Origin of the sequence: Mesobacillus zeae, from assembly GCF_003570705.1 — a bacterium.
GTDB classification, from domain to species: Bacteria; Bacillota; Bacilli; order Bacillales; family Cytobacillaceae; genus Mesobacillus_C; species Mesobacillus_C zeae.
The window spans coordinates 1-57,671 of record NZ_QWVT01000021.1 but is presented as its reverse complement, the minus strand read 5'-3'; the positions used below and the strand labels follow the sequence as shown (position 1 = coordinate 57,671).

At 45.9% G+C, this 57,671-nt stretch carries 52 protein-coding genes and 2 riboswitches (1 of these 54 running past the window's edge); of the genes, 38 read left to right on the top strand and 14 right to left on the bottom strand.

Translation table 11 applies throughout. The features are described 5' to 3' along the window. The 10 genes from D1970_RS12825 to D1970_RS12780 form a co-directional block, all read left to right on the top strand. Positions 1 to 1,084 carry the 3' portion of an acyl-CoA dehydrogenase family protein gene (locus tag D1970_RS12825; protein ID WP_119113272.1) on the top strand. 62 nt of this gene lie to the left of the window's left edge, so 1,084 of the gene's 1,146 nt are visible here — the last part of the coding sequence; its start codon lies off the left edge, out of view; the stop codon is at positions 1,082 to 1,084. Between the two features lie 160 nt (positions 1,085 to 1,244). Next, complete coding sequence (locus D1970_RS12820) at positions 1,245 to 2,396, top strand: thiolase family protein (RefSeq protein WP_119113271.1); 1,152 nt, start codon at positions 1,245 to 1,247, stop codon at positions 2,394 to 2,396. A gap of 122 nt (positions 2,397 to 2,518) precedes the next feature. Further along, entirely contained in the window at positions 2,519 to 4,090 is a 1,572-nt protein-coding gene (locus D1970_RS12815; protein ID WP_119113270.1) for a fatty acid--CoA ligase, read from the top strand. Beyond that, positions 4,087 to 5,298 (top strand): CaiB/BaiF CoA transferase family protein, encoded by a 1,212-nt coding sequence (locus D1970_RS12810; protein ID WP_246370179.1) that lies wholly within the window; start codon positions 4,087 to 4,089, stop codon positions 5,296 to 5,298. Before D1970_RS12815 ends, D1970_RS12810 begins: the two co-directional genes overlap by 4 nt. 31 nt (positions 5,299 to 5,329) lie before the next feature. Then, on the top strand, positions 5,330 to 6,955 hold the full coding sequence (locus D1970_RS12805) for a long-chain fatty acid--CoA ligase (protein ID WP_119113269.1): 1,626 nt from the start codon (positions 5,330 to 5,332) through the stop codon (positions 6,953 to 6,955). Positions 6,956 to 7,464: 509 nt separating this feature from the next. Continuing rightward, on the top strand, positions 7,465 to 7,749 hold the full coding sequence (locus D1970_RS12800; protein WP_119113268.1) for an autorepressor SdpR family transcription factor: 285 nt from the start codon (positions 7,465 to 7,467) through the stop codon (positions 7,747 to 7,749). Then, on the top strand, positions 7,749 to 8,384 hold the full coding sequence (locus tag D1970_RS12795) for an SdpI family protein (RefSeq protein ID WP_119113267.1): 636 nt from the start codon (positions 7,749 to 7,751) through the stop codon (positions 8,382 to 8,384). The genes D1970_RS12800 and D1970_RS12795 overlap by 1 nt, the downstream gene beginning before the upstream one ends. Before the next feature lie 359 nt (positions 8,385 to 8,743). After that, on the top strand, positions 8,744 to 10,468 hold the full coding sequence (locus D1970_RS12790) for an ABC transporter ATP-binding protein (RefSeq protein WP_119113266.1): 1,725 nt from the start codon (positions 8,744 to 8,746) through the stop codon (positions 10,466 to 10,468). Continuing rightward, complete coding sequence (locus D1970_RS12785; RefSeq protein WP_259339666.1) at positions 10,465 to 12,255, top strand: ABC transporter ATP-binding protein; 1,791 nt, start codon at positions 10,465 to 10,467, stop codon at positions 12,253 to 12,255. The genes D1970_RS12790 and D1970_RS12785 overlap by 4 nt, the downstream gene beginning before the upstream one ends. 104 nt (positions 12,256 to 12,359) lie before the next feature. After that, positions 12,360 to 12,471: riboswitch (SAM riboswitch) on the top strand. A 107-nt stretch (positions 12,472 to 12,578) separates the two neighbouring features. Then, positions 12,579 to 12,692: riboswitch (SAM riboswitch) on the top strand. A 311-nt stretch (positions 12,693 to 13,003) separates the two neighbouring features. Then, a complete protein-coding gene (locus tag D1970_RS12780) occupies positions 13,004 to 14,233 on the top strand; it encodes a homoserine dehydrogenase (RefSeq protein ID WP_119113264.1) in 1,230 nt (409 codons plus the stop codon). A 257-nt stretch (positions 14,234 to 14,490) separates the two neighbouring features. Here D1970_RS12780 and D1970_RS12775 read toward each other — a convergent pair whose 3' ends face one another. Then, on the bottom strand, positions 14,491 to 15,417 hold the full coding sequence (locus D1970_RS12775) for a response regulator (RefSeq protein WP_119113319.1): 927 nt from the start codon (positions 15,415 to 15,417) through the stop codon (positions 14,491 to 14,493). Positions 15,418 to 15,422: 5 nt separating this feature from the next. Beyond that, positions 15,423 to 16,691: an ATP-binding protein gene (locus D1970_RS12770; protein ID WP_246370178.1), complete on the bottom strand. Its 1,269-nt coding sequence runs from the start codon at positions 16,689 to 16,691 to the stop codon at positions 15,423 to 15,425. A gap of 525 nt (positions 16,692 to 17,216) precedes the next feature. Here D1970_RS12770 and D1970_RS12765 point away from each other — a divergent pair. The 5 genes from D1970_RS12765 to sdhB all read left to right on the top strand — a co-directional run bounded on the left by D1970_RS12765 (position 17,217) and on the right by sdhB (position 23,278). After that, positions 17,217 to 18,530, top strand: coding sequence for an anaerobic C4-dicarboxylate transporter family protein (locus tag D1970_RS12765; protein WP_119113262.1), 1,314 nt, complete (start codon positions 17,217 to 17,219; stop codon positions 18,528 to 18,530). Between the two features lie 102 nt (positions 18,531 to 18,632). Next, on the top strand, positions 18,633 to 20,081 hold the full coding sequence (aspA, locus tag D1970_RS12760; RefSeq protein WP_119113261.1) for an aspartate ammonia-lyase: 1,449 nt from the start codon (positions 18,633 to 18,635) through the stop codon (positions 20,079 to 20,081). Between the two features lie 33 nt (positions 20,082 to 20,114). Then, the gene (locus D1970_RS12755; protein WP_119113260.1) at positions 20,115 to 20,729 is read left to right on the top strand and encodes a succinate dehydrogenase cytochrome b558 subunit; all 615 of its coding nucleotides are present in this window, start codon (positions 20,115 to 20,117) and stop codon (positions 20,727 to 20,729) included. A 24-nt stretch (positions 20,730 to 20,753) separates the two neighbouring features. Continuing rightward, on the top strand, positions 20,754 to 22,517 hold the full coding sequence (sdhA, locus tag D1970_RS12750) for a succinate dehydrogenase flavoprotein subunit (RefSeq protein ID WP_119113259.1): 1,764 nt from the start codon (positions 20,754 to 20,756) through the stop codon (positions 22,515 to 22,517). Between the two features lie 2 nt (positions 22,518 to 22,519). Beyond that, positions 22,520 to 23,278: a succinate dehydrogenase iron-sulfur subunit gene (gene sdhB / locus D1970_RS12745; protein ID WP_119113258.1), complete on the top strand. Its 759-nt coding sequence runs from the start codon at positions 22,520 to 22,522 to the stop codon at positions 23,276 to 23,278. 590 nt (positions 23,279 to 23,868) lie between these two features. Here the strand turns inward: sdhB and D1970_RS12740 are convergent. From D1970_RS12740 to D1970_RS12720, 4 genes are all read right to left on the bottom strand, one after another. After that, positions 23,869 to 24,120 carry a small, acid-soluble spore protein, alpha/beta type gene (locus tag D1970_RS12740; protein ID WP_119113257.1) on the bottom strand — a complete coding sequence of 84 codons (252 nt, stop codon included), beginning with the start codon at positions 24,118 to 24,120 and terminating at the stop codon, positions 23,869 to 23,871. Between the two features lie 620 nt (positions 24,121 to 24,740). Continuing rightward, a complete protein-coding gene (locus D1970_RS12730) occupies positions 24,741 to 24,917 on the bottom strand; it encodes a YfhD family protein (RefSeq protein WP_119113255.1) in 177 nt (58 codons plus the stop codon). Positions 24,918 to 25,096: 179 nt separating this feature from the next. After that, positions 25,097 to 25,222 (bottom strand): YfhE family protein, encoded by a 126-nt coding sequence (locus D1970_RS12725; RefSeq protein WP_119113254.1) that lies wholly within the window; start codon positions 25,220 to 25,222, stop codon positions 25,097 to 25,099. Positions 25,223 to 25,292: 70 nt separating this feature from the next. Continuing rightward, positions 25,293 to 26,216: a TIGR01777 family oxidoreductase gene (locus tag D1970_RS12720; RefSeq protein WP_119113253.1), complete on the bottom strand. Its 924-nt coding sequence runs from the start codon at positions 26,214 to 26,216 to the stop codon at positions 25,293 to 25,295. Between the two features lie 96 nt (positions 26,217 to 26,312). On the opposite strand from D1970_RS12720, the gene recX reads away from it, so the two are divergent. Beyond that, the gene (gene recX / locus D1970_RS12715; RefSeq protein ID WP_119113252.1) at positions 26,313 to 27,125 is read left to right on the top strand and encodes a recombination regulator RecX; all 813 of its coding nucleotides are present in this window, start codon (positions 26,313 to 26,315) and stop codon (positions 27,123 to 27,125) included. A gap of 142 nt (positions 27,126 to 27,267) precedes the next feature. Here the strand turns inward: recX and D1970_RS12710 are convergent, their stop codons facing one another. After that, entirely contained in the window at positions 27,268 to 27,945 is a 678-nt protein-coding gene (locus tag D1970_RS12710) for an SDR family NAD(P)-dependent oxidoreductase (RefSeq protein ID WP_119113251.1), read from the bottom strand. Positions 27,946 to 28,032: 87 nt separating this feature from the next. On the opposite strand from D1970_RS12710, the gene D1970_RS12705 reads away from it, so the two are divergent. Further along, positions 28,033 to 28,389: a YfhH family protein gene (locus D1970_RS12705; protein ID WP_119113250.1), complete on the top strand. Its 357-nt coding sequence runs from the start codon at positions 28,033 to 28,035 to the stop codon at positions 28,387 to 28,389. A gap of 20 nt (positions 28,390 to 28,409) precedes the next feature. Here D1970_RS12705 and D1970_RS12700 read toward each other — a convergent pair whose 3' ends face one another. Continuing rightward, positions 28,410 to 28,586: a small, acid-soluble spore protein K gene (locus D1970_RS12700; RefSeq protein ID WP_119113249.1), complete on the bottom strand. Its 177-nt coding sequence runs from the start codon at positions 28,584 to 28,586 to the stop codon at positions 28,410 to 28,412. A gap of 131 nt (positions 28,587 to 28,717) precedes the next feature. On the opposite strand from D1970_RS12700, the gene D1970_RS12695 reads away from it, so the two are divergent. Beyond that, positions 28,718 to 28,987 carry a YfhJ family protein gene (locus D1970_RS12695; protein ID WP_119113248.1) on the top strand — a complete coding sequence of 90 codons (270 nt, stop codon included), beginning with the start codon at positions 28,718 to 28,720 and terminating at the stop codon, positions 28,985 to 28,987. Between the two features lie 47 nt (positions 28,988 to 29,034). Here the strand turns inward: D1970_RS12695 and D1970_RS12690 are convergent, their stop codons facing one another. Next, positions 29,035 to 30,015 (bottom strand): metal-dependent hydrolase, encoded by a 981-nt coding sequence (locus D1970_RS12690; protein ID WP_119113247.1) that lies wholly within the window; start codon positions 30,013 to 30,015, stop codon positions 29,035 to 29,037. Positions 30,016 to 30,203: 188 nt separating this feature from the next. Between D1970_RS12690 and mutY the strand changes: the two genes are divergently transcribed. Beyond that, complete coding sequence (mutY, locus tag D1970_RS12685; protein ID WP_246370184.1) at positions 30,204 to 31,277, top strand: A/G-specific adenine glycosylase; 1,074 nt, start codon at positions 30,204 to 30,206, stop codon at positions 31,275 to 31,277. A 26-nt stretch (positions 31,278 to 31,303) separates the two neighbouring features. On the opposite strand, the gene yfhS is transcribed toward mutY, so the two are convergent. Then, positions 31,304 to 31,528, bottom strand: coding sequence for a mother cell protein YfhS (gene yfhS / locus D1970_RS12680; protein ID WP_119113318.1), 225 nt, complete (start codon positions 31,526 to 31,528; stop codon positions 31,304 to 31,306). A 361-nt stretch (positions 31,529 to 31,889) separates the two neighbouring features. Between yfhS and fabL the strand changes: the two genes are divergently transcribed. The 10 genes from fabL (at position 31,890) to D1970_RS12630 (ending at position 41,867) form a co-directional block, all read left to right on the top strand. After that, the gene (gene fabL, locus D1970_RS12675) at positions 31,890 to 32,636 is read left to right on the top strand and encodes an enoyl-[acyl-carrier-protein] reductase FabL (RefSeq protein ID WP_119113245.1); all 747 of its coding nucleotides are present in this window, start codon (positions 31,890 to 31,892) and stop codon (positions 32,634 to 32,636) included. Positions 32,637 to 32,738: 102 nt separating this feature from the next. Continuing rightward, positions 32,739 to 32,903 (top strand): gamma-type small acid-soluble spore protein, encoded by a 165-nt coding sequence (locus D1970_RS12670; RefSeq protein WP_119113244.1) that lies wholly within the window; start codon positions 32,739 to 32,741, stop codon positions 32,901 to 32,903. Between the two features lie 281 nt (positions 32,904 to 33,184). After that, positions 33,185 to 33,439: a YgaB family protein gene (locus tag D1970_RS12665; RefSeq protein WP_119113243.1), complete on the top strand. Its 255-nt coding sequence runs from the start codon at positions 33,185 to 33,187 to the stop codon at positions 33,437 to 33,439. Positions 33,440 to 33,635: 196 nt separating this feature from the next. Beyond that, entirely contained in the window at positions 33,636 to 34,166 is a 531-nt protein-coding gene (gene ntdP / locus D1970_RS12660) for a nucleoside tri-diphosphate phosphatase (protein WP_119113242.1), read from the top strand. A gap of 105 nt (positions 34,167 to 34,271) precedes the next feature. Further along, positions 34,272 to 36,020: an ABC transporter ATP-binding protein gene (locus D1970_RS12655; RefSeq protein WP_119113241.1), complete on the top strand. Its 1,749-nt coding sequence runs from the start codon at positions 34,272 to 34,274 to the stop codon at positions 36,018 to 36,020. Between the two features lie 205 nt (positions 36,021 to 36,225). Continuing rightward, the gene (locus D1970_RS12650) at positions 36,226 to 37,218 is read left to right on the top strand and encodes an ABC transporter ATP-binding protein (protein ID WP_119113240.1); all 993 of its coding nucleotides are present in this window, start codon (positions 36,226 to 36,228) and stop codon (positions 37,216 to 37,218) included. Further along, complete coding sequence (locus tag D1970_RS12645; RefSeq protein ID WP_119113239.1) at positions 37,211 to 38,179, top strand: ABC transporter ATP-binding protein; 969 nt, start codon at positions 37,211 to 37,213, stop codon at positions 38,177 to 38,179. Before D1970_RS12650 ends, D1970_RS12645 begins: the two co-directional genes overlap by 8 nt. A gap of 97 nt (positions 38,180 to 38,276) precedes the next feature. After that, on the top strand, positions 38,277 to 39,869 hold the full coding sequence (locus D1970_RS12640) for an ABC transporter substrate-binding protein (protein WP_119113238.1): 1,593 nt from the start codon (positions 38,277 to 38,279) through the stop codon (positions 39,867 to 39,869). 82 nt (positions 39,870 to 39,951) lie between these two features. Beyond that, a complete protein-coding gene (locus D1970_RS12635; protein WP_119113237.1) occupies positions 39,952 to 40,956 on the top strand; it encodes an ABC transporter permease in 1,005 nt (334 codons plus the stop codon). Between the two features lie 11 nt (positions 40,957 to 40,967). Further along, entirely contained in the window at positions 40,968 to 41,867 is a 900-nt protein-coding gene (locus D1970_RS12630) for an ABC transporter permease (RefSeq protein WP_119113236.1), read from the top strand. Positions 41,868 to 42,084: 217 nt separating this feature from the next. Here D1970_RS12630 and D1970_RS12625 read toward each other — a convergent pair whose 3' ends face one another. From D1970_RS12625 to D1970_RS12615, 3 genes are all read right to left on the bottom strand, one after another. Next, positions 42,085 to 43,167 (bottom strand): FUSC family protein, encoded by a 1,083-nt coding sequence (locus D1970_RS12625; protein ID WP_119113235.1) that lies wholly within the window; start codon positions 43,165 to 43,167, stop codon positions 42,085 to 42,087. Positions 43,168 to 43,445: 278 nt separating this feature from the next. Further along, positions 43,446 to 47,915, bottom strand: coding sequence for a glutamate synthase-related protein (locus D1970_RS12620; RefSeq protein ID WP_119113234.1), 4,470 nt, complete (start codon positions 47,913 to 47,915; stop codon positions 43,446 to 43,448). Between the two features lie 329 nt (positions 47,916 to 48,244). After that, positions 48,245 to 49,540 carry a glutamate-1-semialdehyde 2,1-aminomutase gene (locus D1970_RS12615; RefSeq protein ID WP_119113233.1) on the bottom strand — a complete coding sequence of 432 codons (1,296 nt, stop codon included), beginning with the start codon at positions 49,538 to 49,540 and terminating at the stop codon, positions 48,245 to 48,247. A gap of 171 nt (positions 49,541 to 49,711) precedes the next feature. Between D1970_RS12615 and D1970_RS12610 the strand changes: the two genes are divergently transcribed. The 8 genes from D1970_RS12610 (at position 49,712) to perR (ending at position 56,007) form a co-directional block, all read left to right on the top strand. Then, a complete protein-coding gene (locus D1970_RS12610) occupies positions 49,712 to 50,716 on the top strand; it encodes an ABC transporter ATP-binding protein (RefSeq protein ID WP_119113232.1) in 1,005 nt (334 codons plus the stop codon). Beyond that, positions 50,716 to 51,507 carry an ABC transporter permease gene (locus D1970_RS12605; protein ID WP_119113231.1) on the top strand — a complete coding sequence of 264 codons (792 nt, stop codon included), beginning with the start codon at positions 50,716 to 50,718 and terminating at the stop codon, positions 51,505 to 51,507. The genes D1970_RS12610 and D1970_RS12605 overlap by 1 nt, the downstream gene beginning before the upstream one ends. A 3-nt stretch (positions 51,508 to 51,510) precedes the next feature. Beyond that, positions 51,511 to 52,296 carry an ABC transporter permease gene (locus D1970_RS12600; protein WP_119113230.1) on the top strand — a complete coding sequence of 262 codons (786 nt, stop codon included), beginning with the start codon at positions 51,511 to 51,513 and terminating at the stop codon, positions 52,294 to 52,296. Positions 52,297 to 52,739: 443 nt separating this feature from the next. After that, positions 52,740 to 53,144, top strand: coding sequence for a potassium channel family protein (locus D1970_RS12595; RefSeq protein ID WP_119113229.1), 405 nt, complete (start codon positions 52,740 to 52,742; stop codon positions 53,142 to 53,144). Between the two features lie 91 nt (positions 53,145 to 53,235). Continuing rightward, positions 53,236 to 53,703 carry a thioredoxin-dependent thiol peroxidase gene (gene bcp / locus D1970_RS12590; protein WP_119113228.1) on the top strand — a complete coding sequence of 156 codons (468 nt, stop codon included), beginning with the start codon at positions 53,236 to 53,238 and terminating at the stop codon, positions 53,701 to 53,703. 231 nt (positions 53,704 to 53,934) lie between these two features. Next, positions 53,935 to 54,894 (top strand): D-2-hydroxyacid dehydrogenase, encoded by a 960-nt coding sequence (locus D1970_RS12585; protein ID WP_310648620.1) that lies wholly within the window; start codon positions 53,935 to 53,937, stop codon positions 54,892 to 54,894. A gap of 1 nt (position 54,895) precedes the next feature. Next, entirely contained in the window at positions 54,896 to 55,444 is a 549-nt protein-coding gene (locus D1970_RS12580; RefSeq protein WP_119113226.1) for a cob(I)yrinic acid a,c-diamide adenosyltransferase, read from the top strand. Between the two features lie 125 nt (positions 55,445 to 55,569). After that, positions 55,570 to 56,007 (top strand): peroxide-responsive transcriptional repressor PerR, encoded by a 438-nt coding sequence (perR, locus tag D1970_RS12575; RefSeq protein WP_181213346.1) that lies wholly within the window; start codon positions 55,570 to 55,572, stop codon positions 56,005 to 56,007. A gap of 105 nt (positions 56,008 to 56,112) precedes the next feature. On the opposite strand, the gene D1970_RS12570 is transcribed toward perR, so the two are convergent. Continuing rightward, positions 56,113 to 56,463 (bottom strand): YgzB family protein, encoded by a 351-nt coding sequence (locus tag D1970_RS12570; RefSeq protein ID WP_119113224.1) that lies wholly within the window; start codon positions 56,461 to 56,463, stop codon positions 56,113 to 56,115. Positions 56,464 to 56,616: 153 nt separating this feature from the next. On the opposite strand from D1970_RS12570, the gene D1970_RS12565 reads away from it, so the two are divergent. Then, a complete protein-coding gene (locus D1970_RS12565; protein ID WP_119113223.1) occupies positions 56,617 to 57,492 on the top strand; it encodes a nucleotidyltransferase-like protein in 876 nt (291 codons plus the stop codon). Positions 57,493 to 57,671 lie beyond the last annotated feature (179 nt).

Genomic DNA, 57,671 nt, shown 5'->3' with positions numbered 1-57,671 from the left:
TGAGAAAGAAGCATATCCTTTTTATGAGCAGTGGGAAGAAGAGAGAATGGTTCCTCGGTCTTTTTGGACAAAGATGGGGGACCAGGGATTCCTCTGTCCGGATCTCGATGAACAGTACGGAGGAAGCGGTGTTGACTGGGGGTTTTCTGTTGTCATCAATGAAGAGCTGGAGCGGGTTGGCTCAGGGCTTGTCGGTCTTGGACTTCATAATGATATTGTCGTGCCATATCTATCATCATACGGGACGGAAGAGCAGAAAAATCGTTGGCTCCCGCGCTGTGCTTCTGGGGAAATCATTACGGCGATTGCAATGACAGAGCCGGGGACGGGTTCGGATCTGGCTAATATCAAGACAACGGCCGTCCTTGATGGAGACCACTACGTGGTCAACGGGCAGAAGACCTTTATTACCAATGGCATTCAGTCAGATCTTGTTATTATTGTATGCAAGACGGACCCGAAGGCTGAACCGAAGCACAAAGGAATCAGCCTGCTTGCTGTTGAACGGGACAGCCCGGGGTTTTCAAGAGGGAGAAAACTGAATAAAGTCGGTCTTCACTGTCAGGATACAGCAGAGTTGATTTTTGAAGACTGCCGGGTAGCGAAGGACAACCTGATTGGGGATGAAGGCAAGGGGTTTTTCTATCTGATGCAGAAACTGCAGCAGGAGCGCCTTGTTGTTGCGATTGCCGCACAGACGGCTTCCGAGGTTATGTATCGCCTGACCTTGGACTATGTGAAAAGCAGGGAAGCATTCGGGAGGCCGGTGGGCCAGTTTCAAAACACACAGTTTAAGATGGCGGAGATTGCGACGGATATTGAAATGGGACGTGCATTCCTTGACCAGCTGATTGCAAGCCATATCAAAGGGAAGGATATTGTCACGCAAGTATCGATGGCTAAATGGAAGCTTACCGATACAGCGCGGCGGATTGCAGCAGAGTGTATGCAGCTTCACGGCGGCTACGGGTATATGGAAGAATACGAGATTGCCAGAAGGTTTCGCGACATTCCAGTGGCCAGCATCTACGCAGGAACGAATGAAATCATGAAAACCATCATCGCCAAAAATATAGGACTGTAGCACACCAAAGCGCCGGGGGTCAGGCACGCAGAAATGGTGTGCCGCATCATAGCGTCACCGCGCCGGGGGTCAGGCACGGGAGAGAGACACTACACAGCATCAGACTAAGTATGTAGTTTTGGATAATTAAAATTTCGCGATAGATTGGGAGGAGAATGTTATGCGCGAAGCAGTGATTGTGGAAGGTGTCAGATCACCTGTAGGAAGAAGAAATGGTGTGCTTAAGGATATCCGGCCAGATGAACTGGCAGCAAGTGTTTTGAAAGAACTGATTGAAAGAGCTGGGATAGAATCAAGCCTAATTGATGATGTGATCCTTGGGTGCGTTACACAGGCCGGGGAACAAGCGGGGGATATCGCAAGAGTGGCTGCCCTGACGGCCGGATTCCCAATCGAGGTGCCTGGCACGACGATTGACCGGCAGTGCGGTTCAAGCCAGCAGGCCGTCCATTTTGCAGCACAAGCTATTCTTTCTGGAGATATGGACGTGGTCATAGCAGGTGGGATTGAAAGCATGTCACGGGTGCCGATGGGTTCAAGCTATGGCCAGGCAGATTCGTTCAGCCCCCATCTGAGAGAAAAATATGAAATGATCCACCAAGGCCTTTCTGCCGAACGGATTGCCGAGAAATACGGTTTCTCACGAAAAGATGTTGATGATTTCTCTGCAGAAAGTCACCGCCGGGCACTGACTGCCCAGGCAGAAGGATATTTCAACCGTGAAATCATGCCAGTAGAAGCCATCCTTGAAAATGGGGAAACCACTGTCATTACCGAAGATTCCGGACCAAGAAAAGGAACATCGGGGGAGGTCCTTGCCGGGCTGAAAACTGTTTTTAAGGAAGATGGCGTCATCCATGCAGGCAATTCAAGCCAAATTAGCGACGGTGCAGCAGCCCTATTAATCATGTCACGTGAAAAGGCAGAGGAGCTGGGACTGAAGCCAAGATTCAGGATTTTGACTCGGATTGTTACAGGATCTGATCCTACCTTGATGCTGACAGGCCCTATCCCAGCTACAAAACAAGCGCTGAAAAAAGCTGGCCTCAATATCAGTGATATTGATATTTTCGAAGTGAACGAGGCGTTTGCCCCTGTGCCAATGGCATGGCTGAAGGAGACAGGCGCAGATCCTGCAAGACTGAATCCTAATGGCGGAGCAATTGCGCTTGGACATCCGCTTGGAGCAAGCGGTGCGCGGATCATGGTATCAATGATGCATGAGCTTGAACGAAGCGGAGGCCGCTATGGACTTCAGACAATGTGTGAAGGCCATGGAATGGCAAACGCCACCATTATCGAGCGATTATAAGAGTTTAAAAGAAACTTCATCAAAAGCGCGGGGATAAGGAGGATTTATTACATTAACAAACTAAAGCGTGCCTGACCCCCGGCGCGGTGATGCGCTGCATGACTAATAAAAGGAGGAATATGATGAGCACAACGATTGGTAGGATATTTGACCTGACTGTCCAGAAGCATCATGACAAGGAGGCTCTATATGATGTCCGGAAAGGCACTCGCTTCACATATGGAGAGTGGAGCCTTGAGGTAAACCGGCTGGCAAACGCTCTTTCTGGCAGCGGAGTGAAAAAAGGCGATCTCGTTTCAACATTCCTGTTCAATACGGAGGAGCTTGCAACTGCGTTCTTCGCCTGTGCCAAACTCGGTGCTGTATTCAACCCGATCAACTTCCGACTGATGAGCGAGGAAGTGGCTTATATCCTCGCAGACGCTTCCCCAAAGGTGGTCCTGTTTGAACAGGCGCTCGAACAAGTTGTTTCGGGAATTCACACACGCTTCCCGGACATTGCTTTTTGGTACATTGACGGAGATGCACCCGAATATGCGGCAAGTTATCATGAAAAAGTCCAATCCGCGGCTGCAGATGAAATCAAGGCGGATATCAGCGAACAAGACCTGTATGCCATCATGTATACCAGCGGAACTACAGGCCGTCCAAAAGGTGTGATGCACAAACATCGCAACATGGTCGAGCAAAGCCTTATCGTCATGGCTTCCACCAACTTAAATGCCTCAGACATCGGACTTGTAACCGCACCCATGTTCCACTGCGCTGAACTTCACTGCGCTTTCCTCCCGAGAGTCCATGCCGGCGGTAAAAATGTTCTCCTACATCACTTTGAGCCCAAAAAAGTGCTGGAACTCATTCACACAGAAAAAATCACCAAGCTCTTTGCGGCTCCGACAATGTGGAACATGATCCTCCAGGAAGACCTGAAACAGTACAATCTCGAAAGCCTGAACCTTGGCCTTTATGGCGCCGCGCCGATGGCACCGGCTCTTGTCCGTGCCTGCCATAGCCAGCTTGGCATTAAGCTCGTCCAGGCTTACGGCATGACAGAGATGGGGCCTGCAATCACATTCCTGTCGGAGGAGGACCAGCTTACAAAAGCCGGATCTGCCGGACAGGCAGGCCTAAATCATGAAATCCGGATCATCCGGCCAAATGAGGATGGGCCCTCTGATCCGAATGATATCCTCCCTCCCGGAGAATCGGGGGAAATCATCGTCAAGGGCCCCTGTATGATGAGCGGTTACTATAACCTCAATGAAGCATCGGAAAAAGCTCTGTATAAAGGATGGTACCATTCTGGGGATATCGGCTATCTCGACCACGAAGGCTATCTGTGGGTGAAAGACAGGGTGGATGACATGATCATCTCCGGCGGTGAAAATATTTATCCGCGCGAGGTCGAAGACCTCCTGCATGAGCATGAGGGGATCCTTGATGCAGCAGTTGTGGGTCAGCCAGACGATAGCTGGGGCGAGACTGTCATCGCATTCGTTGTGAAAAAAAATGCCGCTGTCACTGAGGAAGAACTTGATGAGTGGTGCCGGAACAGCGACAGTCTTGCGAATTATAAAAGACCGCGAAAATATATATTTGTCGAAGCGCTTCCGCGGAATGCGAGCGGCAAGATCCAAAAATTTATGCTCCGCAAGCAAATGGAAGAGATGTTTGCGAAAGGGCAGTCAAAATGACGCCAAATGATGAACCTAGTGCAGAAAACATGCGCCAAACTGAACCCCTCCCTTCTTCTGGAGGGGCTCAGCCTTTGCTTGAAAATATCAGAGTCATAGACTTCACCCAGTATCTTCCCGGCCCGTTTGCGACATTGCGGCTAGCTGAACTGGGAGCGGAAGTAATCAAGATCGAACCGCCGGATGGTGATCCCGCAAGACACACGGGTGTTGACAACGAGTCGGACTCTCCTGTGTTCCTTGCTCACAATCGCGGCAAAAAAAGTGTTGTGCTCAACCTGAAAACATCGGAGGGCCGCCTGGCAGCTCTTGAACTTGTCCGCAGTGCCGATGCCATTGTTGAAAGCTTTCGTCCTGGAGTAATGGAGAAACTTGGCCTTGGCTATGAAGAAGCCATGCAAGCCAACGCGAAAATTGTATATATCTCAATCACTGGCTATGGCGATAAAAGCCCACTTGCATATTTCGGAAGTCATGATATCAACTACATGGCTCTTAGCGGTGCCCTCGCCCAGCTCAAGGATTCGGCCGGAAGGCCTATTCACCCGACCAATACTTTTGCTGACTTTTTTGGAGGGATAGCTGCATCAGAGCGGCTCCTTGCCGGGCTTGTTTCCATGCAGCACACCGGAAAGGGAAGTTATCATGTCATTTCGCTTGCGGAAACGATGGTCTCTCTTATGGGGAACCATGTCATGATTGAAAAACTGAACGGGGGCCAGAACGGGGTCGAAATCCTGAATGGAACGATTGTTTCCTATCATTTATATGAAACAAAAGATGGCCGCCATATCAGCATGGGTGCGCTGGAGCCGAAGTTTTGGAAAAACTTTTGCCATGCAGCCGGCCGGGACGAATGGGTTTCAGCCCATTTTTCCAAAGCAGTGCCAGATAATCCGATTTACCTCCAAATCATAGAGCTTTTCAAATCCAGGACGCTTCGCGAATGGACTGAGTTTGGTCATAGTGTTGACTGCTGCCTTGTCCCGGTGCTGGATGCAGGTGAGCTTGCAGATTTCCCTCTTTTTAAAAATAAAGGTATCGTCCATGACTCGACTGGTGGGTTAAGACAGGTGAAGATGCATGGCGATGTTAATCAGCCTGATGAAGCCCATCCCCCTGAAAAGGGGAGCAGTACATCCGATGTATTGAAGGAAATGATCCAGGATTACAGGATCAAAGCAGGAAGTGCCAGCAGCAATTCATAAGAATTCAAATGGAGGAAGGGGAACGTAAAGTATGATGAATGTACCGCTTTTAGTGGGATCCATGCTGGAAAGGGCTGAAAAGTTCTTTCCCAATAAAAAAATCATTTCCCGGACGCAATCTGGAATTCAACGTTTCACTTACAGGGAAACAGCAGCACGTACGAGAAGGCTAGCAGGTGCCCTCGCTTCACTTGGTGTGAAAAAAGGGGAGCGGGTTGGGACATTTGCCTGGAATCACCACCGCCATCTTGAGTTGTATTTTGCTGCGCCCGGCATGGGAGCAGTTCTTCATACAATCAATATCCGCCTTTCCCCTGAACATATTTCCTATATCATCAACCATGCGGAAGATAAAGTGCTGTTTATTGATGAAGATTTGCTGCCGCTTGTCGAAAGGGTAAAAGATCAGCTTCCTTCAGTCGAAGCATATGTGATTATGACAGACAAGCAAGAGCTTCCTGAAACAACTCTCCATCCTGTGTTCTCATATGAGGCGCTATTGAAGCAAAGCAATCCTGCAACTGAGTTCATCAGGGAACTGGATGAAAATGATCCCGCAGGTATGTGCTATACCTCGGCTACGACAGGAAACCCAAAAGGCGTAGTATATTCCCACAGGGCGATTGTTCTTCACAGCTATGCGATGGGACTGGCCGATACGATGGCGCTATCTGAATATGATACATGCCTTCCTGTTGTGCCGATGTTCCACGCCAACGCATGGGGCCTTCCATTTGCCGCTGCATGGTTTGGTACCAATCAGGTTCTGCCTGGGCCGCAGTTTACACCCAAGCTTTTGGCTGAGCTGATCGAGGAGGAGAAAATAACGATTGCTGCCGGCGTCCCAACGATTTGGCTCGGCCTGCTGAATGAACTTGAACAGGGGAGCTACGATACTTCTTCCCTGAGAAGCATTGTTTGCGGAGGCTCGGCAGCTCCGAGGAGCATGATTAAAGCATTCGAAACAAAGTATAAAATTCCATTCCTCCATGCTTTTGGTATGACCGAGACAACGCCGCTCGCAACTGTCTCAAGGCTGAAAAGTTACCAAACCTCGCTTGGTGTGGAGGAGATGCTGGATATCCGGTCCAAACAGGGTCTGCTTGTTCCTGGGCTTGAGATGAAGGTGGTTGCCGATAGCGGCGAGGTGGAGTGGAACGGCAAGGATATGGGCGAGCTATTGATCCGTGGCCCGTGGATTGCGGATGAATATTATCGGGACGAGCGCTCGGAAGAGGCCTTCCGCGATGGATGGCTGTACACTGGCGATGTGGCGACAGTCGATGATGAAGGTGTGATTAAGCTGGTCGATAGGACAAAAGACTTGATAAAGAGCGGTGGGGAATGGATATCTTCCGTCGATCTTGAAAATGCAATAATGGCGCATGAAGCTGTTTTTGAAGCAAGCGTCATCGCTGTTCCTCATGAAGAGTGGCAGGAGCGTCCTATTGCCTGCGTTGTCCTTAAAGATGCTTATACGGGGAAAACCTGTAAGCAGGAACTGCTGGACTTTATTTCTCCGCAGTTCGCGAAGTGGTGGCTGCCGGACGATATTGTCTTTATGGACGAAATTCCGAAAACATCTGTCGGGAAATTCCTTAAGCGGGCGTTAAGGGAAAAACTGAAAAATCACCTTACGCAAAGTACAGAAGCATAAAATAATTTTAATCCAGAGGGCCTTTGGGGCTCTTTTTTTATAGAGTAATTCGTAATTCGAAGCCCGGATTTTACAGTGGTAACACAGGTTTAATGTCGTAACATTCAGGAGATAAACTTATTTTATAAGGAAATAAACCAAGTAGTTACAATTTTTCCATATGGAAGGATAAAAGGTGAGGCTTCATGAATGTTAGAAATAGAAGTGAAAACAATGCTCCAAACGATACGGTATTTTGAAGAGTGTGAAATTGTAGTCAATGTTACAAGTCTTGATGACATTCCCCTTTTTTCAGTGTGCTATTCTGATGGACAATTTTGGCTTAAATACTTTAAAGATGGCAGTTGAATCTACCATTAGAGATCTAGAGATCACGCAGCCATATTGACAGCGGGCAATACATAAAATGAATCTTTAAGTAAAATCCTCTTGTAAAAAAGAGGATTTCGGTTTATTATTTAGTTAAATAACTAAATAATTACAGACTTGTCCGAAAGGGGATCTTTCCCGTGAATGACACATTTAAGGCACTCGCGGATCCAACCAGAAGAAAAATACTGGATTTGTTGAAGGAAAAGGACATGTCGGCAGGAGAGATTGCAGACCACTTTACAATGTCAAAACCAAGTATTTCCCAGCACTTGAAACTGCTTAAGCACGCTGGCCTTGTCCAGGATGAAAAACAGGGCCAGTACATCATATACTCGCTCAATACGACAGTTTTTCAGGAGCTTGTTTCCTGGGCGTTTGGTTTCACACAGTTAAAAAATGATGAGACAGGGGAGAGTAGATAATGAAAAAACACCTTTTTCCGCTAATCTTGATCATCTTGTCGGCAGCCGTTTGGCTGGCAGTTTATTCAAGGCTTCCTGCGCAAATTCCGACTCACTGGAATTTTAGCGGTGAAGCAGACGATTACGCGACCAAGCTGAATGCTATGATTTCCCAGCTCGGGATCATGGTCCTTATTTATGGAACAATGGCGTTCTTGCCAAAGGTGGATCCAAGAAAGGCCAACTACCGGTATTTTTCTAAAAGCTATGCCATTATCATGAATGCAATGCTTGCCATTTTCTTTTTGCTCAACCTGCTCGTCCTCTTTAACGCACTTGGTGTCTCTGTTCCTATGTCGACAGTTGTTCCGGCCGTGATTGGCTTGCTTTTTATTATCCTCGGAAATTATTTTCAGAGGGTGCGCTCCAACTTCTTTATTGGAATTCGCACACCTTGGACACTCAGCAGCGAGAACGTCTGGAAAAAGACACACAGGCTCTCTGGAAAATTATTCTTTGCTGGAGGAGTTGTGATGCTCCTCGCGGTATTCCTGCCGGAAGGTCCCCAAGAAGCGGTAATCATCACAGTCATCACTGTTATCCTCTTCATTCCTTACCTGTACTCCTATCTTGAGTTCCGGAAAGAAAAGAAATAAGCTTTGTAGATTTAATTTAACCTCTCATATATTGAGAGGTTTTTTATTGATAATTAGCCCATGGTTCGTGCTGGTTGAAATATATCTCAGCTTGGTCGATAAATGCCTATGCTTGGTCGATATGAGTAGCAGGCTGGTTGAAATATGCCACAGCCTGGTTGAATTTACACCATGCTGGCTGCTATAAGTCATACTCTCTGCCAATGAAATAATATCTTAGCTTATAAGATTTTTAGCAGGGAGGCTGGCTTGTTGCCTGCACACTTATTTTTTAAATTTCCACACTATTGGTAGTATAATACGAATATTACATCGTTTCATTTTTCGAAAAAATATTAGGACGCTTGGAGGCTGCTGGAATGAAGGTCCTTTCGTTTTTAAAACCATACAGAATTCCGATGGGGCTTGCAATTTCGTTCATGCTGATCGAGCTTGGCGTTGAGCTGATGCAGCCTTTGCTGATTGCCAGGATCATCGATAAGGGGATACTGCAGAATGATTTGCAGGCAGTGATGAAGCTTGGCGGGATTATGCTTGGCTTGTCGCTGCTCGCTTTTGCTGCAGGGATCACGAACAGCTTTATTGCGGCGTATGCGAGCCAGAATTTCGGGTACGACCTGCGCCGGAGTCTGTTTGAGAAGATACAGGCTTTTTCCTTCGCTGATTTCAACAAGTACCCGGCTTCTTCACTCATTACAAGAATTACAAATGACGTCAATCAGCTTCAAAGCACGCTTTTTATGAGTCTTCGGATTGCGATGCGGGCCCCGCTGCTTGTCATCGGCGGAGTGACGATGGCAGTTCTCGTGAATGCCAGGCTGGCATTAGTCTATATCATCGTCATCCCGCTTCTTCTGCTGTTCCTTATTTTGATCATGAACACATCCTCAGCCCTGTTTAAAAAAGTCCAAGGAGCATTGGACAGGGTGAATGCCCTCATACGCGAGAATCTTGCAGGCATGAGACTGATTAAGGCATTTGCCCGCGGAGATTATGAACAGCAAAGGTTCACGAGCGCGAACCACAGCCTGATGGAACGGACCGCTTATGCATTAAGGCTGACAGAGACCGCAATTCCAGTCCTTCTGTTTATTATGAATCTCACAGTCCTTGCCGTACTATGGTTTGGTAATCTTGATATACAAACCGGAAAGGCGACGGTTGGCGAGACGGTTGCCATCGTTAACTATTCTGCTAGGATTACGACTGCGTTCTCGATGTTTTCTTTTATCATCACAGTTTTATCAAGGGCGAAGGCATCTTCTGCGAGAGCAAATGAAATTTTGTCTGCCGAGACGGCCGCGAGTGAAGGGCAGGAAGCGTATATCGGTAAGAACCTTTCAGGGAGCAAAGTTGAATTCAAGCATGTTAACTTCGAGTACCCTGACAGCGGAACCGAAATTCTCCGCGATATTTCTTTTACAGCCTTTCCCAGGGAGACGGTTGCTTTGATGGGAGCAACGGGATCAGGGAAATCGTCTTTGTTTCAGCTTATTCCAAGATTGTATGAATTGACGGATGGCAGCATTGAAGTGGACGGAAAAGATATCAGGGAGGTTGGTGTGGATTCACTTCGCAGGCAAATTGGCTATGTTCCACAGGAAGCGCTGCTTTTTACAGGCAGCATAGGCGAAAATCTTGCCTGGGGAAAAGAGGATGCGACCATTGAGGAGATGGACCGTGCTGCTTCCCATGCGCAAATAAGGGACATGATCGAAGAACTCCCGGAAAAATATGATACTTTGCTTGGCCAGAAGGGTGTCAACCTGTCGGGAGGCCAGAAACAGCGGCTGTCGATTGCGAGGGCGCTTGTGAAAAAGCCGCGCATCCTTTTGCTTGATGACAGTACAAGCGCACTGGATCTTAAAACAGAAGCGAGCCTCCTTGAAGCTTTGAAAGAGTATCAGTGCACCACATTGATGATTACGCAAAAAATCAGTACAGCAAAGGAAGCTGACAAAATCCTTCTTCTTGATGATGGGAGAATCATCGCAGCTGGAACACATGAGGAACTGCTGGAGCATTCGTCCCTGTACGGGGAAATCTGCATGTCCCAGCTGGGCGAGGCGGAGGTGAAAAAGTGAGGCATCCACAAAAACTCGAAAAAGGGATCAGGCCGGACAATTTTACCGGAACTGTAAAGAGAATCTGGACATATCTGTCAGCCCGAAAAGGCCTCCTGGCGGGTGTGCTGCTGATGGTGTTCGCAAGTTCCGCATTAAGCCTGCTTGGCCCTTTTATCATCGGGAAAACCATCGACAATTATCTTGCAGCCAAAAGTGCGGATGGCCTCGGCCTTGTTCTTGCCGGTCTTGCCGCTGTGTATTTTTTCTATTCACTGTCGGTTTGGCTCCAGAATTTCTGGATGATCGGCATTGCCCAGGAAGCTGTGTTCAAAATGAGGACAGAGTTGTTCACCCAATTTCAGCGACTGCCAGTAACATTTTTCGACAAACGCCAATATGGTGAATTGATGAGCCGGGTGACAAACGATATTGAAAATGTGAGTTCAACATTAAACAGCTCGGTCATCCAGGTTTTTTCAAGCATCCTGACTCTTTTCGGCACGCTAGCGGTGATGCTCTATTTGAGCCCGCTCCTTACAATAGTCACGATGATCATCGTTCCCCTTATGTTTGCCGGTATGAAGTGGATTACGAGCAGGACTGGCAAGCTGTACAGGGAACAGCAAAGAAATCTTGGCAATCTCAACGGCTTTATCGAGGAAAGCATTTCTGGTCAAAAAATCATTAAGTCTTTTTCCCAGGAACAAAAGGTGATTTCTGAATTTCTCGTGAAAAGCGAACAGCTAAAAAAGGCCGGTTATTGGGCCCAGGTGTATACGGGCTTTATTCCTAAGCTGATGAACGTATTGAATAATTTAAGCTTTGCGATTGTGGCGCTTGCTGGCGGCATTTTTGCACTTAAAGGAATGGTCACAATCGGCACCATCGTCATTTTTTCCGAATATGCACGGCAGTTTACCCGTCCTTTGAATGACCTTTCCAATCAGTTTAACACACTTCTCTCTGCTGTAGCAGGTGCTGACAGGGTATTTGATATCCTTGACGAGCAAAAAGAGGATTTTGATGAAGGTGATGCCAGGGACTTGCCGAATATCAGGGGAGAAGTGCAATTTTGCAATGTATCCTTCTCTTATGAAAAAGGCGGTGATACTGTCCAAAGCCTTCATTTCCATGCTGCACCCGGTGAAAAAATCGCGCTTGTCGGCCCGACTGGCGCCGGTAAATCGACTATCATCAATCTCCTTTCCCGTTTCTATGAACCGGTGGACGGGTCTATTCTCATCGACGGCCAGGATGCAAGGGAAATCAGGCGTGAAAGCCTGCGGAAGCAAATGGGTTTTGTGCTGCAGGATTCATTTTTATTCCAGGGGACGATAAGGGAAAACATCCGGTACGGGAAGCTGGGGGCATCTGATGAAGAAGTCCGGCAGGCGGCAGAAGACGCTAATGCCCATTCTTTCATCACGAGGCTGCCGGGTGGCTATGATACGGTGCTGGCACCGGACGGAGCAGGAATCAGCCAGGGGCAGAAACAGCTCCTTTCCATTGCGAGGGCCATTCTAGCGAGTCCATCCATCCTGATTCTTGATGAGGCGACAAGCAGCATTGACACAATTACCGAGTTGAAAATCCAGGAAGCATTGGCGCGGCTGATGGAGGGAAGGACGACGTTCATGATTGCGCACCGACTGAATACTGTCCGCAGAGCTGATAACATTCTGGTTATTGAGAAAGGCAGGATTATTGAAAGTGGTACGCATGATGAACTTTTAAGAGAAAAAGGCTTTTACTTCGGCTTATACCAGAATCAGTTTAAAAAAGCCTCATTCCAGGCACTTAAATAATGGTAGGTGGAAACAAACTTAATTTTCGAAAGTGTTTGACATCATTGTGATTCTGTAATAAAATCAGTTTAATTAAACGCGGAACGAAAACAACATACCATATACTCTTATCGAGAGCGGCGGAGGGACTAGGCCCTGTGAAGCCCGGCAACCTTCAAGGATGATTCCTTGAAAAGGTGCTAATTCCTGCAGGTATTCATACCTGAAAGATAAGAGAGAAGCCAGAAAGGCCTTCTCTTATCCGGGAGGGCCTTTTTCTTTTGGAAGATGGCTCGTCCGGTATGGCTGGAATCGGAAAGCTTTTGTGAAAAATAACTTAAATACTCTTATCGAGAGCGGCGGAGGGACTAGGCCCAATGATGCCCGGCAACCTACAAGGGATTTTTCCTTGTAAAGGTGCTAATTCCTGCAGGTGTAGATTGCCTGGCAGATAAGAGGAGGATCATTGGGCCCTCTTCTTATGAAGAGGGTTCTTTTTTCTATCAATCTTCAAAAAAACAAAGGGGGAAGGGCAATGAAAAAATGGTGCCGGCAGCCGGGAGTAATTTCAAATTAGCCAGAAAAAGTCGGAGAGGCCGCCTTGCGGAGCAAGACAGAAATTCTTTCCTTCCTAAACCTGGACGGCTGCGCATAGCATGACTATATGGACTGAAATAAAAGCGTTGGCGGGCAGCACATTCAAGCTTCCCGGGAGAGAATCAGAGGAAGAACTTCAAAAAATCATTAGCATGTAAAGGGGATGGGGAAAATGACTACGATTAAAATTGCCCTGCTTGGTTTTGGGACGGTTGGCCAGGGAGTGTATCATACAATCAGGACACATCAGCGCGAACTAGCTTCCATTCTCGGGAAGAAAGTGGAAGTGGCAGCAGTGCTTATCAAGAACAAGGAAAGGGACCGAGGGATAGAAGATGGAATCCTTGTAACGGATAATTTTGAAGATATCCTTGCAATTAATGGGTTGGATGTCATAGTTGAGGCTATTGTCGGACGGGAGCCCGCTTTTTCCTATCTGCAAAAAGCAATTTATAGAGGCTGTCATGTAATAACTGCCAATAAAGAAATGTTTGCCGCTCACGGAACAGAATTAAAAAAACTTGCCGGAATCCATGGGGTGACAATTGGTTTTGAAGCGACAGTGGCTGGGGGAGTTCCGGTTATCCAAACCGTTCTGCAGCTTTTAAATGTAAACAGAATAAAAAAAATCGAAGGCATCCTGAACGGGACATCCAACTACATTCTAAGCGAAATGCGAACAGCGGGAAAATCGTTTGAAGAAGCTCTTATAGCAGCACAGGAAAAAGGTTATGCCGAAGCAGATCCTACGAACGATGTGGAGGGATATGACGCTTTTTACAAACTAATGATTTTGAGTGAAATCGCTTTTGGAGGTAAGCCCGATTGGGATGATGTTCCCAGGGAAGGAATCAGCTCTATTACAGGGGAACAAATCAAGCAGGCTGAGAAACTGGGGCTTCGCTTTAAATTGATTGCTTCGATCCAGCGGGCGGGCGGGAAAATCACCGGTTCTGTACGGCCAACACTTGTTTCAGAGAGCCATCCTTTGTTTAACATTGAAGGAGTGGAGAATTCCGTCAGTATTGAAGCAGACATTGTCGGGCGGATTACCCTTCAGGGCCCGGGAGCCGGAATGTATCCGACAGCGAGCGCTGTAATCGAAGATTTAATTCACTCCCTTCTTAACAGAAAGGTGAAACATCCTTCCATTCCGCATCTGGTGAAGGCTGTTCCTGAGTCCGCGGGTAAAAATGAAAAACAAAATTGGGTGATGATGGGGCTTGGAAATTCCACTTTAAAGTCCATCCCGAATTGGTCTATCGCTGAAAATGAATCACTGCGCTTTTTAGAGGCGGATGAAACGACCGTTTCCCGTCTAAAAGAGCAGAACAATAAGGCTAGTTTCTTCGAAGTGCTGGGTGAGCCCGTCCTTGAACCAAATGTATTTGAAAAGGTATAGCCTGTTTGAAAGAAAAAATCCCCACGGCTGCAAGTGCGGCCGGGGGGATTTTTTCTTTCAATTGTTCAAGAGCTTTGGGCTTATCCTTGTGCACCACCCTACGACAATGCACAGGATGTGCGAGTAAGGCGTTGCGCACAGGACGTGCGCGCCTTTAGCGTTATAAATCAACATCGAATCGCTACGCTCTTCGTGTTTCCTTTATCTCAGGCAGTGTGCTCCAGTCCATACGTCGTTGAACGGGCGCTTCCGCTTTTCTATTGATCCTGTAATTGCTTTGCTTCCATATATAGTGCCTGTATAAATTTCCTGATATTGATGCGGGAGTGGGAGAGAGGGAGGTCCCCCCTGCTTTCAAGTTCCATCATTTTCATCCGGACTTGGGAATAATCAAAGAACTTTGATGAGTAGTTCTCAAATTTAGGATTGGCAAAGTCCGTCAAGCCGAGTGAGGCAATATGTTCGAGTGCCTGGTGGATTGCGCGGCGAACCCGCTGCTCGCCCGCTTTTGTTTCTTTCTTGACTTCAGCAGGGGGGACGGTTGGCCCATATCGCTTCTCGACGATTTTTTCATAGAGATCTTTCAATGCGGGGGTCTCTCTGACACCCTCTTTTTCCAGCTGTGCCATGATTGAAAGCATATCAAGCAAGTCTTTGCTGCCGCTTTCAGCGAGAATGCCGAGTTCAAGCAATACAGTTTTCCCTGCTGAGACAATGGAGCAGGGTAGCCGTTTAGTCCAGGATTGGGGTTCAGCTTTCGGGTTAAAGCTTCCAAGTACGTTCAGCGATTTTTGAATATTGATTATCGATTTTTCAAGAAGAAGGTGTTCGCACACTTTTTTTAGGACACTGACAACTTCAAGCCTGTTAATCGGCTTTGTAATATAATACTCAACACCGAGGGAGTAGGCTTCGCCAATCATGTCCTTCGTTTCAACCTGCGAGACCATGATGATTTTACCTTTGAACGAAGGCGCAATTTCCCTGACTGTCTCGATGCCGTCCCGGTTGGGCATGAGCAAATCTATCAGCAGTACATCAATGTCAGCATTTTGAAGTTCATCGGAATACACTTCCGATCCATCCCCGGCTTCTCCTTTTACCACTCCAAGGTCCTCATCCTCGATGATATTGGCAAGCATGGCCCTGACTGGGGCTGAATCATCCACGATAAAAAAATTCAATAATCTCATCCTCTCTCCATTAAACATTCTGTAGGCAGGCTAACGGCAAATACAGTGTTGTATTGTCCTTGCTTGTCTTCAATCGAAAAACTGCCATCAAGGCTTTCTATCACATTTTTAACATAGGACAGCCCAATTCCATTTGATGCAATACCATCCTGGTCAAACTTGGTGGTGAATCCTGGTTCAAATATATGAGGCCTATTCCGGGCGGCAATTCCTGTCCCGGTATCCTTTACCAATATTTTAAGGTGGTCTCCCTCAAGTGCTGCTTCAAGTCGTATTTCTCCGTCTTCCTTAATCGCTTCTACTGCATTGGATACAAGATTGTTTACGATAGATAGAATCATGAAGGTATGGAAACGTTTGGGAGACTCAGGAACAATGAGCTGGATATGAACCTTTTTTCCAAGAAGCTGTGAGTACCTTTCATTTGATGTAATGACTACATTTAAGATTTCTTTCATACTTAAAAAGTCACTCAAATCTTCTTTTGCCATCAGCTTGGATAGTCCTGCATAGATCCGCTGACTGTCCTTTTTTGTTTCATGCATTTCTCCGGCTATTTTAAGGGCTGCCTGCGCATGTTCGTTATGTCCTTCCCCTTTTAAATTACGGTAGAGGACGTAACATTCACTAGTCAGTTCTTCCGAGTTTTTCATCATTTTTTTCAGCTGGATCATTTCCACGTAAAGATTGGAAATCAGCATCAGCATCTGCTCAATCCGTAAGCGCTGCTCGTGCTCGGCTGCCCTGGCTTCCCGGATAACAAATATATTGAAAAAACCTAAAACGAAAAAACTCCTGATGATCGCAATTCCGCTAATAGTCAAAAGTGTATTGAGAGTGAACGGCACATGTATAAACAAAGATCTTGCCGCAAGTTCAGCAATACTTGCGAAAATTTCAATCACGACACCTAACAAGCCAAGCAAGAAGGGGCTGCCGTAGTAGCTCTTCACATGAAAATAATGAAACATTGCTGCAAACGATAAATAATAGAAGAAAACCGGAAAATGCAGTTCGAAATTAACGATTGCTGGCATTCCCGCAATATAAATTCCGTAAAGGATTCGGAAGACAACAACTGCTATTCCTGCAAGCAATCCGGAAAAGACCGGGTTAATCCTTCGAGACCATAGCAAAAAGAAAAAAAACACTGGTGTACCAAGACTAATCCTAAGGCTGCCTTCAAGGGGATAAAACTTCATTTCGCCCGCCAGCGGCACCGCCAGCATTAAAGCCATATATATTAAAATCTTTTTGGGCATCATTTTCGCCGCCTTTGCATCTTAATCCACGTAGACTCGTGAGGGGCCAATCTGCCCAAGGTGTTCCAAAATAAAAAGGAATAAGGTCTTTATCCTTTGCGTAACGATCGAATCCACTGCTGGCTGGCCTTCATTGCTGTAACGCTCGCGCTTTTTTTACTAACATTGTTCATTATAAAGGTTTTGCATATACTAGTAACCCTCATTTATGACAACTTTATTAAGTTAACTACACAATCTGTCGTTTCCTGTAGTTTTTCGTAGGGAGCCTGATAATCTTTTAACTGTAACCGGGACCATGCTTCCTAAGAAAAAACACAATTGGTCTCTTGGTTACTTTCACCCCCTGTCCGATTGCAGGGTGTGAAAGCACACGGAATATATTGTGAAGTTGTTCACAAAATTTTCACGGGAGGCAGGTGACAGGGGCCCGATCAATAAAAGGGCATCCATTACCGGTTATTAGCAGTAAAGGTATATTGCAATTTTATCATTCCTAAAAAAATTTACCCGTCTGGAGGTAAGGACATGTTTTGGATTCAATTTCTTATAGTACTCGCCTGTATTTTCATCGGGGCGCGTCTTGGCGGTGTTGGTTTGGGAGTAATGGGCGGCGTTGGACTTGCCATTCTCGTCTTCGTTTTCCATCTTCAACCAACTTCAGCACCAATTGATGTTATGCTCATGATTTTGGCCGTTATTACAGCAGCAGGTGCACTGCAAGCTGCAGGCGGCATGGATTACCTGGTTTTTGTAGCAGAAAAGGCACTTCGGAAAAATCCTAAATGGATTACATTCATCGCTCCGATTGTCACTTACGTTTTCACTTTCTGCGCAGGAACTGGTCACGTTGCTTATTCAGTTCTTCCGGTTATTGCGGAAGTTTCACGCGAATCAGGTATTCGTCCTGAACGCCCAATGTCAATTGCAGTAATCGCTTCACAACAGGCAATCACAGCAAGCCCGATTTCCGCAGCTACTGTTGCGTTACTTGCCCTGCTGACTGATTTCAACATCAGCCTTCTTGATATCATGTTGATCTGTATACCTTCTACATTCATCGCTTGTATGATCGCAGCATTTGTTGCAAGTAAAACAGGCAAAGAGCTTAACATGGATGAAGATTACCTGAAACGCCTTGAAGAAGGCCTTGCACCAATCAAGAAAGACAAAAAAGCATTCGACCCTAAACCGGGTTCTAAATTGTCTGTTATGCTTTTCCTTCTTGCAGCTGTTCTGGTTGTTGTACTTGGATCTTTCGAAGCACTTCGCCCAGGCTGGGATGTTGAAGGAGTCTTCACTCGCATGACAATGCCGGTTGCCATCGAAATCGTCATGCTGACTATCGCAGCATTGATCATGATTTTCTGTAAGCCAAATGTCGAAGAAATTGTATCTGGCAGCGTATTTAAAGCTGGTGCTGCTGCAGTCGTTGCAATCTTCGGTATCGCTTGGATGGGAGATACATTCTTCCAAGGAAACATGGAATTGATCTCTAATTCTATCTCTGATTTGGTAACTACAGCTCCTTGGTTGTTCGCAATCGCACTGTTTGCACTTTCCATCCTGCTATACAGCCAGGCTGCAACAGTTCGTACCCTTATGCCGCTTGGAATTTCACTCGGCATTAGTCCAGCACTTTTGATCGCGATGTTCCCTGCAGTAAACGGATACTTCTTTATCCCGAACTATCCAACTGTTGTTGCTGCAATCAACTTTGACAGAACAGGAACAACAAAAATCGGTAAATATGTATTGAACCACAGCTTCATGGTACCTGGATTGATTGCAAGTGTAGGGTCAGTTATAATCGGTATCCTTCTTAGTATGATAGTTTTATAAAAACACACTGTTAAACAAACCGGATATCCGGTTTGAAAATAAATTTGGCAGCCGTTCTTAGTCGGACGGCTGTCCACATTGAAAATTGGGAGATGACAGAAAATGGCTGAACAATTCCGTATCGAAAAAGACTTTTTGGGTGAAAAAGAAGTACCTGTTAATGCGTACTATGGCGTGCAAACAATGCGTGCAATCGAAAACTTTCCAATCACCGGGTATCGGATTGATGAAGCTCTGATCAAAGCTATGGCTATTGTTAAGAAATCTGCAGCCCTTGCAAATGCCGAAATCGGACAACTTGACCGCAAGGTTGCTGATGCAATCAGCACAGCAGCAGAAGAAGTAATCAATGGCAAACTGCATGATCAATTTATTGTGGATCCTATCCAGGGTGGTGCAGGAACATCAATCAACATGAATACAAACGAGGTCATTGCAAACCGTGCGCTTGAACTGATTGGCGAAGCAAAAGGATCTTACAAAGTAATCAGCCCGAACTCACATGTAAACATGGCACAGTCTACAAATGACTCTTTCCCTACTGCAATCCACTTGTCCTCACTAATGACTATGGAAGCATTGATTGAAGCAATGGAAGAGCTTCATAGCGAGTTCATGAACAAAGCAATGGAATTCGATGCTGTTATCAAAATGGGACGTACTCACTTGCAGGATGCTGTTCCAGTACGCCTAGGCCAAGAGTTCGAAGCATATGCACGCGTTTTGAGAAGAGACATCAAGAGAATCAGCGCAACTAGAGACCACCTGCATGAAGTGAACATGGGAGCTACTGCCGTTGGAACAGGCTTGAATGCTGATCCTGAATACATCAAAAAAGCAGTAGGATACCTTGCTCAATTCAGTGGTTTCCCAATAACAGGAGCAGAAAACCTTGTTGACGGAACACAAAACACAGATTGCTATATTGAGGTTTCTGCAGCGCTTAAAGTTTGTATGTTGAATATGTCAAAAATCGCTAACGACCTACGCATGATGACATCTGGCCCACGTTGCGGATTTGGTGAAATCAACCTTCCAGCACGCCAACCAGGATCTTCTATCATGCCAGGAAAAGTAAACCCTGTAATGGCTGAAGTATTGAACCAAAGCGCATTCCAGGTTGTTGGAAATGATTTGACAATCAGCATGGCGTCTGAAGCAGGCCAATTTGAGCTTAACGTTATGGAACCAGTCATTGTATTTAATCTCCTTCAATCAATCAAAATTATGACAAATGTATTCAATGTTTTCCGTGAGCATTGCCTAAAAGGCATCACAGCAAATGAAGAAAGAATGGCTGCTTATGTAAATAACAGCGTTGGCGTGATTACAGCAATCAACCCTCACGTTGGTTATGAAACAGCTGCATCCATTGCAAGGGAAGCAATCCTCAGCAACAGGCCAGTAAGAGAAATCGTTCTTGAACGCGGCGTGTTAACAGCTGGAGAGCTTGACCTTATCTTAAACCCATTTGAAATGACGCATCCTGGCATTGCAGGAAAAGAACTTTTAGACAGCAAAAAACAAGAAAAAGAACCGGTACTGGTTTAATACTTGCAATAGCAAAAGGAGGCACTAACACATATGGAGCGGGGAAAAAATCAGCACCTTTACCGTAAACTTCACTCCCTGTCAGGAATCATCCCAGTTGGGGTGTTCCTGACAGTCCACTTGTTCGTTAACTATACGGCAACGTGGGGAATGGATGCTTACAATACGGCAGCAGGAGTAATGGTCAATCTGCCATTCAAAATTTTTCTTGAGTCATTTATCATCTTTATCCCACTTTACTTCCATGCCATTTACGGAATGTATATTGCATTCCAGTCAAAGAACAATGTAGGGAGCTATGGCTATTCGCGCAACTGGAAATTCTTCTTACAGCGCCTAAGCGGAGTGATCACTTTTATTTTCGTTACTTGGCATATTTGGGAAACAAAAGTACAAGTTGAGTTCTTTGATGCAGAAGCCAACTTCAACTTGATGGCTAATATCGTAGACAATCCTGTATCTTTGGCTCTTTATATTGTAGGGATTGTAGCTGCTGTATACCATTTCGCTAATGGCATCTGGACTTTCCTCATCACTTGGGGAATCACTGTTTCACCTAAATCACAAAAGTTTTTCGCAATTATCACACTTGGACTTTTTGTCGTACTATCCATCATTGGTGTACGCGCAATCCTTGCATTTGCATGATAGCTGGATAGGAGGACATCACTTATGAGCAAAGGCAAAATTGTTATCGTTGGCGGCGGTCTTGCAGGTCTTATGGCAGCAATTAAAATCGCTGAAAAAGGAACAAAAGTTGACTTATTTTCGATTGTCCCGGTTAAACGCTCGCACTCAGTTTGTGCGCAGGGCGGAATTAACGGAGCAGTCAATACAAAAGGGGAGAATGACTCACCGTGGGAGCACTTTGATGACTCTGTATACGGCGGAGACTTCCTTGCAAACCAGCCTCAAGTAAAAGGAATGTGTGAGGCTGCACCGAAAATCATTCATATGTTCGACCGTATGGGTGTAATGTTTAACCGTACGCCAGAAGGTCTGCTGGACTTCCGTCGTTTTGGCGGTACACAGCATCACCGGACAGCGTTTGCTGGTGCAACAACAGGCCAGCAGCTTCTTTATGCACTTGATGAGCAAGTCAGAAAGTATGAAGTAGATGGTCTTGTAACAAAGTACGAAGGCTGGGAATTTGTTTCAGCTGTACTTGATGACGAAGGAATTTGCCGCGGGATCACAGCGCAAAACCTTAAATCAATGGAAATTAAGCCATTCCCGGCTGATGCAGTTATCATTGCAACAGGCGGTCCTGGACTTATTTTTGGCAAGTCGACAAACTCAACAATCAATACTGGTTACGCAGCTGCAAGGCTGTACGAGCAGGGAGCCATTTATGCGAACGGCGAATTCATTCAGATCCACCCAACTGCAATTCCTGGAGACGACAAAAACCGTCTCATGAGTGAATCAGCACGTGGTGAAGGCGGCCGTGTTTGGACATATAAAGATGGAAAACCTTGGTATTTCCTTGAGGAAAAATATCCTGCATACGGAAACCTTGTACCACGTGATATCGCAACTCGTGAAATCTTCGATGTTTGTGTGAACCAAAAACTTGGTATTGACGGTGAAAACAAAGTATATCTTGATTTATCTCATATTGATTCCAAACAGCTTGATATCAAACTAGGCGGCATCATGGAAATTTACGAGAAATTCATGGGCGACGACCCACGTAAAGTTCCAATGAAAATCTTCCCTGCCGTGCACTATTCAATGGGCGGACTTTGGGTTGATCTTCAACAACAGACTAACATTCCTGGCATATTTGCTGCAGGTGAGTGCGATTACTCCCAGCATGGTGCAAACCGTCTTGGTGCGAACTCCCTTCTGTCAGCAGTATACGGTGGTATGGTTGCAGGTCCTTCAGCGCTTAATTACATCAGCGGCGTTGAAAAATCTGTGGATTCAATACCTGCAGCAATCTTTGATAAGCAGCTTGAAGAAGACAATAAAAAATATCAGTCTATCCTTTCAATGGACGGCAATGAAAATGCCTACATGCTTCATAAAGAGCTTGGCGAAATGATGACAGCAAATGTCACTGTTGTCCGTGAAAATGCAAAGCTGAAAATGGCTTATGAAAAACTTCAAGAGTTCACAGAAAGATTTAAACGCATTAACATCGAAGATACAGCAAAATGGAGCAACTCAAGCGCTTCGTTCGTCCGCCAGCTTGAAGGCATGATCAACCTTGCGCATGTCATCACGCTTGGAGCTTACAACCGTAACGAAAGCCGCGGTGCTCACTACAAGCCTGAATTCCCTGACCGGAATGACGAAGAATGGCTGAAAACAACTATGGCACGTTTCAACGCTAAAACGAAAAAACCTGAGCTTTCTTATGAGGAAGTTGACATTTCGCTTATTACACCGCGGAAACGGGATTACACCAAGGCGAAGAAAGGAGCCAAGTAATCATGGCAGGAGACAGCAAAAAAATTCACTTGATTATCACAAGGCAGCAGGATGCTAATTCCAAGCCGTACCAGGAAGAATTCTTGGTTCCTTACCGTTCTAACATGAACATTATTTCGGCTTTGATGGAAATTCAAAAGAATCCCGTGAATGCACAAGGCAAGGAAACTACACCGGTTATCTGGGAGTCAGTTTGCCTTGAAGAGGTTTGCGGAGCTTGTTCCATGGTTATTAACGGCAAGCCTCGCCAGGCATGTTCATCACTGATTGACCAGCTTGAACAGCCTATCAAAGTAGCACCGCTTAGCACTTTCCCAGTTGTCCGTGACCTTGCGGTTGACAGGCAGCGTATGTTTGATTCGCTGAAGAAAGTGAAAGCTTGGGTTCCTATCGATGGAACTTATGATTTAGGCGCTGGTCCAAGGATGCCTGAAAATACACGCCAATGGGCTTATGAGTTATCAAAATGTATGACTTGCGGATGCTGCTTGGAAGCATGCCCGAACGTGAATGACAATTCTCCGTTCATGGGACCTGCTCCGTTATCCCAAGTTCGTCTATTCAACGCCCATCCAACTGGTGCAATGCACAAGGATGAAAGATTTGAAGCTGTAATGGGAGAGGGCGGAATTACAACTTGCGGTAACTCGCAAAACTGCGTCGAAGTTTGCCCTAAAGGCATTCCGTTGACAACGTCAATCGCTCACCTGAACCGCCAAGTAACACTTCATTCCTTCAAAAGCTTCTTTGGAAACTTCTAAAAGAGCAAAATAAAACGGAGCCTGGACCCCTTTAGTATGCTAAAGGGATCCAGGCTCCGTTTATTGCGTTAAAGCGCCGGGGGTCAGGCACGCGGAAGTAGTGTGCCGTATCATTGTGTTAACGCACTGGGGGTCAGGCACTGTTTAGTGTGATAAAGTGTAAATGAATTAGTTGCTGGTAAGTGAATGTGGGGAGGGTGTTGAGGTTGTTATTTAGAAAAGATTTCGCTATATCCAATTTTTCTGAACCTGTTTTAACAAATGAAAAAAGCGGACCTCGTAAGCTGGTCCGCTTTCAATTGATACTGCTTGTAACTTGCAACTTCACAAGATTTATTTAATTGAATCTGTTCCATATAAACCGCCGCGGTACTGTTATTCCACTTGATGATTTTGTAACCTAAACGACGTAAGCCCTACCTCTCTTACATCCTTACGGCTCCGAAGCCGATCCAGTGTGAATAAGTTGTTCAAGAAAATATATTAAGCAGAACGCCATAAGTTTATGACTCAATGTTCCAAGTTACAATATTGGACGAACTAGACTAGTTTACCTTTTCTACATACCTTTGTCAATAGTTATATTTTTTTTATTTCTTTTTCATATTCTCCTGTGCCATTCTCACCATTTCACGGACCATGCCGCCGCCAAGTCTGCCTCCGACTTTTCCGGCCTGCTCCGATGTAAGCTGCCCATTATAGCCATTTTTAAGCGGAACTCCAGCTTCTTCTGCAGCTTCGAATTTGGCTGCCTGTGGATCTGAGGTCCCAGCTATTTTAGCTTTAAGCTGATCAAGGGAGTCCCTAGCTTCTGGGACAAGTATTTTATTTCTGCGTGCCATTGTCAATCCTCCTTTTTTTATAGAGTGCCCGCAACGTTCTATGTTATTTGCTAAAGAGGGATTAGTCTCCAAGAGTATAAAAGTGGGGGAAGCTATAGTTTATCCAGAGAGTTATTTACAGCATAAACCTTGATAAAATAAGCCCTCCACAGGTTTATGCACAGTATCCACAAGCTGATCGATGGTTATCCACATGAATTTACCCACATCCCACAAGACCTGATGAAGTGAGTAATGATAAGGATTAGTGGATAGTTATCCACATTATAACCAGTGTTGTGGATATGTATTGAATTATAAGAAAAACAGAAGAGGGAAATAATAAAAAGTTTTGTGAATCTAATGTGAAGTCCATTGTATAACTAGGGAAAATCAGCTATATTATAACCAAGGAAGGTTAGTGAATGAATTTACATACTGCCCTTACCCATCTCCCTTTAGTAAATGAAAACCAACCCCTCCCCTAAAAACAGCAAAAGCAGGATCACCAGGATCCTGCTTTTGCTGTTTTTGTTTTGGGGCCTGACCCCCGGTGCGTTGAAGCAATGCTGCATCACCCCAAGTCTGCGTGCCTGACCCCCGGCGCGGTGATGTGTCACACTGCAACAGCACGCCGTTTCTTATCCTTTGACTCTTGAATCGGCCGATTTGGAGCGTGCCATTGCCTCCAAGTCTTCGTGGTCGGCTAAGTCACGGTCGAATTCAACATCCCGGCCGTCTGTTTTCATGTTTTTAGGGACTTGTGGCAGTGATGCAGTGTTTTTATCGCGATTTCGGTGTCCGCGTGAACGTGGCATAGTAAAACCCCTTCCAGGTGTGTTTTATTTCCTCCTGCAAACAAACATAAAAAGCACAGGAGCTTTGTCCTGTACCTTTATGTTGTACGTTTGTTTCAGTACGTATGATTGGTAATAACATTCTTATCTGAATTTCCAGAAGAACACTAGTCCTGCGTTCATCCGTCAGCGCCATTCACCTATTGGTCCCGCTTGTCCCTGCGGAAGCCGCCGGCCTTGTCCGCCATCTTAAATTCATGGTTGTACGTAACTTCCTGCATGCTTGACAATGTATGCCTCTGCTTTTCTTTTTTCTTCTTTTCCAATCCGATCACCCTTCCTGTTATAGTCGTTTAACAGTATTTCCATGAAGGGAAGGAATAAACAGGTACCACCTCAAAAAATATCCGCTAATGCCTGATCAAGGACGGGATAGTTAAATGAAAATCCATTCTCCAGAAGTTTCTTCGGCAAAACCTTTTGGCCTTCAAGCACAAGCACACTCATTTCGCCGAGCATCAGCTTCAGTGCAAAAGTGGGTACGGGCAGCCAATGCGGTTTCCCGATAGCTACTGAAAGCGACCTGCCGAAATCTTTCATCCTTACCGGGTCTGGAGAAGTAAAGTTCACCGGTCCAGCCAAATTCGGGTTGTCAATGGCAAACAAAATGCCCCTGACTACGTCCTCAATATGAATCCAAGATATCCATTGCCGTCCTGAGCCCACCGTTCCGCCAGCGAAAAGACGATAGGGAAGAGCCATGCGCGGCAAAGCGCCCTCATCGGAATCGAGAATGACACCAAAACGGCATAATACGGTGCGTAGCCCCAGGTCGGATGCTTTACCCGCCACCGCTTCCCACTTCCTTGCTGTGTAGGCCAGAAAGTCTTCTCCATCTGCATCCAGCCGCTCTGTAAAAGTGTGATCAAGCGATGTCCCGTATATCCCGATTGCCGATGCATTCACAAGGATTGCCGGCTTATTCTCCATTGCGCTAATAATCCGGTTTACTTCCTCGCCGGCCTGTAGCCTGCTCTCTATAATTCGCTTTTTTCCTTCTTCAGTCCAGCGGGTATTGATGGTGGCACCTGCCAAATTCACTATGGCATGAATTCCTTTCAGCTCTTTTTCGGGCCTGTCACCATCATTCAGCCAACGGACAAAGCGAACTCCACCACCTTTGCTTTTAGGACCAGCCGCAGCTTCCGCCTTTGCAGTGCTCTTCCTCGTAAGCACAATTGCTTCATGGCCATTGTCCGTTAGAAAACGGCAAAGCGCTTTTCCGACAAGTCCGGTTCCGCCTGTTACAGCTACCCTCATCTTTATACCTCCTGGCGTGTGTCTTATTTTTATTTTACACACTGTCGGCCAAAAAACCTTATTTCAATGTGTTACAGTTATAATGGGAGTGATTATATGCCAATCATCGCAAAAATATCTGTCCAAAAGCATAATAAAGAGCGCTATAGTATTTTTACTGATTCAGGGAAAGGAGAGGAATACGCCTTTTCAGTTGATGAAGACGTCTTAATCAAGCACGGGCTGAAAAAAGGAATGGAGCTTGATGATTTGTCCCTGACTGAAATTCTTTTCCACGATGATATCCGAAAGACCTATAATCAAGCCATCCAGTATCTTTCCCATCGGATGAGGTCGGAAAAAGAAGTGCGGGCTCATCTGCAAAAAAAGGAAATTGCGGAGCCAGTCATCAATGAAGCGATCCACAGGCTATACCAATTCGATTTCCTCAACGACAGGGAGTTTGCGACTGCTTATTTAAGGACGCAGGTCAATACAAGCGACAAGGGTCCATCCCTGATCAGACAAGAATTAAAAGAAAAGGGAATCGCCGGTGCACTCATCGATGAAACAATGGCCGAATATGCCATTGATGCACAGATTGAAAAAGCGATAAAAATAGGAAGCAAATTCGCTGTCAAAAATGTGAGGGACTCTTCAAGGATTTTAAAGCAAAAGCTTGAGCAGCTTTTATTGAGAAAAGGATATCCCTTCAGTATTATCTCGATTGCACTTGAAGAAGTTGTGGTTGAAAAACAGGATAATGCCGAAATGGAGGCACTGTCCTACCAAGGCGAAAAGCTCAGGAAAAAACATTCAAAGCTTTTGGGTTATGAATTCCGGAGGAAAATAAAGCAAGGACTTTATCAAAAAGGGTTTCCTATAGACTTGATCGATCGATACCTCGACAGCATCGAGGACGAAGACTAGCGAAAATAAAAAATCATGACAATGCGTCATGATTTTTTGAAGCGAATTTTTCACTTCGATTTCAATAACTGTTCGGCTCAGATAAAATTCCTTGCGCCAACGTTCCCGCAAGATGCCGGCAAGCCCCAAACAAGAGATGGCTTTATCGCTTTTTTGATTCGATAATAATTTCCTTTTGATCAAGCTGAGAAAGAATGATTTCTGCAACCTCGTGTGGAGAACGGAAACTTTCGGGATTTTCAACATGGCTGCTTCCTTCCCAAAAAGGTGTATTCATGCCGCCCATATAGGCAGCGACAAATTGGATACCGGTTCCTTCGTACTCTTTTTGCAGGCTTTCGGTAAGTCCACGTAAGGCGAATTTTCCGGCACAGTAGACTGCTTCATTCTTCTTTCCCCGAAGGCCTGCAGTAGAGATAATGTTGAGGATCAGACCCTCGCCTTTTAACTCCAAATAAGGCAGCAGCGCCTTGGTCATAAACATAGGGCCATATACATTCGTTGAAAAACCGTCTTCAATATCTTTGTCCCTTGACTCGGTGAACGGGCCGAAAACGCCAATCCCAGCATTATTGATAAGCCCGTACAAGTCGAATGACTTATTCAGTACAAGCATTTTTTCTTTAATGTCATCGTGGTTGCGTACATCGAGCACCAGCTCGGATGCGCTGCCGCCAGCTTGTTCGATTTCTGTCCGTACCCCTGCCAGCTTCTTGCTATGCCTGCCCGCCAATACGATGTGGTATTCTTTTTGTGAAAATAAAAGAGACAGCTCTTTTCCCAGCCCTGTCCCTGCACCTGTAACAATAATAGTTTTCATGAAGTTTGCCTCCTTTTGCGTTGCCTTCTTTATTTATACCTCAAAATTGAGTATCATGAAACATAGAAGAATCAGGGAGTGAAAAAAATGTCTCAAGATAAGCGCTACAGCAGATTTACGGAATATGAATTACAGCAAGAGATTGCCTCTCTCCGCGAAAAGGCAAGGAAAGCCGAACAGATGGGCATGTTGAATGAATTAGCTGTTTTGGAGCGGAAAGCCGCCATGGCAAAAGCATATTTACTGAACCCGGAAGATTTCCTGCCAGGAGAGCTTTACCAGGTAGAAGGAGACCATGGTGCGTATTTTAAAATAAATTATATCAATGGAGTATTTGCTTGGGGTTACCGTTTAAATGGTAATGGAAAAGAAGAGGCGCTGCCCATCAGTCTTTTGAAAAAACTGGGGCTTGGCCAGGATGGACCTGGGCATTTGCCCCAGTAAAATTTCAGACTGCCATTCAGTTATTTTTTCGGGATCGCACTGTCATCTTCCCGATGGGAGGATGCATACATTCTTTCCTGTGGATGCGTATTAATGGTTCCATCCGCCCTTTTTGAAGCATATTCGGATTTTGCGCGCGGCTGTCCTTCAAGCCGGTTTCCGTTGAAGTCCGGGAAATTCTTTGCTTTATTCCGCATGGCTGCCTCCTTGACCGGGTAGTAGTTAGTTACGTGAAGATGAATCATTCACGCCAGTATTAGTATCCGTAAGTTGAAGAAGCAATATCACCAGCCATTGCACTCAAATAATGCCAATGAGGTGACAAAAAGTGAACGACTATCATGAACGGCTGGCCAATCTTTTGCTGGAGAAAAACAATAGTATCTCTCATAACCAGGCGCTGACATGGGTGGAACTGTTGTGGGATGATTTTGAAACCACTTCTGCCAAAGCTGGTAGGGAGTATCAAGGCAGCGAAATGACAGAAAAAGTCGTCCGCCAGTGGATCGAGCATTATGGTGAAAAGCTGCATGAATTCGTAGCCGAAAATCCTAAGTACAAGCACTATTTGGAAGAGGATGAAAAAAAGCTTCATTAAGAAAAGCGATGCCAATCGGCATCGTTTTTTCTGTCTTGCAAACATCATCAGCTAGGCAGGATATTCAGTTTCTTGCGGAGCTTTTCTTCACTGTAAATCCAGCCGGTGTAAGAACTGATTATTTTCAAGTCCTTATCAAGGTTTACGACTGCGACAAATGGATAGTGCCCATTGCTGCGGTAGCGAAGGTCGATAAACCTTACCTCATAATGGTCGGTGTGATCATCCATTTCCCAGCGATAAACGGGAGAAAAAGATAAAAATGCTGACAGGTTCTCATCTTTTCTCGCGGCTTTCAGAACGGGAGTTTCAGGGACGGGCACCCGGTCAAACTGGTCAAGTATATTCACCTCGTCACGATGGGCCCTTCCGACAAAAAATTGATGCCTGTTCATGACTGCGATTCTCCACTGGTGGTATCGCATTGTAGGGGCAACGATAATTTCCGTTGCATCTGGAATCATGTCTTTGACAATCTTTACGAGTCGCTGCTGATAAATATACCGGTTGATATAGTATGAGAAAAGCACGGCATAAACAGCCAGGAACGTAAATCCGGGATCGGCGCCAAAAGCCCATAGGAAAAGTCCGGCTACATGGAGCCCGAATATGAATGGGTCAAACGTATTGATGATTCCCAGGGCTACCCATTTTGATGAAAACGGCCGCAGGGCCTGCGTTCCGTATGCGTTGAAAATGTCGACAAAAACATGAAAGAAAACAGCAATTTGTGTCCACATCCACAAGTGGAGGATGTTTGCGTCCTGATAAAAGAGAAAAATCAATCCGGTAATCAAGAGCGGCCACAGGATAACTGCGGGAATCGAGTGGGTGACCCCTCTATGGTTACGGATATAAACAGCATTGTTCCTTAGTTTTAAGACTGTATCAATATCAGGTATTTGTGAGCCAATAATGGTGGCGGCAAGGACGCTGCTGGCTGTCGCTGGATCGCTTGCTACGACAGGATCAAGTGTGGCAAGTCCGCCAAGCGCCAGTCCCATTACGACATGTGTTCCGGTATCCAATGAGAAAACCCCCTTTTCGGGATTGATGAAAAAATGGAATGTATTATTCCTTGCCATTATAAAAAGTATGGTTTACGTTAAGTTACAAAAGCGGGAATAACGTTAATATTATATTCCCTAATATGCAGTATGTTTAACACATGGAGGAGCAAAAGGTGAAGAATAAACAGTTGGAAAATTTGAAGGGAATGGATATCAAGGCCTTTCAGGATGATTTAATTGGCTGGTTTTCCAAGGAGCAGAGAGATTTGCCTTGGCGGAAAGACAGTGACCCTTACAGGGTATGGGTTTCGGAAATCATGCTGCAGCAGACAAGAGTTGATACCGTCATCCCTTATTTTACTCGCTTTATGGAACAATTTCCATCGATTCGCGCACTGGCTGAAGCGGATGAGGAAAAGGTGCTGAAAGCATGGGAAGGGCTCGGCTATTATTCAAGGGTGCGGAATCTGCAAGCGGCAGTCCGTGAAGTAAACGAGAAATATGACGGGAATGTTCCGGACACACCCAAAGAAATTTCCTCGTTAAAAGGGGTGGGGCCATACACCGCTGGTGCAATTTTAAGCATTGCCTATGGGAAGCCCGAGCCTGCAGTTGATGGAAATGTAATGAGAGTCCTTTCAAGGATCTTGCTGATATCAGAGGATATCGCCAAACCTGCTGCGAGAAAAATTTTTGAAGCATCAGTGAGAGAGTTGATTGACCATAGTAATCCTTCGTATTTTAACCAGGCTTTAATGGAGCTTGGAGCGTTAATATGCACTCCGACTTCCCCGTCATGTCTCCTTTGCCCGGTCAATGAATATTGCCAGGCGTACCATGATGGAGTCCAGCAGGAGCTTCCAGTTAAGTCTAAAAAGAAAAAGCAAAGGGCTGTTGATTTGGGAGCAGCTGTCCTTGTTGACCAAGAGGGCCGTTTTTTAATCTGCAAGCGCCCGGGCGAAGGGTTGCTTGCCAATCTGTGGGAATTCCCTAATACAGAAGTAAGCCCGGCATTTCCAGGTGAGCGCAGGCAGCTTGAGGACTATATTTCAGGCCTGTATGAAATGGAAATACAGGTTGCAGTGCTGCCGGAAAGAATTCAGCATATTTTTACACATCTTATATGGAATATCCTGGTTTTTACTGGCGGGCTTCCGGAAGACTTTGAGAAATCGGATCATTACCGCCTTGTGTCTCCTGAAGAATTGAAAGATTATGCTATGCCTGTTTCGCACCAAAAAATATTGAAGCTCTATTTGGACAGTATTAAAACGCCGTAAAGCAAGATCGCGGCGTTTTTTCATTTTTAATCGTAGGTTGGTTTTGTTCCATGGGTGTAATCGGCCTCGTTACGGCCTATTCCGCCGCGTTTTTCAATTTCTTCAACAATCTGGCGGTGAAGGGACTGGCCCTCGGCATTTAAATAGGGAACTACCTGCTGCAAGGAATGGTGGAAGAAAGCAAGCTCGCTTTCCCTCCATTCGCTCTTGGACATCATCGTCAATTCGGTTAAGTCGCGGCCTACATACACATCCATCATCCTTTCTGCATTCATTTTTTACAGCCGGTGTATTTGCTAACCGGGCGCTTTCGCTTTTCATTGTCCAGCTCCAGCGCCCAGCGCCTAGTGGACTTCGCCCACCTCCCTACGACGAAGCACAGGATGTGCGAGTAAGGCGTTGCGCACAGGACGTGCGCGCCCTTAGCGTTATAAGTCAACATTGATTCGCTAGCGCTCATTGTGTTTCCTTTATCTCGTGCCGGCGTGCTCCAGTCCATACGCTGCTAACCGGGCGCTTTCGCTTTTCTTCCCACATAGTTTTATCTCCTCATTGTCTTATATACCTAGAAAAGCTACAATAAAACCACTAAGAGTAGAAAGGAACAGAGATATGCAAAAAGTAGCACTTGTTACAGGGAGCAGCAGGGGAATCGGCAGACGAATTGCCCTTAGGCTGGCGAAAGAAGGATATGACATTGTTGTCAATTACGCACGGAGCAAGAAAGGCGCTCTTGAAACTGCAGGAGAAATCGAAAAGCTTGGCAGGAAAGTCCTTGTGGTTAAAGCTAATGTCGGGGATGTTTCCAAGATTAAACTAATGTTTGAACAAATCGAAGAAGAATTCGGCAGACTTGATATCTTTGTCAATAACGCTGCTTCAGGGGTACTTCGTCCGGCGATGGAGCTGGAGGAGTCACACTGGGACTGGACGATGAATATAAACAGCAAAGCCCTTCTTTTTTGCGCTCAGGAAGCTGCAAAGCTGATGGAAAATGCAGGCGGCGGAAAGATTGTTAGCATCAGTTCACTTGGCTCAATCCGTTATTTGGAAAACTATACAACAGTGGGTGTCTCGAAGGCTGCGCTTGAAGCGCTGACAAGGTATCTCGCTGTCGAGCTGGCACCGAAGAATATCAGCGTCAATGCAGTGTCTGGCGGAGCAGTCGACACGGAAGCTCTTTTGCATTTCCCTAATCGGGAAGAGATGCTGGAAGAAGCTAAGAAAAAGACTCCTGCAGGACGAATGGTGGAAATTGATGACATGGTTAATGCAGTCATGTTCCTGCTTGGCAATGAAGCCGGCATGATTTGCGGGCAGACAATCATTGTGGATGGCGGCATTTCACTGCTTGTATAGGAAGCGTCTAAGCTGTTTGTGATCCTTCCGAAAATTGGTAATGGGATGATTGGATACCATCACCGCGACTTGGTTACATTAATAGTCGTGGAGGTGATAACGATGGCAAAAAGACCAAATCAAACCCAATCCGGCACTAACGCTCAGGAAGTACGTCAGCAAAACAGCCAAGCTTCCCAAGGCGGCCAATTCGGCACCGAGTTCGCAAGCGAAACTAATGCCCAAGAAGTAAAGCGCCAGAACCAGAAAGCTGAGTCTAACAAGTAACGGTTGCTGGATAATTTCGCCGAAGCTAATATCATAACCACAGCGCTCTCCCTTGTTAGGGAGGGCGTTTTTTTTATGGTTCCAGAAAATACATATTTTGACTAACATTAGTGATATATCGACCAAAGCCATCTCCTCCAACCACCACAGCAGATTGATGGGTAATGACTTTAACGTGCTTTCGACAAAGGTTCCTACCTGTCAACAGAACTAGTCAAAGGGTTTTGTCTCAGAAGGACGAAATACATAACGTGAAAATAAATTACAGGCGGTGGGGAACTATGGATCAATTTAATGACTTGGTTTCTGTTCAGATGAGGACAATGGAGAAGCTTCTTTATCTGCAGTCAGAAATTGAACGCTGCCAAAAGGTCGAAGAGGAGCTTGTCTCGTTAAGGGAGGAGACAAAGCTTGAGGAAGTCAGGGCGGTTATTGACAGGATGAAGGATGAACTAACTGATATCCACAGGATGTTTGAAGAACAGACGGAAGAGGTAATCCGTTCCTATCAGGAGCTAAGCTTTTCGGCCCGTTGAGTACCTCGGACAGAAAATATCCATATTTTACAGGGCCTCGTTAACGAAAAACGCGGCTCTTTTGTTTTAAATTCTCTCATGAACCGTTATAATAATAAAAAATGGAAATGTTGTCTTTTGTCGTTTAAAAATTTTTTGAGATAACTATAACACGACAGGTTGCAAAAGCTTGTGAAAGGAAAGTAGGGGAGAAATGATGGGCGCACCCGTTGAAGGTGAATCATTACAAATACATAGCTATAAACATGATGGGCACATCCATAGAGTTTGGGAGCAAACAACCGTACTAAAGGGAACCCAGAGCCTGGTAATTGGCGGGAACGACCGGACTGTTGTTACAGAGTCAGACGGAAGAACCTGGATTACACGTGAACCTGCAATCTGTTACTTTCATGCCGAGCACTGGTTCAATGTGATTGGAATGATTCGGGAAGATGGAGTTTACTATTACTGCAATATTAGCTCTCCTTTTATTTTTGACGGGAAAGCATTGAAATATATTGATTATGACCTCGATATCAAAATATTTCCTGATATGACCTTCAATCTTCTGGATGAGGATGAATATGAGCGCCATCGCAAAGAAATGCAGTATCCCGAAGTAATCGACCAGATCCTTAAATACAATGTCGACAAACTTATTTATTGGATCAGGCAGAGAAAGGGTCCGTTTGCACCAGACTTTATCGACACATGGTATGAGCGCTTTCTGACGTACAGGCGCTAAAAACCGCCATGCTTTATGCTCTGCATCAGTGTTACCTGTTGAATTTGCTTCAACAGGTTTTTATTTGGCTGGCATGCTGCCGGCCAGGGAAAAGAGGAGAGTGTTTTGGGTAGCATATATAGATATCTTAAGTTCGTCAAACCCTACAAATGGCAAATTTTCGGTACGGTCCTCATTGGGATTCTCAAATTTGCGATTCCACTGATGATCCCGCTGTTAATCAAATATGTTGTTGATGACGTGATCGGGAACGCTGGGATGACCCAACCGGAAAAAATAGACCATCTGGTTATGGTAATGGGAATCATGATTATCATTTTTGTGGTACTCCGCCCGCCAATCGAATATTATCGCCAGTATTTCGCGCAATGGACATCGAGCAAGATTTTGTACGATATAAGGGATGAACTTTTTACCCATCTGCAAAAGCTCAGTTTCAAGTATTATGCGAAGACAAGGGCCGGGGAAGTCATTTCCAGAGTGATAAACGATGTCGAGCAGACGAAGTCTTTTGTGATAACAGGCTTGATGAACCTTTGGCTCGATGCGGCAACCATCCTCATTGCAATAGCAATCATGTTTACGATGAATGTCAAACTGACTATTGTATCTCTCGTACTGTTTCCTTTTTATGCTTTTTCCATCCGCTATTTCTTTGGAAATCTTCGCAGGCTGACACGAGTACGTTCCCAGGCACTTGCCGAAGTCCAAAGCTATTTGCACGAACGTGTAGCGGGAATGCCAGTCATCAAAAGCTTTGCCATAGAAGAATATGAACAGGAACGTTTTGACAAACAAAATAGCAATTTTTTAAAAAAAGCGTTGGACCATACAAGCTGGAACGCCAAAGCATTTGCGGTAGTCAATACAATTACAGATGTGGCACCGCTGATTGTCATTGGCTATTCTGCCTACGAGGTCGTTCTTGGAAACTTGACCATCGGGACAATGATGGCGTTCATCGCCTATATTGACAAGCTATACAATCCGCTTCGGAGGATTGTCAATTCATCGACGACAATCACACAGTCAATTGCATCGATGGACAGGGTATTTGAATTCATGGATGAAAAATACGATATCGAAGACGCTCCCAATGCTGTTGAACTAAAGGGTTTCAATGGAAACGTCACTTTTGACAATGTCAGTTTTGCCTACTCTGAAGAGGAGCAGCCGGTACTGAAGAATATTAGCATCGATGTGCACCGCGGCGAGACAACGGCGCTTGTCGGCATGAGTGGCGGCGGGAAATCTTCTTTTGTCAGCCTGATACCCCGTTTTTATGACGTTTCTGACGGCAGGATCATGTTGGACGGGAAAGATATCAGGACACTTAAAGTCCACTCGCTCCGCAATAAAATCGGGATGGTGCTGCAGGATAACATTCTCTTCAGCGAATCGGTTAGAACGAACATTTTGCTCGGAAAACCGGAAGCAACCGATGAGGAAGTAATTGAAGCGGCAAAGGCGGCCAATGCCCATGACTTTATTTTGTCGCTTCCGGAAGGATATGAGACTAAAGTTGGCGAAAGAGGTGTCAGGCTTTCGGGGGGACAGCGCCAACGGATCGCGATCGCGAGAGTATTTTTAAAGAATCCTCCTATCTTGATTCTCGATGAAGCGACATCGGCCCTTGACCTTGAAAGTGAGCATCAAATCCAGGAAGCCCTGGAAACACTGGCAAAGGACAGGACAACCTTTATCGTTGCCCACCGCCTATCCACCATTACCCATGCGGACAGGATTGTCCTCCTTGAGCACGGCGAAATTTCCGAAGTGGGAACTCATGAACAATTAATGGCCCAAAAAGGCGGCTACTACAGCCTCTTCCAAGTCCAGCAACTCGAATCATAGAAAAGCGAAAGCGCCCGTAAAACTGCACTATCTTTATAACAAGCAAGAGCCAAAGCGAAACAATGCTTTGGCTCTTTTATTTTGCCAGAATACTATTTTAAACATTTAAAATAATCAGAAAAATATGTAGACTCTTGCTTTCCTTTGCATTAAAATGAAAAAGAACATTGTCCCAGTTTATGTAAGCATAGAAAGGAGTCAGAGAGTGGCTAATACCCCAGTTTTGGATGTTAAACAGCTTAAGACCTCTTTTTTGGCGGATGGCGGAGAAATACCTGCTGTCGATGATGTCAGTTTTTCTGTTAATAAGGGAGAAATCCTCGGTATCGTTGGGGAATCGGGATGCGGTAAAAGTGTGACATCCCTTTCAATTATGAAGCTGATTCCTCAGCCGCCTGGAAAAATTGTCGGAGGGGAAATCTTGCTCAACGGCGAGAATTTGGTGACAGCGGCAGAAAAAAGAATGAGGAAAATTAGAGGCAATGACATTGCGATGATTTTCCAGGAACCAATGACCTCGCTTAACCCGCTGTTCACGATTGGAGACCAGCTTGTCGAAGCCCTCTTGATACATAAGAAACTCGATAAAAGATCTGCACGGCAGCAGGCTGCAGAAATGCTCAAACTGGTTGGACTTCCGAGGGTGGAGAAAATCATGAAGGAGTATCCCCACCAGCTTTCAGGCGGGATGAGGCAGAGGGTCATGATTGCCATGGCGCTTTCCTGTCATCCAAAGGTACTGATTGCAGACGAACCTACCACTGCCCTTGATGTTACTATCCAGGCGCAAATCCTTTCACTCATGAAAGATTTGAATGAAAAGCTCGATACCGCAATCATCATGATCACCCATGACCTTGGTGTGGTTGCCGAGGTTTGCCAGCGGGTGATTGTCATGTATGCAGGCAAAGTAGTGGAAGAGGGAACGGTGGAAGATATCTTTAACAATCCGGGACATCCGTATACGATCGGGCTTCTGAAATCACTTCCGGATATTAGGGGAAAAAAAGGAAGGTTGTATTCCATCCCGGGTAATGTCCCAAGGCCAGGGACCATTACGGTTGGCTGCAGGTTTGCAGCAAGATGCGAACGTGCTGTTGAAAAATGCCTGACAGACAACCCGGAGCTTTATCGAAAAGGAGAAAATCATCATGTACGCTGTTTTTTGCACGAACCGGGAGGGATGAGTCATGAATGATGTACTGCTGGAAGTAGCAGGGCTGAAAAAATACTTTCCGCTCCACGGAGGATTTTTTGGAAAAAAGACAGGCGATGTGAAAGCGGTTGATGATATCAGCTTCTTTGTCAAGAAAGGTGAAACGCTCGGTCTTGTCGGGGAATCCGGCTGCGGAAAGTCAACAACTGGGCGGATGCTGATGCGGCTGATCGAACCGACAGAGGGAAGCGTTCGCTTTGACGGGAAAGAGCTTGTAGGGCTTGGGAGCAAGGAAATGAGGGAGACAAGGAAGGATATGCAAATGGTGTTCCAGGATCCTTTCGCTTCCCTGAATCCTAGGCATACAGTTGAACAAATCCTTGAGGAGCCGCTCATTGTCCATGGAATTGGTACTAGCGCAGAGCGGAAGCAGCGGGTCGGGGAGATGCTCGAGGTAGTAGGGCTCAGCTCTTATCATGCCAAACGATACCCTCACCAGTTCAGCGGGGGACAGAGGCAGAGAATCGGCATTGCCCGTGCCCTGATGACGAATCCCAAGTTGATTATTGCCGATGAACCTGTATCTGCTCTTGATGTATCCATCCAGTCACAGGTGCTGAACCTGCTTGAGGACCTGCAGCAGGAATTTCAATTGACCTATATCTTCATCGCCCATGATCTTGGTGTCGTAAGGCACATCAGCGACCGGGTAGGGGTGATGTACCTGGGCAGGCTTGTCGAAATCACAGACTCTGACAGGCTTTATGAGGAACCGCTTCATCCATACACAAAGGCATTGCTCAGCGCTGTTCCAGTTCCTGACCCTGGGCAGAGGAAGGAACCTGTCCTCCTTACAGGCGATATGCCAAGCCCGGAGAATCCGCCTATGGGATGCGCATTCCATACCCGCTGCCGGGAATGCATGGCTATCTGTTCGGAGGAGAGGCCTGTATTGAAGGAAATTACACCAGGTCATTTTGCGGCATGCCATCTTTATGACTGATTCGGGCATGAACAGGAATGCAGGAGAGCATGGCCGCATAGATGATATACAAGAGCTCCTATGATAGGAAGCTAAAAAAGAACAAAGGGGGAACATAATGAAAAAGCAATTAGGATTAAAGTTGATGGCACTTATTCTCATCCTTTCGATGGGAATCGCGGGCTGCAGCAAGTCGTCGTCCGGGGGAACCAAAAATGAAGGGGAAAAAGGAGGTTCTGGGGGAGGAACGCTTGTATTCGCACGCGGCGGTGATTCCGAATCCCTTGACCCTGCTGTTACAACCGAGGGTGAATCTTTTAAAGTCACTGAGAATGTGTATGAAACACTGATCAACTTTGGTGAACAGGACACGGAAATTGAGCCGGGTCTTGCCGAAAAATGGGAAGAATCAGCTGATGGCCTGAAACACACATTGAAGCTTCGCAAAGGTGTTAAGTTCCACGATGGCACTGATTTTAACGCCGAGGCTGTTGTCTTCAACTTCGAACGCTGGAAAGCAGGAAACAAAGAACGCTTTTATTACTATAATTCTCAATTTGGTGATGTGATCAAGGAAGTAAAGGCAGTCGACGAGCATACAGTCGAATTCACGCTGAACCGTGTGCTTGCCCCATTCTATAAAAATCTTGCAATGTCTCCATTTGCAATCGCCAGCCCTGCTGCTGTCGAGAAGCATGGCGGTAAATTTACGGAAAACCCAGTCGGAACCGGCCCCTTCAAATTCAAGGAGTGGAAGCGGAACGATAAAGTTACGATTGTAAAGAATGAAAACTACTGGAAAAAAGGCCTGCCGAAGCTTGATTCGGTTATCTTCCGTGTCATTCCAGAAAACTCTGCACGCCTGAATGCGTTAAATACAGGTGAAGTAGATTTAATTGACGGTGTCAACTTCAGTGATGTTAAAAGCATTGAAAAGAACGACAAACTGCAGACATTCTTCCGTCCGTCTCTAAATGTCGCTTACCTGGGGCTGAATAATGAGCGCGGGCCTCTGAAAGACAAGAAAGTGCGCCAGGCATTAAACTATGCTGTTGACAAAAAGGCGCTGGTTGATGCGTTCTATGCGGGTGCAGCAGAGCCAGCCGTGAATCCGATGCCTAAAACAGTCGCCGGATACAATGATGCTGTTAAAGACTACGAGTATGACCCTGAGAAAGCAAAGCAGCTCTTAAAAGAAGCTGGCTACGAAGATGGTTTTGAAATCGAGCTTTGGGCGATGCCTGTTGCCAGGCCGTACATGCCTGACGGTAAAAAAGTGGCTGAGGCCATCCAGGCCAATTTTGAAAAAGTTGGGGTGAAATCCAAGATTGTTAGCTTCGAATGGCCGACATATCTTGAAAAAGCAAGGAAAGGGGAAGCGGACGCATTTCTTCTAGGATGGACAGGAGACAACGGGGATGCCGACAACTTCCTGTATGTTCTGCTTGATGAGGACAGCATCGGCAGCAATAACTACGCGTATTACAAGAACCCGAAAGTCCATGAGCTGTTTACAAAAGCCCAGTCCACAAATGACCAGGGGGAGCGGGAAAAGCTGTATAAGGAAGCACAGGAAATCATCAAAGACGATGCTCCATGGGTTCCGCTTGTGCACTCCAAGCCTGCGCTTGCTGGAAAGGCAGAAATCACGGGTTACAAGGCACATCCAACTGGGTCTGATCTATTGTCGAACGTTGAAATGAAAAAATAGAATACCAGGAAAAGGGAGATCAGCAGCTGGCTCCCTTTTCTTCTGAAAATTTAAGAGACTAGCCTTGAAAAGGAGTGAAAGCATGCTCGCATATTCAGTAAGAAGGATTTTTTCCCTTGTACCTGTCCTACTCGGGCTTTCCCTCGTCGTCTTTTTCATGATCAGGGCCATTCCCGGCGACCCTGCGCAGGTCATTCTTGGACAGCTTGCGACAAAGGATGCGGTTGCCGAGCTTTCGAAGAGCCTTGGCCTCGACCAGCCATGGTACGTGCAATATTTTCAGTATCTGGGCGGGCTGCTGAGTGGAGATCTTGGGGAATCGCTTAGGACGAAATCAGCTATTAGCGAGGAGATTTGGCCATATCTTGCCGCAACGATGGAGCTTTCGTTTTTTGCCATGATGATTGCCATTGTGGTGGGTGTCAACGCAGGCATTATCAGCGCATGGTTCCAAAACTCATGGTTTGATTATACTGCCATGATTCTTGCGCTTGTCGGTGTTTCTGTGCCGATTTTCTGGCTAGGCCTCATGGAACAATGGGTATTTTCCTATAACCTTGAGTGGCTTCCAACCTCGGGCAGGGAAGAAGTCAGGAATCCGGTAAATGCAATTACACATCTTTATGTAATCGATACATTGATACAAGGGCGGACTGACCAGCTAGTGGTTGTTTTGAAGCATCTTGTGCTGCCTGCTGTAGCGCTTTCGACAATTCCGATGGCGATTATTGCGCGGATTACGCGCTCGACGATTCTTGAAGTGATGCGCTCGGACTTTATCCGTACAGCCCGAGCAAAAGGGATGAGCATGTTTTGGGTAGTGTACAAGCACTCTCTCAAAAATGCCGTAATTCCAGTCCTGACGGTCATTGGACTTCAGACGGGGCTCCTTCTCGGCGGGGCCATCCTTACAGAAACGATTTTCAGCTGGCCGGGTATAGGGCGCTATATTTACGAAGCCATCGGCTACAGGGATTATCCTGTCATCCAGTCAGGCATTCTGGTAATTGCACTTATTTTTGTCATGATCAATCTGATTGTCGATTTATTATACGCAGCCATTGATCCGCGGATTAAATACCGTTAGGAGGAGACAGCATGGAAATTTTGACGGAAAAACAGCCACAGCCAATCCAGACCGTTAAAGATGAAAAGACAGTCTCGCCATGGCAGGAAGCGTGGAAAAGCTTTCGAAAAAATAAACTGGCTATGGTGGGTGCAGGCATCGTGCTTTTTTTCATTCTTGTCGGCATTTTTGCCCCGCTGCTTGCACCTCAGGGGATCAATGAGCAGGCGATGGCAAAACGCCTTCAGCCACCTTCTTCTCAACATTGGTTTGGAACAGACGACTTTGGCCGCGACATTTTTTCAAGAGTTGTATTCGGAGCCAGAATTTCATTGTGGGTAGGCTTTTTCTCGGTCATTGCTTCGATGGCTGCAGGATGTCTGCTTGGGATTGTGGCTGGGTACTACGGAAAATGGGTGGATGCGGTCATCAGCAGGATATTTGATATCATGCTTGCATTCCCGAGTATTTTGCTGGCGATTGCGATTGTTGCGGTACTTGGCCCATCGCTGCAAAACGCCTTGATTGCCATTGCAATCATTAACATTCCGAACTTTGGAAGGCTAATCAGGTCCCGTGTCCTGAGCGTGAAGGAAGAGGAGTATATAATGGCAGCAAGGGCAGTCGGAATGAAAGACAGCCGCATCCTGTTTCGCCATGTGCTCCCAAACAGTATGGCACCAATCATCGTCCAGGGAACACTCGCCATCGCGACCGCAATCATCGAAGCAGCGGCTCTCGGATTCCTCGGACTGGGAGCAGAGGCCCCCAATCCTGAATGGGGAAAGATGCTGTCAGATGCCAAACAGTTTATGATTGAAGCCCCATGGACAATGATTTTCCCTGGTCTTGCCATCATGCTCACCGTTCTTGGCTTCAACCTAATGGGGGATGGTTTTAGGGATGCTCTCGACCCGCGGATGAAGAACTAAGGGATAAGGTGCTCGACACATCTCTATCATAAAACAGCAACCAATTTAATTGGGCGCTGTTTTTTTATTTGTACTAAAAGCATTCTTCTATCAAATGGACTATTTGAAAGTGCAAAAAAATGATCTCAGTCCCCTGAATCGGGCTCCTGGAAGCAAGCAGGGATCCCGCCCTTACTCGCCAATCCATATAAAAAGACCGGGAATTCTCCCGGCCTGGTTATATTTCTTTTTCTGGGTCAATCTTCACTTCCCGGTCATCCTTGTGGAAGGAGAGGAAGCTGGTGATCAGCCTGTCAAGGTGCTCTACTTGTTCTCCGTATTCCATGATGACGGATACGAGCTGCATAACATGGTACAGGATCGCTCTGTCTGTGTCAGCGAGCTTTTTTTGCTGTTCGAGGAACAGGTTGAACAATTCTTTTTTATCAAGGCATGCCTGGCCATCCATAAAGGTCGCTTCCGGCCGTACTTTTCCGATGAATTTCAGCATGACTTGTTCATGATGGTGAACTAGGCCATCGAGCTGCAGCTGAAGGACCTCCTGGAAGCTTTCCGGGATTTGAGTGTATTCATTTTCATAGCGATGGAGGCGTTTAAGCGTTTCAAGCGCTTTTTTCGTCGTGGTGATCATCTGTCTGTAGACAACCAGTCTGCGTACTTTGGCAATGCTGTTTTTCTTGAAGTAGTCGCGTTCTTCCTTGTACAGCATATACAGCTGGTCAAGCTTGAACGTGCCTTCCTTCAGCGATTCGATATCGGCCTTTAGTGGCTGATGCTCTGAGGCATGCCTTGTGCAAACCCTGATCCATCTTGTAATTTCTTCAGTGAGGGTAGCATTTCGATTGTAAAGCTTGCTTTCATACTTAGGCGGCAGAAAGACGAGATTCACAATGAAAGCAGAAACGACACCTAGAATGATGGTGGAAAACCTGATCACTGCAAACTGGATAAAATCATCGCCGGGTGTCTCCATAATGGCGATTAATGTAACAAGTGAAAGGGAAATTGTGTTTTCCAGCCTCAGCTTCAAGTTCATTGTGATCACAAGAATGGCGGCGAGGCCGACAATGAAAAAATTGTTCCCGAGTGTCAGCACGAATGCCACAGCTGTCAGCGCCCCAATCAGGTTACCCTGAATCTGTTCAATAATGGATAAATAAGACCGATAAATCGTTGGCTGTACGGCGAATATTGCTGCGATTCCTGCGAAAACGGGAGAGGGGAGGTTTAAGATTTCCGCCAGAAACAGCGACAGAATAATCGCAATTCCTGTTTTGAAGATCCTCGCTCCAAGTTTCATACAATGGTTTCCTTTCTTTTGAAAAAAAATCGATGAAAAGTCGGTTTTACTTTTCTCATTCACTTACTTTATGCAAACTAAACAATATTGTACTATACAATGTTTCCCATTTAAGTTCAAGTCATTATAGCAAGAAATTCTTTCCTGAAAAAGAACGTCGGCTGAAAACTCTGTGTCTTTTTCGGGTAGAAGGTATGTCTGAAGAAATTTTATCAATCTCGTGACTGAGAAAAAAAGAAACGAAGCAGACAAAATGCTGCTTCGTTCCTAAAAAATTGTCATTCCGTTGAAACAGAGGGATCTGCCTGTTCTTTGACAGGTACCACTTGAAGGAAATGATCCTTCGGATTTGCGAGCAAAAGTTCAAGGGAGGATGCTTCCTCCTCCTGCCCGCTGTCTTTTAGCATACTGACATACTTCCCGAGCATTTCTGAGATGTCCTTGTTCCCTTTTTTAGAAAGTGTTTCAAGAGCAACGTTCGCTCCCTTGGCAATTCGCCGTTTTATAGCGTCTTCAGTTAGCCCCATTTCCGGCTGGAGCCTGAGGTAGACGACTCCGCCTGTCATCCCGGCGCAAATCCATGGTCCAGGATCGCCGAGCACAAGCCCTCTGCCGTTTGTCATATATTCAAAGGCAAAACCTTTGATATTCGAACGCGATCCGATATTACCTTCTTCTTTAACCGGCAACGGCTTTTGGATAAGGCCGCCAATAACCATATCGGCTCCCGACAGGCGGATGCCGGCTCTGGCATCTGCATTTCCCTGTGCGACAAGGAGCCCTTTTTGGGCGCCATAACCAAATCCCTTACCTACAGAGCCATTGTAGTGTTTTCCGTCCTTGCCTCTTGCTTTCAAAATCACGATGTTGCCGCCGAACGATGTTTTTCCAACGCCATCCTGTCCGCCGCCATCCACTTCTATCGTAATTCCCTCAGAATTATAGGCTCCAAGGCCGTTCCCAAGAATCGAACTTTTATAACGGAGCGAGACGGGAGCAAGCTGCCGGTATGAGCCATCAAGGCGTCCGCGGACGCGGTGGCAGGAGACCCGGCTTGCAAGTACGCGCTGTTCGGATGTGACGCTGTTGAACTCTCTTGACTGATGGAGCTCTTCATCCACACCATCGAGGTATTCCGCCCCTGCAGCCATAACCATCGGCATGGCCTCAAGAGAGACAGCAGCTTCCCTTGCCGCCAATTGCTGGATCTCCAGCGGCTTCAGGAGGTACGTTAAATCGAGCAGATCAAATCCTTTTACTTGCTTCAGCAGGTCCGAACGGCCGACGGCATCCTGAAGATTACGTATTCCAGCGGAGGCGGCCAGCTCCTTCAGTTCGTTGCCAAAAGCAGTGAACAGGTTGACAATTCCTTGTACAGCCGTATCAAAATGTCTTGGAACGAAGCGGCGGAGCCCGTGCTCTTTTGCTTTTGCTTCTGAATCGATCTGTGTAGCGATCCCCACATGGCATGTATCAAGATGGCAGCCGCGGCAGGTGGTGCAGCCGATTGCCAGCATGGACAGCGTTCCAAAACCAACGCGGTTTGCGCCAAGCAGCATGACCTTCAGAACGTCAAGCGAGCTTTTCAAACCGCCATCGGCCCACAGTTCCACCGTATCTCGAATGCCTGCTTCAAGCAAGGCATTGTGGGCGGCTTTGACACCGATTTCGACCGGCAGCCCGACATGCTGAAGGGCGTGGATCCTTGCCGCCCCTGTTCCGCCGTCGAATCCGCTCAGCGTAATGATATCCGCGCCAGCCTTAGCGATTCCTACAGCAATCGTGCCGATATTCGGAACCACAGGCACTTTTACGGCCACTTTCGCCTTGTCATTTGCAGTCTTAAGTTCATGGATCATTTGAGCAAGGTCTTCAATTGAATAAATATCATGGTTATTGGATGGTGAAATTAAGTCAGAGCCGATGGTGGCATTCCTGGCCTCAGCAATTTTTGCTGTTACTTTCGAACCTGGTAAGTGGCCGCCTTCTCCCGGTTTGGCACCCTGGCCAATCTTGATTTCAAGCAGGTTCGAAGAATTAAGCAGCTCCGCATTAACCCCGAAACGGCCTGAGGCCACTTGCTGCCCTCGGGTGCGCGGGTACTTGCCGAGCATATCCTTCAGTTCACCGCCCTCACCGTTCATTGACACCATGTTCAGGCGGTCGGCTCCTTCGGCATACGCGCGGAAGGCTGTTTCGTTCTGCGAGCCGAATGACATGGAAGCAATCACAAATGGAAGGCTATGACCGCCCACGGCTATATCGATTTCCTCGGGTGCAAGGGAAGAAGCTGACGTTTTCAATTTTGTAAGATGGCGGATTGTCGTCGGGTTGCTTTCTTCCTGCTCGGAAATTTTTTCCCTGTAAGAGCTGTAATCTCCTGTTGAGGCAACTTCCCCTATTGCCTTCCAAATGCGGGGGAACAGATGGAATGTCTTGCCGATTCGTTCTTTTTCATTCTGATAGTCTGCTGTCCTTGCAGCTGCATCTTCCTTCATCAGCGAAAAATTATAGCCGAGTTCCGGAGCGCCGAAGAAATTGACGATTTGCAGGCAGTCAGCTACTTCACTGTTAAGTCCAATTGCAGAAAACAGACGGCCGTAGCCCCGCAGTTCGTGAATCCCGATTGTAGAAATGACTTTCTCAAGCCCTTTCGTCAGCGCGCTGTAAAGGTTCAGCAGCGGCTTAAAGGAATCATCGAGGACAGTCATGAACATATAGTAAGGGCTGACAAGGTTTGCGCCAAGGCCAAGGAGCGTCATAATATCATGGAGCGACCGGATGGCTGCAGAACGTACTAGCAGGGAGCAGTTTCTCCTAATGCCGACTTTGACAAGCGCGCTGTCCACCATTGATACAACAAGGTGGGGGTCAAGCCAATAATGGCTATCCTGATGGGCTTTAGCGTCGTCAAGAATGATAAGTGACTTTCCGGCAGTGACAGCTGAGACAGCATCGGACGCAATCCTTTCGAGAGCCTCCGGAATCGTTTCATTCGCATTAAAGACAGTCTCGATATGGGCGGTGAGCTTCGACTGCTGGAACAGCTGGACAACCTGGTCGTAGCTTGGCTGGCCGGTAGCATTGCTGCATTCAAATCCTGCTTTTCCTTCAATCAGGAGGGGTGTTGCCAATTCTGCAATCTGTCCTGCTTCGTCTTTTATAAACAGTTCCGGTCGTTTCCCAACAATAATTCTGGTGGAAAAGTGCTCGGTTTCCCGGTCACGGTCGATCGCAGGATTTGTAACAACAGCGACACTTTCCTTAATAAAGTCCGCAATGTTGCGCCGTTCAGGATTCAGGGCTGCTAGCGGTGCATCATGCCCGAGGGAACGGATGGGTTCCACACCTCTTTCAGCCATTTGTTCAACGAGCTGAATATGATCCCGTTCCCAGCCAAAAGATTTATATTGTCCATTATGGATTTTATCAGGGTAATTCATCGTTACTATTTTCTCCAGGGCGGGGGGTGCCAGCCTGAGCCTTGTATTTTCCAGGGAGGCCCTTTGGGAAAATCGATTGAAAACCTCATTTTGAAATTCGTGTTGCTCATATACCTTAATGGTATCCCCATCCCATTTCAGGCCGACTTTTTCTCCTGGAGAAATGGGCTTTGGCTCACCTGTATAGTCAGCGGATTGGACAATCCCCGGCTCGGAAGAAAAGAGATAGGAGTCTTTAATATCAATCATCCATAGAGGGCGGAGGCCAAGTGCGTCAACGCTGAAAACAGCCTCATCCCCGAATCTGGAGATAATTCCGGCAGGCCCTTGGGCGAAGTGTCCCCATGCCTCGCGCATGTAAGTATATAAATCCTGAAGGTGATTAGGGTAGGACTTGATTTCACTGATGATTGGCGGGAACATCAGGTCCATTGCTTCAAACAAAGAGTAGCCATCCCTGCAAATGAAGGTTTCAAGCGTGCGGCTTAAGTCCTGAGAATCACTGCCGTCCTTCACAAGAGGGACTCCGACCATTCGTGCTTCATCCCTCAGCCTGGCAATCGTATTGATTTCACCGTTATGGCCAAGGACGCTGAAGGGCTGTACCCGGAAAAAACTGGACATTGTGTTTGTCGAATAACGGTTATGGCCTAGTGTCATAGTTGAAGTGATAAGCGGGCTCGCAAGGTCATGATAGTATTTTGGCAGAATATCGCCAGCCCCCATTACTTTGTATACCGCATGGTTCTGGCTGAGTGACGCGACATGGACATCGGGATTTTTCTCGAGTTCCACGATTGTGTCAAAGATAGTTTTTGAAAGGTTCAGTGAGGCTTCTTTGCCGGAAAGGCAGGCAAATTGCCAAAATACCGGATTTTCCCGGATGGCAATCGGACCAAGCGCAGAGGAGTCTGTCACTTTGTCTGTCTCAAAAATGATAGCCAGACCATGACGTCCCAGCTTGGCGGATAATTCATTTTTAATAGATTCGCAGTCCTTAGTGCGGGAGATGAACACATGTCCGACAACGAAGTTTTCTTTGTCTGCAACAGAAGCATCGACTCCAGAGTCTGTGAGCTTTTCTTTCCACAGCTCGCGCGGGATATCGATATGGATGCCGACGCCGTCGCCCTCACCGTTAATGAAGCCAGCCCTGTGATTCATCGTCACAAGCCCGTCAATACAGTGGAATATATTTTCTCTTGTTGGAATCTTTCTTTTTTCAATACTTGCTACAATTCCGCAAGCATCGTGTTCCTGCTTGTAAAAATCTTTAAAAAGGGATGGACTGTATTGTTGTGTCATAGTTTCGGCATTTAAAGGAAGTTCCTTTCAGCCGGTTCACCTCCTAAAAGAGTAAATAGGCAATCAATTGCCCGGCAGGAGCCGAGCGGAGGGGCAAAATACATAACAGGCGTTAAGAAGGGAAATTGCTGGTGATTTTGTAGAATAATAAGTAAATTTTATCATAAGAATTTTCAGAAATCAATTAATTATACATTAATTCGGATGAAGAAGGACATCTTTAAAAGGATGGAAATAAAATAAAACCCCTTTAATGTAAACGTTTTCAGGGTGAAATCTAAAAAAACAGAAGCTGGGACAGCCTCTGTTTTGTATAAAATATTGTATATTTATTCATTCATCAATGCATAAAATGCATTATCCACTGCATGGAGCGTTGCCTCAATGTCCTCTTTACTATGTGCGATGGTAACAAACCATGCTTCGTACTTGGAGGGGGCAAGGTTGATTCCTTGTTCAAGCATCAGCTTAAAGAACCGGGCGAACATTTCACCGTCTGTATTTTCTGCCTGCTCATAATTGACGACTTTTTCGGTTGTGAAATAAACGGTCAATGCACCTTTCAATCTGTTGATTGTAATTGGCACACTGTATTTCTGGGCAGAGGCAAGAATCCCTTCTTCAAGCATGCTTCCGAGACGGTCGAGGTATTCGTAAATGCCATCCTGCTTCAGCACCTCGAGGCAGGCGATACCGGCAAGGATTGAGGCAGGATTTCCGGCCATCGTTCCGGCCTGGTAGGCAGGTCCCAATGGCGCGACTTTTTCCATGATTTCTGCCTTTCCGCCGTAAGCGCCGATCGGCAGCCCTCCGCCAATGATTTTTCCCATTGCTGTTAAGTCGGGTTGGATTCCGAGTAAATCCTGGGCGCCGCCGTACATAAAGCGGAAGCCGGTTATGACTTCATCATAGATGACGAGTGCTCCTGCTGCATGTGTTAACTCATTGATTTCCTGCAGGAAACCCGGCTTCGGTTCGACAATCCCGAAATTGCCGACAATCGGCTCGACGAGAACGGCCGCAATTTCGCTGCCCCACTTGTCAAGCGCTTCTCTGAATGGTTCGATATCGTTGAAAGGAACGGTGATCACTTCTTTGGCTATGCTTTTCGGAACGCCTGCCGAATCCGGAGTACCAAGTGTGGCTGGCCCCGATCCAGCTGCTACCAGGACAAGGTCGGAATGGCCATGATAGCAGCCGGCAAACTTGATGATCTTGTCCCTGCCTGTATAGGCGCGGGCAACCCTGATGGTTGTCATGACCGCTTCGGTGCCTGAGTTGACGAACCTAACCTTGTCGAGCCCTGGCATTGCTTCCTTCAGCATTTTGGCAAAAGTAACTTCATGAGCGGTAGGCGTTCCGTAGAGGACACCAGTCTCAGCTGCTTTTTTGATTGCTTCCGTGATATGAGGGTGGGCATGACCTGTAATGATAGGTCCATACGCAGCCAGATAATCGATATACTGGTTGCCGTCCACGTCCCAAAAGTAACCGCCCTGCCCTCTTTCCATGACAGTCGGCGCTCCGCCGCCCACTGCTTTATAGGCGCGTGAAGGACTGTTAACGCCCCCAACAATATGCTTCAATGCTTCGTTATGTATTCTTTCAGAATGTTGTCTTTGCATGGTTAACCTCCTTAGTCTAAATCCTAATCTATTTTATCACATTTTCACGATGGTAAAATTATTGAGGTTCTGCCGTGAGCTAGTGGAGGGAAGTGCCAATGATTTGTATAAACCGAAGGGATTGGATAAACTGTTTTGTTAGAGTAAGAGACTCAACAGGAGGAAATGAAAATGAATGCCATAGAAGTACGCGACCTGAGGAAAGAATTTAAGGCATACTCCAGCCGCTCGGGGCTGAAGGGTGCTTTTAGAGACCTTTTAACAAGGAATTATAAAATTGTCCCTGCGGTTAACGATATTAGCTTTGCTGTAAAACAAGGCGAAATGGTTGGCTATATCGGAGAAAACGGGGCAGGCAAGTCGACTACCATCAAAATGCTAACGGGGATACTGACTCCTACTTCTGGCAGCATCACAGTCAATGGAATGAACCCGCATAAAGAGAGGGAGAAATTCGTCCAGACCATTGGCGTTGTTTTCGGGCAGCGATCCCAGCTGTGGTGGGACATTGCTGTACAGGAATCGTTCAGGCTTTTGAAAAAGGTGTATAAAGTTTCTGATGCCCATTACAACGAGCATATGGACCATGTGATCAAGACGCTTGATATTGAGCCGCTCCTCGACAAACCTGTGCGTAAGCTGTCGCTCGGCCAGAGGATGCGCTGCGAATTGGCAGCCGCCCTTATCCATAATCCGCCGCTCTTGTTCCTTGATGAACCGACGATTGGCCTTGATGTACTGGTAAAACTGAAAATCCGCGACTTCCTTAAGGAAATCAACGAGAAGTACAACACTACGATCTTGCTTACCACTCACGACCTTACGGATATCGAGGCATTATGTGAACGTGTGGTCATGCTCGATGAAGGAAAGGTCATTTACGATGGCAGTTTGAAAAGCATGAAAGAGAATTGGGCCGAGGGAAAAGAAATACAATTTGAATTTCTCGAAAGCGCCGAGCTTACGCAGCTTGAACGCCTTACAGCAGGGATGCAGGTCAAGTGGGAGATTGATGAAAAAAGCCGGATTTTCTCTGCGCTTACCGGCGATGACGATGAACTAGTTTCACAGGTGATTGCTAAGACTGTAGCTTCTCATAAGGTGAAGGATGTCAAGATCAATGAGCCGTCGACGGAGGAAATTATCCGGAACATTTATGAAAGAGGCATGGTGTAATGGCCAAATACATCGAAATGATCCGAATCCGTTTTTTGATGATGCTCGCCTACAGGACAAACTATTACACTGGCATTCTTATTTACAGCATCAATATCGGTGCGTATTACTTCCTTTGGAATGCAATCTACGCCGGGAAAAGTGAAATTGAAGGGCTGTCATCAATTCAAATGACAACGTATGTTGCTGTCGCATGGATGGCGCGGGCTTTCTATTTCAATAATATCGACAGGGAAATGGCGATGGAAATAAAAGAAGGGAAGGTTGCTGTCGAGCTGATCCGCCCGTATAGCTACCTTATGATGAAAACGATGCAGGGACTTGGGGAAGGCATCTTCCGGCTGTTCTTCTTTTCATTTCCGGGAATGCTGATTGTCAGCTTGATTTTCCCACTGGAGTTTTCCGCCGATGCCAATACATGGGGATTGTTCGCGGTATCCATTCTGTTAAGCTTCATGATCAATACCCAACTCAATCTTTTGACAGGCATAACAACTTTCTTTCTATATAACAATACTGGACTGATAAGGGCTAAAAGAGTGATCATTGAACTGTTTTCGGGGCTTTTGCTCCCGATTTCTTTCTTTCCTGGCTGGGCGCAGTCAGTCATGAATTATCTCCCTTTTCAGGGGATTAGCTATATTCCAAGCATGATTTTTACAAATGGATTTACCGGTGGGGAAGCTTTGCACGGCATTCTTATCCAGGCTATCTGGGTGATTGTGCTGATTGTGCCGATCCGGGTTCTGTGGCTGCTTGCGAAAAAACAGCTGGTCATTCAAGGAGGGTGACGAATGTTTTATTTTACGATGTTTTTTCAATATATTGGCCAATACATGAAAACGAGGCTGGAATATAGGGCTGACCTTGTTGTCGAGATAGTATCGGACCTATTGTCACAAGCCATCAACCTGATTTTCATCCTTGTTGTTTTCGGGCATACCGATTTCCTGAACGGATGGACAAGGGAAGAAATCATTTTTATTTATGGTTTTTTCCTTGTTCCGTATGCTTTGTTCACTTCATTTTTTAATATTTGGGATTTTAATGAGCGGTATATCGTCAAAGGCGAGCTTGACAGGATTTTGACCCGGCCGGTCCACAGCCTTTTCCAGGTTATCCTTGAGCGGATGGAGCTGGAATCGTTGTTTGGCGCCGTAACGGGGCTGGCAGTCATGTTTTATTCAGGAAGCCGGCTGGGCCTTGAGGTCAACTGGTATGACCCTCTGCTGTTTGCTTTGTTCGTGCTCGGCGGTGTGCTTGTGTATGCCGGGATCTTTATCATGATTGCCTGCATTTCGTTTTGGGCTGATGCCAGGACCTCCATCATGCCTATGATGTACAATATCGGCAATTATGGCCGCTATCCTGTTGATATTTACAATAAGGTGATCCGCTTTGTCCTGACATGGGTTCTTCCGTTTGCCTTTGTCGGCGTATACCCGGCAGCCTTCTTTCTCGGGCGCAAGGAATGGTACTTTTATTCATTCCTGACACCTTTGATTGGACTGGTGTTCTTCGGGGTGTCCGTCATGCTCTGGAACAAAGGGGTCAAGAAATACAGCGGTGCCGGCAATTGATTAATGGACGGCGCTGAACGGGCGCTTTCGCTTTTCATTGTCTAGTTATAGCGCCCAGCGCCTAGTGGACTTCGCCCACCTCCCTACGACGAAGCACAGGATGTGTGAGTAAGGCGTTGCGCACAGGACGTGCGCGTTCTTAGCGTTATAAGTCAACATCGATTCGCTAGCGCTCAACGTGTTTCCTTTATCTCAGTCATTAAAAGGCGAGGCGACTGTCCAGCCCCGACAAGCATAAGATGGACTGCGGCGTGGCGTAGTTTGCCACAAAGCAGTACAGCTTATGACCTCGAGGGGCTAGGAGCCGCAGCTAGATTCGGTATGCTCCAGTCCATACGCCGCTGACCGGTCGCTTTCGCTTTTCATTGTCCTACGCTTGTCTGCATAGAGCTTCCATCAAAAGCGTATAGATGGAATGAGCTATAGGAAAAGAGGCTGGGGAGATGTTGAGCTACCTTCTGATATCCGTCATAATCCTTTGTATTATCATGAGCCTGAGGACATTGTTCATTCCAAACCGGATTAAAGGAAAAAAAATATCGTTTGAGAATTTCGTGGTTTTGACCTGTATCTATGCAACGGTGATGATTGGCTTTGGGCTGATTTATTTTTTAATTGAAGAAAGGGGGGTAACTCTTCTGCTTGAAGGCCCCCAAGTTAAGAGCGTTACAGCTTTGAGCAAACTCGCAACAAGCCTTTACTTCAGCGCAGTCACCTTATTTTCCGTTGGCTATGGAGACATCGCTCCCGTAGGGATAGGGCGCCTGATCGCGGTAGTGGAGGCTTTGATTGGCTATACGATCCCGGCCGCTTTTGTTGCCAGAACAGTGATTGATCGGGAAGGCTGAATGTACGAATCAAGTGCATATGCGCGATTATTTGTTTTTTGAAGAAAAAGAAGGTAGGCTAACATCAAAAGGGTTAAGTGGAGGGATTTTTATGTCTTTGACAATAGGTGAAAGAGCTCCGGAATTTGAGCTTCCGGCAAGTAATGGAAAGACTGTTAAGCCTTCCGATTTTGAAGGGCAAAATATTGTGCTTTATTTTTACCCGAAAGATATGACGCCTGGCTGTACTACGGAGGCGTGCGACTTCCGGGATCGGCAGGTGGATTTTGCTGGTGCTGAAGCAGTTATCCTTGGAGTAAGTCCCGATCCAATAGCGCGCCACGAGAAATTCATCGAAAAGCATGGGCTGCCATTCCTCCTTCTTTCAGATGAGGAAAACAAGGCTGCGGAAGCATACGGTGTCTGGAAGCTTAAGAAGAATTTCGGCAAGGAGTATATGGGGATTGAACGCTCCACCTTCATTATTGACAAAGAAGGCATTCTCAAAAAAGAGTATCGAAAAGTAAAAGTGAAGGATCATGTTGAGGAAGCATTAAGCTTTATAAAAGAGAACCTGTAGGATTCAAGATGTCAGCCCTGAAAATGTATTCTGGTTGAAACGAAAGCCTATTTTACTGTAAAAAAGGCTTTTGTCCATTCATAATAGAGGGAATTGAATATGTTGTATTAGGGCATACCTCCTCAGATAGTTTGACGGACCGAAATTGGTCCGTCTTTTTTTCTTTAAGTCCTGTAATTTGTGCAATACATAGAAAATTTAATAAAATGGTCGCATGCGTTCAAACAAGGAGTGGGGATTTTGAATATTACCTTTTCGTTGCTTCCGTCAGAACATCTCCAGAAAAAAATTCAATCTGAGTTCCCAGGAGTGTCTTTCCATTTCTCAAAGGGAATCGATCATGCTAAAGAAGCTTTCATGGATTCTGAAGTGTTTGTCACATTTGGGGAGGATCTGACTCCTGAATGGATTATAAATGCTCCAAAGCTAAAATGGATCATGGTCATGTCGGCAGGCTTGGAGAAAATGCCCTTTAAAGAGTGCAGGGAGAGAGGGATCCTGGTGACGAATGTCAAGGGAATCCATAAAATTCCGATGGCTGAATTTACGATCGGCACGATGCTGCAGCACGTTAAATCCATGAGACAGCTCTGGGAAAACGAAGCCATAGACTTATGGGATCGGAAAGTGCCGATGGGAGAGCTTCACGGAAAGACAGTCTTAATTCTTGGTGCCGGTGCCATAGGCGGGGAAATTGCCAGACTGGCAAAGGCATTTGGGATGAACACGTTCGGCGTGAACCGAAGCGGGAGGCCTGCTGAGTATATGGATAAGATTTTTACTGTTAACCATTTTCATGACAGCATTCCGGAGGCTGATTTTCTTGTTTCAGTACTTCCGAGTACAAAAGAAACCCAATATTTGCTGACAGGAAGGGAAATTGGCTTGATGAAGAAGGAGGCCGCATTTATTAATATTGGCCGCGGTGATGTCATTAATGAAGACGTTCTCCATGATGCATTGAAGAATGGTACGATTAGTCATGCATACCTTGATGTATTTGAAGAAGAGCCTCTGCCAAAAGGTCACGCTTTCTGGATGATGGAGAATGTGACGGTCACCCCACATTTATCAGGGATTACGAAAAAATATCTCCCGCGCGCTTTTGAAATTTTTGAACGGAATTTGAATAAATATGTTAACAAAGAAACGGATTTTGAGAATACAGTCAATCTTGAAAGGGGCTATTAAGGTGAAAATTTATACAAAGTCAGGGGACAAAGGGACGACTTCATTGATTTACGGGGTAAGAGTCAATAAGAATGATCTCAGGGTTGAAGCTTACGGTACATGTGATGAGGCGAATTCAATGATCGGACTTGCGATGAGCCGGCTCAATTCTGAAGTCTTTCCAGGCAAAGCTGACATTCAGTCGTTTTTTCACAAGATACAAACGATTCTTTTCCACGTAGGGGCTGAGCTTGCAACACCGCCAGGTAAAGAGGTTAAATGGCAGCTAAGCGGAGAAAATATTGAGGAGCTTGAGAACATGATCGATAAATGGGACGCCGAACTGCCTCCACTGACTAATTTCATTCTTCCGGGAGGCCATGAAGCCGGCGCGGCGCTTCATGTAGCCAGGACGATTGCAAGAAGGGCTGAAAGGAGCGCTGTGGCTATCGGAGATGTGAACCCGCTGGTACTTTCCTATCTTAATCGTCTATCTGATTTGCTGTTTGTGGCTGCCCGCTATGTCAACTTCAAATTGAAAGCGCAAGAGCACACACTTCATCAGGAATAGCATTTGTTCATACAAGCGTCAAGAGTTTGCTGATTCAATACATTGACAAAAGCAGGATAAAGTGAGTACACTATTTATAAACATTATAAAGTAAGAATTATAAAAAGGATGAGAGGTGCATGGCGATGGTAGAAACTCAGTTGAAGGAAGCCCTCGATGCCCTGAAGGTCACAGGAGTCCGCATTACGCCGCAGCGTCATGCGATACTTGAATTTTTAATAAACTCAATGTCACACCCGACCGCTGATGAAATTTATAAAGCGCTTGAAGGAAAGTTTCCAAACATGAGTGTGGCAACAGTTTACAATAATTTACGAGTATTTCGTGAGGTTGGCCTTGTCAAGGAATTGACATACGGAGACGCGTCGAGCAGGTTCGACTTCGTGACTACAGAGCATTATCATGTAATTTGTGAGGATTGCGGCAAAATTGTCGACTTCCATTATCCCGGTCTCGACGAAGTGGAACAGTTCGCTTCACATGTGACGGGTTTCAAGGTTGGGAACCACAGGATGGAAATCTACGGTACCTGCCCGGAATGTTCAGGAAAAGAAATGCACTAAAAAACCGATAGCTATTGCTGTCGGCTTTCTTTTTTTTCGGATTTAGAATACATGGAACTTTTTTCTCTTCCAAATAAAAAAAACCGGCATCCTTGCCGGGCTTTTTTATTTGCTTCTCTTTCGGTTATACTTTTCATCAAATTCTTTTCCTTCAAGATTCTGATCCAAAGTTAATGGTTCATTGCAATACATACACATATCGACACGCCCGAGCATTTTTGTCGCTTTGCCACAGTTAGGACAGACAACCTGGATGGTTTTTGTCGAAAGCATCCCAATCCAGAAATAAACCCCTGTGCTTGCAATGATGCACAAAAGACCAATCAGCATGAAAATCATCATGACCACCGGTGAATTACGGAAGAAAATACCGCCATACATCACGATGAAGCCAATGAAAATCAAGCTTAGGGCAAATGTTCGTATTTTATTTATTTTACTTGAGTACTTTGCCATGGTTTTCCCTCCCTAGAGAATAACTTTATCATATCATTTCAAAATAAATAAATCACAGAAAAACAGCCTGGCAAATTGTCCTCAGGTTTTTGCAGGACTTTCACTAAAGTTGTCGAAAATTTAACTCTATAAAAAAATTGGGGGAATTTCAGTATGGAGGATATCCTTCGCCCTATATACCAGGAAAGAGCAAGCCAACCAAATACCATTGGCGTGCTCATCATTGAAAAAAAGCAAAAAGTCTTTCCGACAACTGACACGTTTGAAGCTGTCTTGATGATTATCGTAAAAGAAGCCGAGCAGCCTGTTTTCATTAAGCATTATGCTTATCGGGACAAAAAGGCATCTATGTACACCGTGACAGAAGCACAGCTTCAGGAGTGGCTGCTCCTCGGAAGCAACAGGAAAATATTTGACTGGCTATATAATGGGAAAGTCATGTTTGACAGGAATGAGTATATTGCGAACATGAGGCATGAACTCAGGGAATTTCCTTTCTACGGAAGGAAAATAAAAATCGGTATTGAATTTTCAAGGCTCATCCGCAGATATATTGACGGGAAAGCATTTTTTGATCAGCTTCAATATTTGGATGCCTATAACCATGTTGTTCATTCGCTTCATCATCTAGCTAGGCTTGCCGTGATTGAAAACGGGTTTCATCCGGAAGTGACGGTATGGCAGCAAGTGAAACAAATCGAACCTGAAATTTACAAGCTTTATGAGGAATTGGTATGCAGCAGTGAAACTTTGGAGAAAAGACTTGAACTGCTTTTCCTGGCAAGCGAGTTTCTGATTCGCTCAAGGACACAAATCGGTTCGGCGCATTTATTGGATGTACTGCATAAGAAGGATCATTGGTCTTTCAATGAAATGATGGAACACAAGGAATTGATTCCGTATTCTGTTGATCTTGGGATTCTGGTTGAATATTTAATTGAACAGAAGTTGATTGAAACAGTGCTAATGGAGACAAAAGGACAAGGGCTTTTTCATCGTTACTACAGGGTGACAGAAAAGTTATCCTAAAAAAACGAAAAAAGTATTGACGTTTTCTTTCTTGCTTGGTATATTAATAACCGTCGCTGCGAAACAAAGTAGAAACAAACAATTTCGCGGCTGACGGAGCTTCAAAAAAAGGTGTTGACAACAAAAACACCAGATGTTATATTAATAAAGTCGCTTCGGCGGCAAGCTAACTAAATTGC

Excerpts from the sequence above, each read along its gene's own strand:
- D1970_RS12820 (WP_119113271.1), top strand. The coding sequence starts at position 1,245 with ATGCGCGAAGCAGTGATTGTGGAAGGTGTCAGATCACCTGTAGGAAGA.
- D1970_RS12815 (WP_119113270.1), top strand. The coding sequence starts at position 2,519 with ATGAGCACAACGATTGGTAGGATATTTGACCTGACTGTCCAGAAGCAT.
- D1970_RS12810 (WP_246370179.1), top strand. The coding sequence starts at position 4,087 with ATGACGCCAAATGATGAACCTAGTGCAGAAAACATGCGCCAAACTGAA.
- D1970_RS12805 (WP_119113269.1), top strand. The coding sequence starts at position 5,330 with ATGATGAATGTACCGCTTTTAGTGGGATCCATGCTGGAAAGGGCTGAA.
- D1970_RS12795 (WP_119113267.1), top strand. The coding sequence starts at position 7,749 with ATGAAAAAACACCTTTTTCCGCTAATCTTGATCATCTTGTCGGCAGCC.
- D1970_RS12790 (WP_119113266.1), top strand. The coding sequence starts at position 8,744 with ATGAAGGTCCTTTCGTTTTTAAAACCATACAGAATTCCGATGGGGCTT.
- D1970_RS12780 (WP_119113264.1), top strand. The coding sequence starts at position 13,004 with ATGACTACGATTAAAATTGCCCTGCTTGGTTTTGGGACGGTTGGCCAG.
- D1970_RS12770 (WP_246370178.1), bottom strand. The coding sequence starts at position 16,691 with ATGATGCCCAAAAAGATTTTAATATATATGGCTTTAATGCTGGCGGTG.
- D1970_RS12765 (WP_119113262.1), top strand. The coding sequence starts at position 17,217 with ATGTTTTGGATTCAATTTCTTATAGTACTCGCCTGTATTTTCATCGGG.
- aspA (WP_119113261.1), top strand. The coding sequence starts at position 18,633 with ATGGCTGAACAATTCCGTATCGAAAAAGACTTTTTGGGTGAAAAAGAA.
- D1970_RS12755 (WP_119113260.1), top strand. The coding sequence starts at position 20,115 with ATGGAGCGGGGAAAAAATCAGCACCTTTACCGTAAACTTCACTCCCTG.
- sdhA (WP_119113259.1), top strand. The coding sequence starts at position 20,754 with ATGAGCAAAGGCAAAATTGTTATCGTTGGCGGCGGTCTTGCAGGTCTT.
- sdhB (WP_119113258.1), top strand. The coding sequence starts at position 22,520 with ATGGCAGGAGACAGCAAAAAAATTCACTTGATTATCACAAGGCAGCAG.
- D1970_RS12740 (WP_119113257.1), bottom strand. The coding sequence starts at position 24,120 with ATGGCACGCAGAAATAAAATACTTGTCCCAGAAGCTAGGGACTCCCTT.
- D1970_RS12730 (WP_119113255.1), bottom strand. The coding sequence starts at position 24,917 with ATGCCACGTTCACGCGGACACCGAAATCGCGATAAAAACACTGCATCA.
- D1970_RS12720 (WP_119113253.1), bottom strand. The coding sequence starts at position 26,216 with ATGAGGGTAGCTGTAACAGGCGGAACCGGACTTGTCGGAAAAGCGCTT.
- recX (WP_119113252.1), top strand. The coding sequence starts at position 26,313 with ATGCCAATCATCGCAAAAATATCTGTCCAAAAGCATAATAAAGAGCGC.
- D1970_RS12710 (WP_119113251.1), bottom strand. The coding sequence starts at position 27,945 with ATGAAAACTATTATTGTTACAGGTGCAGGGACAGGGCTGGGAAAAGAG.
- D1970_RS12705 (WP_119113250.1), top strand. The coding sequence starts at position 28,033 with ATGTCTCAAGATAAGCGCTACAGCAGATTTACGGAATATGAATTACAG.
- D1970_RS12700 (WP_119113249.1), bottom strand. The coding sequence starts at position 28,586 with ATGCGGAATAAAGCAAAGAATTTCCCGGACTTCAACGGAAACCGGCTT.
- mutY (WP_246370184.1), top strand. The coding sequence starts at position 30,204 with ATGGATATCAAGGCCTTTCAGGATGATTTAATTGGCTGGTTTTCCAAG.
- fabL (WP_119113245.1), top strand. The coding sequence starts at position 31,890 with ATGCAAAAAGTAGCACTTGTTACAGGGAGCAGCAGGGGAATCGGCAGA.
- D1970_RS12670 (WP_119113244.1), top strand. The coding sequence starts at position 32,739 with ATGGCAAAAAGACCAAATCAAACCCAATCCGGCACTAACGCTCAGGAA.
- D1970_RS12665 (WP_119113243.1), top strand. The coding sequence starts at position 33,185 with ATGGATCAATTTAATGACTTGGTTTCTGTTCAGATGAGGACAATGGAG.
- ntdP (WP_119113242.1), top strand. The coding sequence starts at position 33,636 with ATGGGCGCACCCGTTGAAGGTGAATCATTACAAATACATAGCTATAAA.
- D1970_RS12645 (WP_119113239.1), top strand. The coding sequence starts at position 37,211 with ATGAATGATGTACTGCTGGAAGTAGCAGGGCTGAAAAAATACTTTCCG.
- D1970_RS12640 (WP_119113238.1), top strand. The coding sequence starts at position 38,277 with ATGAAAAAGCAATTAGGATTAAAGTTGATGGCACTTATTCTCATCCTT.
- D1970_RS12635 (WP_119113237.1), top strand. The coding sequence starts at position 39,952 with ATGCTCGCATATTCAGTAAGAAGGATTTTTTCCCTTGTACCTGTCCTA.
- D1970_RS12630 (WP_119113236.1), top strand. The coding sequence starts at position 40,968 with ATGGAAATTTTGACGGAAAAACAGCCACAGCCAATCCAGACCGTTAAA.
- D1970_RS12625 (WP_119113235.1), bottom strand. The coding sequence starts at position 43,167 with ATGAAACTTGGAGCGAGGATCTTCAAAACAGGAATTGCGATTATTCTG.
- D1970_RS12620 (WP_119113234.1), bottom strand. The coding sequence starts at position 47,915 with ATGACACAACAATACAGTCCATCCCTTTTTAAAGATTTTTACAAGCAG.
- D1970_RS12615 (WP_119113233.1), bottom strand. The coding sequence starts at position 49,540 with ATGCAAAGACAACATTCTGAAAGAATACATAACGAAGCATTGAAGCAT.
- D1970_RS12610 (WP_119113232.1), top strand. The coding sequence starts at position 49,712 with ATGAATGCCATAGAAGTACGCGACCTGAGGAAAGAATTTAAGGCATAC.
- D1970_RS12605 (WP_119113231.1), top strand. The coding sequence starts at position 50,716 with ATGGCCAAATACATCGAAATGATCCGAATCCGTTTTTTGATGATGCTC.
- D1970_RS12600 (WP_119113230.1), top strand. The coding sequence starts at position 51,511 with ATGTTTTATTTTACGATGTTTTTTCAATATATTGGCCAATACATGAAA.
- D1970_RS12595 (WP_119113229.1), top strand. The coding sequence starts at position 52,740 with ATGTTGAGCTACCTTCTGATATCCGTCATAATCCTTTGTATTATCATG.
- bcp (WP_119113228.1), top strand. The coding sequence starts at position 53,236 with ATGTCTTTGACAATAGGTGAAAGAGCTCCGGAATTTGAGCTTCCGGCA.
- perR (WP_181213346.1), top strand. The coding sequence starts at position 55,570 with ATGGTAGAAACTCAGTTGAAGGAAGCCCTCGATGCCCTGAAGGTCACA.
- D1970_RS12570 (WP_119113224.1), bottom strand. The coding sequence starts at position 56,463 with ATGGCAAAGTACTCAAGTAAAATAAATAAAATACGAACATTTGCCCTA.
- D1970_RS12565 (WP_119113223.1), top strand. The coding sequence starts at position 56,617 with ATGGAGGATATCCTTCGCCCTATATACCAGGAAAGAGCAAGCCAACCA.